Genomic DNA, 56509 nt, shown 5'->3' with positions numbered 1-56509 from the left:
CCGATACACCTGTCTCGCATAGCGCAGGATCTGCTGGATAGTCTACCTCTGCACGGACTACGTGCAGGTCTCCGAAGAGAGCGTAAGTCAGGTGAGTGAAATGAGGTAGCACTTCACGGATGAAACCGCCTTGCTCACGACCAGCCAGCCAAGGTGTTTGTTGCCATGGACGCGGCCATTGGTGAAAATGCGTCAGGATATCGATCCGGCGGATATCCCCGATTTCTTCGAGTCTGCGGGAGAGCTCAGGAAAAATGCCTTGATAGTAGAGCGGGAAGTTCATCGCATGGACAACCCCTGCGTCGTTTGCTGCTTCCAACATTTCTTGTGCTTCTGTCAACGAATTAGCCAACGGCTTTTCGCAGAGCAAATGCTTTTTGTGCGCTAGTACATCCAGGGCAATCGCGTGATGGAACTTGGGCGGAACCGCCAAATAGATGACGTTCAGGTCTACTTTTTTCAATAATTCCTTATAATCTGTGTACCAAGGCACATCGCCGGACTTCTGCGCGGCTTCCTGTGCTCTTTCCGCAGATACATCACTCACTGCGGCCACTCGAAATTTTTCGTGGGTACGGATGGCGTTCATCATGCGCTCGCCCATGACGCCTGCGCCAATCACCCCAACGTTCCATTTCACTTGGTCCATCTGCATTTCCTCGCTTCCTGGTGAATGTTCGTCTTCGTGCCCCTACCCCTTTCTCCATTGATCTGAACATTCCTTCTAAAAAGCTCAGATTGTCAGCTGTGCTTCCTTTTTTCCCGTTTCTTCTCCTTTTGGATGCCTACGACTGTATAGAGAGAGGGAACGACGATACCTGCCAGGATAATTCAATAAGACATTGTTAGTTACTGGCCTTATATGCTGGAATACTATGGTATACATTATGTATGGATACTATCTAATGGGGGTGGGGATGGAATGGATAAAATCAAGCAAGCCCAAATAAATGGTTTTCTGCAAGCTTTCGCCCTATTAAATCTCCATACAAATCATGGATATACATTTGAATGGAATGAACTGGAGTATCATGATGATATTCTTACTACTTTTAAATATAGCTTTAATCTAGAGGGTGATAAAAACTTAGGTGAAGTACGATTGATACCACTTGACGATTGGAGCAAGGTTACGAAGGTCATTCTGGCTTTTCGCCAACCGTGGCAGGATATTCTTTTCTCATTTACGAACTGGGACAGAGAATTGGGTCCGCATAGGGAGAATTTAATTGAAGCTTCCGTGCACGGTTTCCACGCCGATGTGATCTATGACCCTAATCAGGCGATAAGACGTTCTTCCGTAGTTGCAAGTCCTGCTGGGCGATAAGCTCGAAATCATCGTTTAGATGCGGGTGATTATGAAGACGTTTGGTCTGACCCAGAGATCTTACATGACTAATACTGCGTTCATAAGACATAAAAAGAAAACAGCTAGGGAACCCGAACCCGTGTACAAGCCGTGTTTCCCTAGCTGTTTATTAATCCAACCTCAATTTATCCGATGCGTAAGCCAAACGTTTTATCTCCGAACGAAACTGTCTCCATATCCGCTGCTTTCGCAAAAGACACGTCCGAAATTAGCACACTCTCCCGTAGAACGTGATCAAAACGCTCCAATGCTGCCCGTAGCTCATCGTCCACATCCAGTGTGAGCTGGATACGTTTATCGATGGGCAAATCCAGCTTTTTCCGTGCGTCCTGAATGACGCGAATGACTTCACGAACCAAGCCTTCTTGCTCAAGCTCTTCTGTGAGTGTCGTATTTAAGGCCACATGGAGTTGATAGCCGGATGCAGAAGAGAAGCCTTGCTTCCCTTGCTTTTCCACGAGCAGCTCATCTAGCGTAAGACGTACACTCTCGCCTGCGACCTCCACATCCAAGTAGCCATTGTCCACTGCTTTCTGTGCATCGGCAGCGTTCACTGCTTTTAAATACCCTTGAATTGGCCCAACGAGCTTGCCGTATTTTTTCCCGGATACCTTCAGGTTGAGCTTGAAATGATACGTCACGAAGCTGCTGTCGCTTTGCTCCACCCGAATGTTTTTCACATTGATCTCGTCTTGGATTATGCCGGCAAAATGCTCGAGATTAAATGGCTGCTCCATCGAGACGATCAGCTCGGACAAAGGCTGTCTGGTCTTGAGTCCGGTTTCGTTGCGGACATTTCGCGCCAGCTCCACGATGTGACGAGCCGTTTCCATCTCCCGCTCAAGGTTTTCGTCGATTGCTTCTGTGTTCACCTTCGGATAGTCCGTCAAATGTACACTGCCTTCTCCGCCCAGATTGCCATACATATCTTCTGCAATCAACGGCGCGTACGGTGCGATCATCTTCGCCAGCGTCAGCAACACTTCCCGCAGGGTCTGGTAAGCAGATACTTTGTCAGGTGTCATCCCGCTGCTCCAGAAACGATCCCGTGAACGACGGATGTACCAGTTGCTCAGCTCATCGATGAACGCCTCGATATGCCTCGCCGGATTCATGAAATCGTAGGTTTCCAGACCTTTTACCACATGCTGCAAGGTAGTATTCAAGCGAGAGAGTATCCAACGATCCAATTCGTTCACAGGCGGTTGCAGCAGATGCTCTTCTGGCTTGAATGCATCGATCGAGGCGTACAACGAATAAAAAGCATGGGTGTTATGGATCGTATCGATCACCTTGTACTTCGCCTCGGCAACGATCCGCTTGGAGAACCGCTTGCTGCTCCACGGCGCACTGTCAGACAAGAGCGCCCAACGGAACGCATCCGCCCCGAACTCCTCGATAACCTCCCACGGATCGATCCCGTTTCCTTTGCTTTTGGACATCTTCTGACCGTGCTCATCCAATACGTGCCCGGTTGAGATGACCGCCTTGTACGGCGCTTTTCCGTTATACAGGGTAGAGACTGCCAACAAGCTGAAGAACCAGCCCCGCGTTTGATCGATTCCTTCCGAAATGATGTCGGCAGGGTACTGCTCCTGGAATACCTTTTCATCGCCAAATGGATGATGATACTGGGCAAATGGCATCGAGCCGCTGTCGAACCACACATCAATGACCTCAGGAGTTCGCTCCATCGTACCGCCGCAAGAGCAGCGCAGCTTTACATCATCCACAAACGGTTTGTGCAGCTCCAGACTCTCGTCGATTGGGGACACAGACTTTTCGCGCAACTCTTTTACACTGCCTGGCGCATATTCAGAGCCACACTCCTGACAAAGCCATAGATTGAGCGGCGTCCCCCAGTACCGATTGCGGCTGATATTCCAGTCTACAAGCTCTTCGAGGAATTTCCCGAAGCGCCCTTCGCGCAAGTGGCCTGGATACCAGTCGATCTTGCTGTTGTTTTCGATCAGCTGATCCTTGATCGCTGTTGTTTTGATGAACCAGCTCTCCATCGCGTAGTAGAGCAGCGGTGATTTGCAGCGCCAGCAAAACGGATAGCTATGCTCGTAGCGCTCTTTGGAAAACAGCAGACCGCGATGCGACAGGTCTTTTACGATATCGACGTCGCAATCCTTGACGAAGCGGCCGGCGAAATCCGTGATTTGATCGGTATAGCGGCCAGCCAAATTCACGACGTTCACGAAATCAAGTCCATGCTGACGGGTCGTGCGATAGTCATCCTCCCCGTGCGCTGGCGCAGTATGCACGATGCCCGTTCCACTCGTATCACTGACATAGTCCGCATCGACGACGACATGCCCATGATTTACCGTGATATAGCCAAAAGGCGGCTCATACGGGGTACCGACGAATTCTGCACCTTTGTGCGTGGACAAAACCTCGTAGTCTTCCTTAAACACTTTCTCCGCGAGATTTTTTGCTACGACGTACACTTCATCCTTGTACTTGACCCGCACGTATTCGAGCTCTTTGTTAACAGCCAAAGCCACGTTGGCTGGAAGTGTCCATGGTGTCGTCGTCCACGCGAGAAAGATGTCATCACTTGTTTTGCTTTTGAATTTGACCGTCGCACTCAAGTCCTTCACGTCTTCATACCCTTGCGCCACTTCATGGGAGCTGAGCGTCGTCTGGCAATCCGGGCAATACGGACTGACACGATGTCCTTTGTACAGCAGTTCTTTTTTATGAATCTCAGAAAGAATGTGCCAAACGCTTTCGATGTAGTCGTTGGTCAAGGTGACGTATGGATGCTCCATATCTGTCCAGTACGCGATTCCTTCCGTCAGCTCGCGCCATTGTTTTTCGTACTCGAATACGCTGCTTTTGCACTCCTCAACGAACTTGGCCACTCCGTAGTTTTCGATCTCCTGCTTGCCGGAAATGCCAAGGCGCTTCTCAACCCCAAGCTCTACCGGGAGACCATGCGTATCCCAGCCTGCTTTGCGGACAACGCGGTAGCCGGACATCGTTTTGTAGCGTCCGATAAAATCCTTGATGACCCGTCCGAGAACGTGACCGATATGCGGTTGTCCATTAGCGGTCGGCGGTCCTTCATAAAAGACGAAATTTGGCTTTCCTAGCCGATTGTCCATCGACTTGCGGAATGTGTCGTCTTCCCTCCACTGATCCAGAACGCGTAACTCTCGTGTCCTTGCTTTTTCTTTTACGTCTACTTTCTTCATCCTATACACTCCTTCTTCTGTAGTTTGCGTAGAAGTGTAGGTTCATAGAACGCAAAAAAATCCCGCCCCCTAAGGGACGAGATTTGATCTCGCGATACCACCCTTGTTCCGAAAACTACATGCAAGCATGTCATTTCGGCACCTCTACTACGTACCATCATACGCGCCCCTTGTAACGGTGGGATTCCGGGTCAGCTTACTCAAAATGCTTCAGCTTTCCTTCTCGGAGAGGATTTTCGGCTAAGTCTTGAACGTCGGCTTTCAGCACTAAGGCCAACTCTCTGGGGAACAAGGGGATTAGCGTACTCTTTCTCGTCAATGAATTTGTTGGTGTTAGTATTGTTTCTTTTCTTTTTACACTGGTTTCAAAAAAATGTCAAGAGTTAGGCCACGGCGCGCTTCACGCTACGACGGCTTTCCACCTGCGACAAGAACAAGCTGAGAATCAGAATAATCGCGCCGAACATATACGGTGCGTTCAAATGCACCCCGTACAACGTACCTGCTACTGCTGGGCCAAAAATATTCCCCAAACTCATATAGGCATTGTTCATTCCTGCTACGAAGCCCTGTTCATCTCCTGCTCGCTTGGAGATCAGCGTGTTGATCGCCGGACGCATAATCGACGTCAGGGTAAAGAAGATAACCGTCATAATCAGCATATACCAGAAGTTACCGGACAATAGCATCATCACCATCGATACCGCAGACAAGAAGAACGTCACGTTAATGAGCTTCTTCTCGCCAAAACGAGTGATGAGCTTGCCGATCAGCGCTGCCTGCACAATCGTACCGGCAAGTGCTCCCACAGTGATAATGATGGAAATATCGCGCGGAGTATAAGCGAACTTCGCGTCGACAAACAGCGGGAAGATGACTTCGAAGTTAGCCAAACCAAACGTCATCGTAAAAATCAGCACCAGCATGATGAAGTACGACGATTGAAACGACTTGCCGAGTTGAACGAAGATGTTTTCCTGCTTCTCTTTGGCGTTTCGAGCCGCGAGCTGCTTCTCTTTGGAGAGCGACTCTTGCAAGAAAAGCACGGAACCAATTGTAGCTACGGCACCAACTGCCGCGGAAATATAGAATGGCATGCGTAAGCCCAACTCCGCCAAAAATCCGCCAATTCCAGGCCCGATAACAAATCCGAGCGACATGGCAGCTCCCAGCATCCCCAGTCCTTTTCCACGATTGTCTTCAGTCGTGATGTCAGCTACATACGCCAGCATGGACGGAATCATTGCTGCTGCCCCGATCCCGCCGATCAGACGAGAAAGGTAGAGCACCCATGTCTGTTCAGCCAAGGCAAAAACCAGATTGGAGATCGTAAACAAGACGAGTCCCGATACAATCATGATTTTTCGACCGTACTTATCCGACCATTCCCCTGCAATCGGAGAAAACAGAAATTGGGTCACACCAAAGGCCGCCACCAAGTATCCAGCCGTCTCTCCACCCGCGCCGAACTCTTTGAGAAACTCGGGCAAAATCGGAATAATCAAGCCAATTCCCAGCATGGCAATAAACATGTTGATCATCAGAAAGAGAATCGGTCGCTGACTATTCTCTTGCGTATTCATATTCATTTATCCAGTCCTATCCCTATAGATTTTTCTCTTTAGCCTTGCAGCTTTGCTTTCACACTCTCAATCACCGTGCGCCAAATGGCAGGGTCTGTAGATATCTTTTGCTTGAAGTTGCGGTACAACTCCTTTTGCTTTTCCTCAAAATCTGGTGCGTCTGCAGCCGGCAAGCCTGCACGGGCAGTCGTAATCATTTCCTGTACTTCTGGTGAACGCGGTCCCCAAACTTTTGCCTCGTAGCCATCCTGGTCGAGGAAAATAAAGATCGGGATCGCACGTGCTGTGCCATTGGTTAGGTATTGATCCATCAACTCCAGATTTTCGTCACGGATGAGAAAGCGCAATTCGATGTTGCTTTCCTCGGCAATTCGCTGAATGACAGGAACGCACAAGGAAGCATCCCCACACCAGTCTGCCGTCAGCACGACCCCTTTCCAATTGCGCTGGGAGAGATCACCAAAAAACGCTAGGTCCTCGTCAGTAAATGTGAGCTGATCGTATACGCGGGACAGCTCTTCTTTGTTTACGTTCATGCTTTCTTTGTACGCAGCAAAGCTCATTCCTTTTTCAAACCAACTGTTCTGATTCACGTTAGACATACTCCGTACTCCTCCTGTATAGTGAAAAATTATTGCTCCCAAATGGCGGAAGTTCCCAAACGATTGCGAATGGAAGAACTTCTTGTTTTGCGGGCTTCTTTCCCTGACGTCTGTTTCATGGTGCTCGCCTTGACAGTCAGGTCCATAAACCACTCTTTATCTTTGGTTGTGAGGGCGAGATCAATCAAATCATGCACGTGCTCTTCATCATCAAAAGAACCCACTGGTAGGCGCTCCATCCACTGTCTTGGAATTACCACCAGCTTGCCGATCGTCTCTTCGTTGTCGCATTGAACGACATAAACTTTTGCGGTACCTCGCAATGAATCATCTGTTTCGACGAAGCCTTGAACTAACTCGCCGAATTTGGTTTTGCCCAGTACCCATTCTCCGACTTCCAACAACTCATCTCGATTCATTCTCGTGCACCTCCTAATTGTAACGGAAATCATTACAGTTTCCATGTTAATAATTTGTAAGGTTACTGTTGCGAACTCTCCTGACATCCTTGACGAACTTTATCTAATACGGTCTGGATCGTAATTTGTTCCAAATACTTCGTGAAGTACATCTCTGCTTCGGTAAAAATCTGATCCATGACTCCGTGCATATTCGCAGAAACCTGACAAGCTTCTTGCGGATCTCCCGAACACCAGTGAGGCTTCAGCGTACCATTTGAGATCGAACGATGAATCTCGGCCAAGGTGACCTCATTCGGGTCGCACGCTAGTATATAACCGCCGCCAATTCCCTCTTTTGTCTTCACGAATCCGTTTTTTCGCAGGATGCTCATGATTTTGCGAATGCGGGCAGGATTGGTACATACATTTTTTGCGATGTGCTCACTGCTTGCCATATGCTCTGGGATATGAGCCAACAAAGCCAAGCTGTGAACAGCAATGGTAAATTCACTATTCACGTCACAAACGGCCTCCTTGCGAAGAGTACTGTAATAATAATTCGTACAGTTAGGAAAGTCAACAATTGTGTGGGGAGAAACTTTTTTTAAAACCGTGAGTTTTTTCATTTTGTGGTGGTTGGGGGAAGCGCAGGCACATGTTTTCCAGTCGCCTTTTTCCTCACTGCGTTCGGGCGGTCTCCTTCCAAACATGTACCTGCGCTTTTCGGACAGCTGATGCTTTTGCGGGGCTTTTTCAAAAAATTTCTTAGGGATGACAAAAAAAATTAAAGCTTTTTTATGAAAAGGATCTCATCGCGGATTGGGATGTCGTTGTCTGCGATAAGTGGGATTTCTGGTTTGATTTGGCGGGCCTTGTCCACTGCATTGACGTACAGCTCGTGAAGCTGATAGCCTCTTTTTTGGTAAAAGCCCATGGCGTGCAGGTTGTCATTGGTGGTGACGAGCTTCATGCGGTGGCAGCCTTTTTCTTTGGCTTTCTGCTCTACTTGATTGAGGAGTGCGGTTCCGATTCCTTTGTTTTCAATCACGCTGTCCAAGGAAATGATTTCACATTCCTGATCTTCGAGCACATAGGAAATAAATCCGTTGATTGCACCATCTTTGCCTTTCACGGCGTAGCCGTCCAGCGTATCGCATTGGAAGACGCCACTGGAGATGACCATTTGCGGACTTCCCCAGTGTTTGATAAAAAATTCAGTGATTACGTTTTTGTCCAGTTCGCTTGTTGAAGTTATCTGCATAACATTCACCTCTCCAAAATGAGCCCCCGCTTGTGAGTCAGCAAGGGCTCCCCATCATTACGAACGCACATCCAGCAGTACTTTTCCCGTGCTCGCCCTGCTCTCGACCCACGCATGGGCGCTCGCTGCTTCTTCCAATGCAAAATGCTTGCCGATCTTGATGTCCAGCTGACCATTCGCCAAATAGTCCAGGACTTGCTTGGCGGTATCCTGCAACAAATGTGGACGCAGCTTGCGTGTCGTACCAAAGCTGAAGCCTAATACAGAGCGGCAGCTTGCGTGCAGATCGATCGTCTTTATCTGGCCGATTTCGCCGCTGGCATTGCCGAAATGGACAAGTCGACCGTACCAAGCCAGGCACTCGAGACTACGTTCGCTCACCGTTCCGGAAATCGAGTCCAAAATGACATCGGCTCCCGCACCATCCGTCAGCTCACGTACCTTTTCCACAAAGTCTTCGCGCTCATTGCAAATCACATGGTCGGCACCGGCTGACAAGGCAAGTTCGGCCTTTGCTTCGTTACCAACTGTACCGATGACACGTCCTGCTCCGAGCAGCTTGGCTAATTGAATCGCCGTCGTCCCGATCCCTCCTGCCGCAGCGTGAATCAATACCGTTTCCCCTTTTGCAATGCGGGCAACCTTCGCCAAGAGCTGATACGAAGTAAATGACACGACTGGGCAAGCGGCTGCTGTTTCCGTTGTGATTTGATCTGGCAGTGCAAAGGTCAAGCTCTCATCTGCCACGACATACTCTGCGTATGATCCGTTGGCCGGAAATGCGATGACTCGTTGTCCCACCTTAAGGCTTTGCACCTCTGCCCCTACCTGTTCGATTACGCCGGTCGTATCCAGTCCCGGGATAAACGGCAGCTTTGCCGCTCCTTTTTTGCCGTATCTGGATTTGATATCAGCAAAATTGACACTGGTCATCTCGACGCGGATCAGTACCTGTGTAGGTGACATGGACGGCATCTCGACTTCCGCATATTTCATCGTCTCCGGGCCGCCTAACTCTGTTACCAAGATCGCTTTCATGAGAACTCCTCCCAGACAGTAGCGGAATGGAATGTCAGTTTTGTAGAATGGCCATGATTGCTGCTTTTTTCGCTGCGAACTCCTCATCGGAAAGCACAGGCGTAAACGCAGCCTGAGGAATCTCCACCAATAGATCATGCCAAGATTTGCAGCCTTGATAAGCAGCGTCAATCGGGATTTCTATCGGCTGTTCTAATCGATACATCCGCACGAACAAAATGTGCAGCGGCTGTTTTTTCTTCCAATGCAAGCGCACATCTGCGAAATTATCCGTCCAGATATGGAAGGACGATAGCGCACGCAGCTTGGCTTCGTCCATCAATTCTACATCGTCCGTTACTCCGGAAAAATACTCGATCGTCACCGTCTTTTTATCCATTGTCCAGCCTTCGAGGGTCGCGTCTAAAAGGTGTTGGTAGTCTGTCTTTACCATGTCGCGCTTCTGGTGCTCATAGGTCGGATACAAATAAAATTGATTGTTTTCCAAGCGGAATTCTCGTGTTTCTTCGTATAATCCACCCTTGCGGATCGTGATGATCTGCTCACCTTCTCCAAGTGCTTTGACGGCGACTGCCCATTCCTTCAAGCTAAGGGGGGATAGCGGCTGTACAATCGACTGCATGCAGCACGGCTCCCTTCTACTGTCAGAATCGTTTGATGACTTTAGTCTAGCCCAATTCCAGCTCGTTGAGAAGTCGTCTTCAACAGTTGATCGACATGCTGCATTGCTCCTTGCAGTCTCTCAGCATAATTGCCTCGTAGGGTCACATACGTAATTCCCCGCTCATCCAGCATCTGGCGCAGCTTTTCATGATTGTTCCAGCGCACTTGCTCTTCTCCGTGCACACGCAATCCATCATCCACCCACGTGACATCTGGCTCCATGAACAGCCACAAATCATACGCTTGCTCTTCGGCAATCTGGTCGAGAACAGGGAAAGTTTGCCCGGTGTACAGCTCGGAGTAAAACTGGGTGACAATCGCTTCGGTATCGATGAACAAGAGCTTGTTGGCTTTCTGAAGTGCTTCGTACTCTTTCATTTTGTGACCATATGCGATATGCGGAAAATACTCCGGTGTCAAAATCGTATCGCAGCCCCCAACCTCTTCGCAGATTGTGCGCCCATACTCCTCGACAAACACCGTGTTGTACATTTTCGCGAGATAGCGTGTCATGGTAGACTTCCCGCAGCTTTCTGTTCCTACCACCACTACCTTTTTTACGAAATAGGGCTGAACAATGGCCGGAATGTGCTGCCAATGGGCAAAGACCCCTTCATTTCGGATCTGGGTAGCAGAAATCGGCACTTGCCTGCGCGATTCATCGAGAATGATGTGCTCTGCTTCTGGATACAGGCAGCGAAAAATAGGGTCGTAAGCGGACTCGGAGCTGAAAACCAGATCAATTTTTTTCCCGATCTTGCGCTTGATGTCCGCCGCTCCAGCCTCCCAATCGTAGGCCTCATCGCTATCCGCACGATCCTCGACTGCAAGCACTCGGACATTTTCCATGTCTTTGACGAGCATAGACAGCCATCTCAACCTCACTTCATAGGGGATCGGTTTGATTCCTGCCTCCTCACACAGCTTTTGGTCCCGAGTCGGACTGTGCGAGAGAACGACGTACAGCTCGTCGCAGCGGCAGGCGGCCTGTGTAATCGCGTATACATGCCCTTGATGCAGTGGCAAAAATTTGCCGCCAATGAAGCCTACGCTCCCCATGTCTGCTCCTCCTTTTGCTTGCGATACTGCCGAATCCAGTTCATCAGACCGTAGACGGCATTCACCAAGTAGGCAGACCACATGACCAGCATCGAGATATCACTACCGTCTTTCAAAAACGCTACCAGCCACATGTAGATCGTGAACAAATCAATGATGATCCAGACCACCCACTGCTCGACCAAGCGCTTCACCATGAAAAGCATCGCGATAACCGAGAGAACCGCCGTCAAGGAATCGACAAACGGCAAAGCCCCGCCCATTTGCTTCAATACAAAGCCATAGGCAATCGTTGCGATGATGCTCAAGACGGTCCACCAAATGCGTGCTCGGTTGGATAAAACCGTAATCTTGACGTCATTTTGTTTGACTTCGGACACGCGGTTTTTACGCCACAGATAGAGTCCAATGAATTGCATCGGCAAAAAATAGAGAAGATTCAGCATCACTTCTCCGTAGTACTTCTGACCATAGGCGACGAACGCGTACAGAACAACGTTGATGATACCCGGGTAGTAGCTCCACGTCTTTCCTTTGGCGACGAGAACGACACTCAGCATGCCTGTTAAGGACGCCACCAAGCCGATCCATGTATCATCCAGTGCGACATATAAGTAGAGGGTAACGAGTGTAAAAGAGGTAAGCCAAATTTTTTCAAACCAATTCCAGTCTGCTAAAAAGCCGGTGCTTTTCGCATTCATGCGAATCTCTCCTTGAACGCTCGCAGGTTTTCCTGGCGCGCAGAATTGTCGTAGACGGCAAAAACGATGTGGTCAAAAAGCTGTGCATACTGTTCTTCGATCAAAACAGTCGCAAAGTAATCTGCTACGTCCCCCGCTTTGTTGCGGAATACTCCGCAGCCGTACGCTCCCAAAATGATCGTCCGGTGGTTGTGAATGGCTGCTGCCCGCAAAATTTTCCGGATGCGCTCCTTCATGACTGGGCCAATCTTGGCGATATTTTCTGGCTCTCGCTCACGAACAACCCCAGCATTCACAGCAGGCGCCGTAATATAAGACAGGAGGTATGGATCATTCAAAAGCTGATCACTTTGGTCGCGGATGACAGGAACCCGCGGTGAGTAAATCATGTAGTCGGAATAAAAGCAGGTTTTCAACTGACGATGATAGGTGTACATTTCCTGCATCTGCACGATACAAGGATACAGCCCAGAGGAACGCGCCAAGCTCTCTTCCTGCGCCTGGCTTCCCCCGAGGAATCCTCCACCTGGATTTTTGGCGGAAGCAAAATTCAAGCATACGACATCTGCTCGTTTCTCGTGAACGACGAGGCGCTTCGCTGCATCCAGACTCGATTCCGTGGTAACCTCGACCTTGGCACGCAGCTGTGCAGCAGTTGTTTGATGCGATGGCAGTTGCACGATGTCTGCTGCCAAGTCATTTGGACGATACAGAACCGACTGGCTGATTGCAGCAGCTAGATCCTCCGTAATGCTCTTCTTTTCTCCCACTTTGTTCACGTAGTTGCCCTGCTCTATGATTTGCAGCGTCTCTTGCGCGATTCGCACCCGCACACTTCGATTATGTCCCTGATTCATTGTGATTTCCTCCATAGTAATGGGCTACGTCTGATCCATCCATTCCGGATTAAAGCGGAAATACTTGGATGGACGGTGCCCGGCATGTTTTCGATATTGATTCGTTTCCAGCACTTTGTCGGCTAGCTTCCTACGAAACGCCGCAGCCAACAGCTCTCGTCCCAAAATCACTTCGTACACCTGTTGCAGATCGCTTAGCGTGAACAGCTCTGGCATCAAGGCAAAGGCGATATCGGTGTATTCAATCTTGTTACGCAATCGCTCCAATGCGTATTGAATGATTTTGGCGTGATCAAAAGCGATGTTGTTCGCCTCTACAATTTCGCGGGTCTCACGTACGGTACGGCCCGTTACTGTTTTCGTGATCTTAATGGTAGCAGACAGCTCTTCGCTCTCATGTACAAGTCGCAGTTCCAACCATCGTTCAGTAATGGAGCCGTCCTTTGTCGCTGTCTTCGTTTCTTTCAGCCACCTGTCCTCGATGCGGTACCACTCCGCTTCCTCTGCATCATCCCCTGCCTGCAGCTGTAAAGACGAGCTGTCTACCAAGGCCATGTACGACGTGCTAATGACCCATGTCCGCAGATCTCTGCCCACATCGCCCCATGTGTAGAGCTGCTCCAAATAAATGTCGTCTACGTTTGTTTCCGTTCGCAGCTCACGTCTGGCTGCCTCCTCCAGACTCTCCCCAGGTGTAACAAACCCACCTGGCAACGCCCATTGGCCGATATACGGATGCTCACCACGCTTCACGAGCAATATTTTCAACGACTTTGGCGAGAGCTTGCGGTAGTTTTCCTCCAGCTCATCCATCACGGTGAATACCAGCATATCGACTGTCACAGACGGCCGCTCGAATTGGCTGACATCATAAGCCTCCAAGTACTCCTGTTCGGTTTGACCGCGTTTATTTACATGTGATTTTTCTTTCATCCAATCGCCTCTTTTAGCTGCTGAATTGTTGTTGTCTTTTTGTTATTAACAAAATGTTATTATCAAGTTGTTGGTATCATATTACTCTTTCCTTTTATTGGTGTCAACGAAAAAAAGGGGGGTTATTTGTAGAAAACAGCCGCGTAGAAGAAGCGCATTTCCAGTCCAAGCGCCTCTGGAGCCCGCCCCAGCGTAGACTGGAAATGCGCTTCTTCCCTCCACTACAGCCACTGTTCAAATCCAAGCAAAAAAGCCCCCCGCCAGTTCTTACACTGACAGGAGGCTTCTCCACACTATTTATCGCTAATATTAAGCAGCACTTGGATCAGCTTTTACTGCCTGAACATAATCGTCTGCTTTCTTTTTGTCGAACTGACCTTCCCAACGAGAGATCACGATTGCTGCCAACGCATTCCCTACTACGTTAACAACCGTACGAGCCATGTCCATCAAACGGTCTACACCGGCGATGAAAGCAAGTCCTTCTACTGGGAGACCTACAGAGCCGAGTGTAGCCAACAGTACTACGAACGATACTCCCGGTACACCAGCGATCCCTTTGGACGTAACCATCAGTACGAGCATCAGCGTGATCTGTGTGCTGATTGGCATGTGAATACCATACATTTGCGCAATGAACAGAGCAGCTAGTGCCTGGTACAGCGTGGAACCATCCAGGTTGAAGGAGTAGCCTGTCGGAATAACAAAGGACGTGATCGCCTTCGGACAGCCCATCTTCTCCATTTTTTCCATGATTCTAGGCAGTACAGTCTCGGAGCTGGAAGTGGAGTAAGCCAACAACAGCTCGTCCTTCAGTACGCGCAGAATGGAACTGATTTTGACTCCGCTGATACGTGCGATGATGCCCAATACCACCAAGATGAAGAACAGCATGGCAAAGTGAACTAAAATAACCAGTTTGCCCAACGGAATGAGCGATGACAAACCAAATTTGGAAACGGTAACACCAATCAGTGCAAAAACACCAAACGGAGCAAAACGCATGATTGTGTTTACAACCCAGAACATCGCGTCTGCAACCCCATTGAAGAAGTTGAGAACGGGCCTTCCTTTTTCTCCTGCTGCTGCTACACCAAGTCCAAACAGAACGGAGAAGAAAATAATAGCTAACATGTCGCCACGAGCCAGTGCATCAAACACATTGGTTGGCACAATATTGACGAATGTTTCCACCATGCCGTGACTTTGTGTCGTTTCTGCTGTGTCTACATACTTGTGGATATCGGTCTTGGTAAGAACTGTTCGATCCACACCGACACCTGGTTGAAAAATGTTCGCCGCCAAAAGACCAATGATAATGGCAATCGTGGTAACGATTTCAAAATACAGAATCGTCTTACCACCAATTTTGCCCAGCTTCTTCATGTCGCCTACGCCTGCTACGCCCACAATTAGCGTGGCAACAACGATCGGAACGACAATCATTTTAATCAATCGGAGAAAAATATCACCGATAGGCTGTAAATAGGTCGCCACTGCCGGGTTGCCGTAAAAAATAGCACCCACCAGGATACCCAGAATGAGACCGATGACAATCTGCATCGCTAATCCAAACTGCTTCATTCTGACACCTCGCTATGAAAGATTAAGATGTGACTCTCAAGTCGATATGCTTACACGCATCAAACTTGAGTGGTATATAGGTGTGCATCATATCACGACTTTTTGTGCTTTTCCCTTTTTTGCATTCTTTTCATTTCTTTATTTTTTCTGATATTTTATAATAAATCGCGATATTATTGGGCTCATTGTGTTCGCTTCTGGAAAAATGATAAAATAAGGGAATCAATTTTCAGCGATTTTTCATTCAGAATGGAGCGCAGTCATGACGATTCGGAAAATGATCATCCTGCTACTGGTTCTGGCAGTCGGGTTGTTTCTTTTGCCTTACTCCGTCCCCTTCTTGCTAGCACTGTTAACAGCAATTCTGGTAGAGCCGCTCGTCTTGTTTCTGATCAAAAGGCTACGAATGAATCGGATGAGTGCGGTAATCGCGTCCTTTTTCCTCTTCCTCATTTCATTTGGGATCGTACTCTACTGGATCGGTACGCAGATCGTGATTCAGGGAATTGATTTGGCTCAGCGATTGCCAGCTTTTTCGCAGCATATTTTTGAGTTGGTCGAGTCCTATTTGATGAGCTGGGAAACTTACTATGAGTCATTGCCTGCCGAAACCGTCTCGGAAATACAAAGTGTCTTCGCTGGGCTTAAAAGCTGGGCGCTCACTTCAGCCTCTACGGTTGCCAAAGGCATTCTTGGTGTGGCAGCCATCGTTCCGGGATTTTTGATCTCCACGATTATTTACTTGGTTGCCTTGTTTTTGATCAGTCTCGATTTGCCGAAATTGCGTGCTGGCTTCATGAGAATGTTCACAGTGTCTGCTCGTGAAAAGGTCGAGGTGGTCATCTCTCAATTGAACCGTGCCACCATTGGTTTTTTACGTGCCCAAATCATATTGAGCCTGATGACGTTCACGCTGTCCTTTTTGGGATTGCTCATTTTGCAGGTCAAGTATGCAGCCGTCATTTCGCTGATGATCGTTTTCGTCGATATTCTCCCCATCTTGGGCGCAGGCTCGTTTCTCGTCCCATGGGCTATTTACAACTTCTTGATGGGCAACTCTTATTTGGCAATCGGCCTGATCGTCATCTTCCTCGTGATTACGGTCGTCCGCCGCATTATTGAGCCCAAGGTACTCGCATCAAATCTGGGAATTAGCGCACTAGCCGCTCTCGTCAGCTTGTTCCTCGGCTTTCAAGTGATGGGATTTTTCGGGCTGATACTCGGTCCAGCGCTTGTCATCATCTACGAGGCGTTACGGAAGGCTGGTTTCCTGAATTTCAAAATAGATTTTTGATGGGCACAAAAGATAGGTAGGGCTGCGGCCGTTTTTTCCGGCGATGGATCGGGAAAGCGGCCGTTGATATAGAAAGAGTTGGGGGAGAGCTTATATGTGTGCATACAAGGAACTAACCATGTCTCAACGGACGATCATGACGCCTGGGCCCGTCGAAGCCGAGCCTAGCGTTCTTCGCGTGATGGGTTCACCCATTTTGGGACAATTCGATCCAGAATTCACGAACATCATGAACGAAACAATGGAAATGCTTCGGAAATTGTTCCAGACATCCAATCATTGGGCATTCCCTATTGACGGTACTTCTCGGGCGGGTATTGAGGCCGTTTTGTGTAGCATGATCGAGCCAGGAGATCGGGTGCTTGTGCCCATTTATGGACGATTCGGGCACTTGCTCACGGAGATTGCGGAAAGGTACGGCGCAGATGTGATTACGATGGAAACACGCTGGGGAAGCGTCTTTGAGCCGCAGGACGTGATTGCCGAAATCGAACGAGTTCAGCCCAAAATCGTAGCAATGGTTCACGGTGAAACATCCACCGGATGTGTTCAGCCTTTGAAAGAAATCGGAGAGGCTTGCCGCCGGATGGATATCCTATTTGTCGTCGATGCTGTCGCTTCGATCGGCGGGACAGAAGTGAAGGTAGATGAGTGGTTTATCGACGCATGTATTGGCGGCACGCAAAAATGCTTGTCTGTCCCCTCTGGGATGGCGCCCATCACGTTTAATTCTCGTGTCGAAGCGCTCTTGCTCCAACGGAAAAAAATTGAGCGTGGACTCGCTGATCCCTCTGCTCTGATATCTGCTCAAACCCGAACGATCCGCAGCAACTATTTTGACTTGAGCCAGCTCATGGATTACTGGGGACCCGCACGGCTGAACCACCATACGGAGGCGACGACGATGCTGTACGCCTTGCGCGAGGGAGTGCGCATTGCCCTCACGGAAGGTCTGGAAGCGAGATTCGCCAGACATCGCTTGCATGAACAAGCCTTGGTCGCTGGCGTATTGGCGATGGGATTGCAGCTCTACGGCGATCCCGCTTGCAAGCTTCCCGTTGTGACCTGTATCAAAATTCCTGACAGGCTGGACGGAGAGTCAGTCCGCGCCATGCTGCTCGAGGATTTTCATATAGAAATTGCCAGTTCCTTCGGGCCGTTAAAAGGGACAATCTGGCGGATTGGCACAATGGGCTACAGCTGCCGCAAGAAAAATATTTTGCATGTGCTTGGCGCACTAGAAGCGGTTCTCATCCATCATGGAGCGCGTGTGCATGCAGGACGGGCTGTACAAGCTGCTTTAGATATTTATCATAGCTAAAAACAAAGGCCGCCGGGGCAATATAATACCCGAGCGGCTTTTATTATGTTCACAACTGATTGCGAATTACCGTGCCACTAGTCACATTTGTAAGACGCCCGTCTGACACGGTGATCTTCCCATTGACCAGCACATGGCGAATACCCATTGACTGCTGCATCGGTGCCTCATATGTCGCTCGGTCTACGATCTTGTTCGGGTCAAATACGATGAGATCTGCCCAGTATCCTTCTCGCAAAAATCCTCGATCCCGCAACCGCAGCAATTGAGCTGGGGCGCCTGTCATTTTTCGCACAGCTTCCCAAAGTGGAAACGATTGTTTCTCTCTTGCGTAATGACCTAGCACACGAGCAAATGAACCGTAGAGCCTAGGATGGGGCTTTCCGCCGAACACACCATCTGAACCCACCATTTGTAACGAATGCTTCATCACTCTCTCGACATCATCTTCGTCCCCCCAATGGATAATGATAGTTACCTCGCCTTCTTCTTCCACCAAAAGATCAAATGCGACAGCTGCCGGATCCATCCCTTTTTGCTGGGCAATTTCCTGCAAATTCATGCTACTGCTTTTGGCAAACCAAACCTCACAGTACATAAGTTACGACATTCATTCGGAACCAGGTTCCACATTGAAAACGGCGCAGATCCTGTTTTAATACAAAGAGCAATGCGTCACAAAAACATTGAAACGACAATGATTTATACACACGTCGATAATAAGAAGCTAAAAAAAGCTTTCCGGAAGGCTAATCAATAACTTATCTTGGAGGAGATTAATTCGTCCCATAAGATTTTTCTTGAAATCGAACCACTTGATGTGAAAATCATTAATGGGGTTAAAACAATTGAAATAAAGGATGCTCTAGAGAAATTATTTTGGGATATGTCTAAGAAAAACCTTGATTATTTCATTATCAAAATGAGCTTCGAAAAAGAAGGTCCATTATCAATCATTTACAGTATTGCTAGGAAAGTCTCAAGTCAGAGAAATTTTCATGCGAACCGAAATGCTAGAAGTATTAAACCAAGATTATATGACGACAACAGTTGCAAAAGGGCTTCATCCATTTAGTGTGGTTGTAAAGCATGGCCAACCGCCGGGCGCACTGTCGTAATAAGCGTAAATAACCACAGCGCCTGCGTCAGGATCAGACCCCTCGATCGTTCCAATGTGGTTGGTGCAAGTGACCTCCTTTTGACATAATGGACGACCGTAGTCGGTGGCATCTGTAGATTGGTACCTAGCAAGGTAATTCATTGAAAAAAGCCCCTTTCTTACAGCAAAATACCTGTAGAAGGGGAATTCGCTTCATTGCCTGATAGAAGAAGTAAAAGCTTCTCAAAATGAGCAGGACGGTCATCACGCTGGGAACCAGCTCTGTGAATCCATGTGAAAACTTCAAACCCAATGCCCAACCACTCTTAATAATGCCTCCAATGATGAGATAGAACTGTTTGTCAAATGCATCGTTCACCAGATCGTTTCAACCTCTTTCGTCATATAGGCTTCCCTTCGATATAATTGAATATTGATACACTTATATATTCCACTACGAGTTGAAAAGCACACCCTATATCGAAAGAGTAAGAAGCTGGCTAAATCAAATGAACATCCTCGTAACAGGAGCAACTGGTTTTCTAGGAAAAAAGGCTATCACAAGATTTGGTAAACGAAGGCCATACCCTTTTCTTGCTTGCGCGAAATGAACAGAAAGCGAGCCAATTGCTGCAAAGCTTTGCAGACAAGGACAAATCAAGAATACATATTGTAATGGGCGATGTCTCGCAGGCTGGCCTCGGTCTAGCTAAACAGGACCTACAGCGCGTCCAACAAAAAATAGATGCTGTTTATCACTTGGCTGCCTACCAATCCTTTAATCCGACTCACAAGCAGCATACGTTCGCGGTCAATATAGACGGAACCAAAAACACACTGCAATTTGCCGAAACGATTGGAGCACGCCGGTTTTAATATGTGAGTACGGCTTTATACGCTATAGCGATAAAATGGAGGTCGTCATCATCAGACCGTCCAACATCATCGGAGATTCGCGAACAGGCGAAGCTGATACTAATTTTGGCTTGTATGGATTCTTAAAAGGCTTATGTGTCCTAAAAAGAAGAGCATCCCGGACAACGGGCTGGCAAAACCCAAAATACCGGATACGGTTGGATGTGAACGTCCAGACCAACCTCGTTCCCGTTGATTATGTAGCGGCTGTGTTGGTAGCGGCGCTCAATCATGCTCATAACAGGGGGATCTATCACGTATCCAATCCTGCTCCGCCTACACAGGAATTAGTGATCGAATGTATCAAGGAAGTTCTGGAATTTCCTAATCTGTTGACAACCCCCTATGACTCGGACGAGCCATTATCGGAAGATGAGAAGGTGTTTCACTCATCGATGAGCATTTTCAAAGAATATTTCACTCGTACGCTCCACTTCCCAACTGAAAATACCAGAGGGCTATTACGTAAAGTTGACCGCAGCGAGTTGATGATGGACAAGGCACTTCTAACAAAAAAAGCCTGATCACACGCTATAACTGTGCGGTCAGGCCTTGCTTTTTCCATTAAGGGGCTTGGACCTGATACATTTAGATCAGGTTCCCGCATGTATCGTTAAAAATCGCTTGCGTGACCTCTCCCGTCGTGGTCGGCTCCATCGTAAAATCGACACCCAGTGCCTTCATTCTTTCATACTCTTTTTGGATGTCACCAGAAAGGCAATTGCAGGAATTCCTTGGTCAAAAATAGCTTTCTGGTAGACCGTAGAGGCTGGATTATCGTTTGGCTCCAATAGCAGCTCTACTCCGTCTGGCTCCTCAGGAGAAACGACCGTTAGCCATTTGGCTTCACCTATGGGAAAATCTCTTTTGGTGACAAACCCAAGCACCTCGGTATAAGACTTTTGAGCTTTCTTAGTGTCCTTCCTTTCCATTATGCAACCGGGATTGACGACAAAAGTACGGTCCACACCATCCCCTTTCGTGAGTGATGACATACGTCCATTTCCCGTTTTTATCCATGACATAAACATCATCTGTATAAAAATCGCGCTCACCTTGCAGATCTTCTACTTGTAGGCGAGAAGCTTCCTCGATGAGAAAAGCATCATCGGAGTGTTGGTAAAACACAAAACACGCACCTTTTGCTTCGTTGTCAAAGGCTTCATCGGCAGCATTTTTGTCTAAACACTCTTTTCTTTTATTACTAAACAAGTGCCAGAGATATCCGTACTTGGTATTTAAAAATATCGATTTTTTCTCATCCTCGTTCAGATGATTGGCGAATGTGTTCTCCCATTCCCTTCGAAGGTACGTTCCCCACTGAGGTATGGGACGGAACTTGATTTTTTTGTTTATTAGCATATCCATTAAATCCATGTAGACTCACCACTTTCTTAGTTTTCTCTATAACAATTGTCGTAATACAATCTCTTTTTCAATATGAGTCGCATACACCCCGAATTTTGGTGCAGCTACCTCAACCTTCCCCGACAATAGAAGTTTCACAGCAAGATAAGGGAAGTTCACACCTGATAAGCATGAAGAATGCAAACCGCCTGATGCTCGCGGATTAATCTCTAATAATTTGGGCACACCATTTTTGTACTTTACTTGAACGTTGAAAAGGTAAGGAAGTCGCAGCTGTTCATGGACTGCTTTTGCCAGATCTATAAGTGCTTGATTATCCTCTAGCAAACGAATACGTCCTTCTACTTTTTTCCGAGGTACGATCGCAATTAACTCCTCTTCTGTTGCCAGGCAATCAATACTGTATTCCCAATCATCTAAATACTCCATGACCATGATGTCATCTACGGTTTGATCGCCTATGATGCTCAGAACTTCATCGATGGCGATCGTTTGGTTGCTTGATCCGAGCAGCTTTTCTAGGGGATTCATGTATTCTTCGATGATATGAAAACCCGCTCCTCCTTCGCCACTAGCAGGTTTAAAGCAGACCTTATGTCCTTTTTCTCTTAGCTTCTCATAGGCAATCTTAAATTGCTCGTTTGTGTTGACAATGAAATAATCAGGTATGTGTAATCCCAGGGTATCCCTCAAGGCCTGAAAGAGCTTTCCTTTGTCTGATACGGTTTCTAATAAGTCGGCATCTTTGCATACCAGAACAGATGTGCCTACTCGTTCAAACCGATCTATATGCTTTGCAATTTCCCCCAGTCTATAATTCGGGAAAAAGATATCGATCTGATGCTTCTGACAAAACTGCACGCAGTATTCAATATACTCTGGAATTGGCAAGCTTGGTTCAATCTCTGCAACATCAGCATTTTGCAGCATCACGCTATACCGTTTTGGGTGAGTGACATAAAACTCAAAGTCCAAACCGTCCGGATTTGTGCGAATCATATCAATAAAATGATACGCTGTAGAGAAAGTACGATTAAACCAGATGCGTTTCTTCATGAGAAGTTCTTCCCTTCAACTCTTCATTATTTATAAAGAAAAGCGAAAGTCGCAATGACCTCGCTCTTATCATGTATCTTCTTTATGGACTTACCACTTTTCACACAATCAAAAACTAGGCAACAGCTCTTTCCGATTTTTCCTCTTTGCTTTTTCTACTTTTCAACCACCCAGCCAGAATGACAGCGACCGTTAAAACGATGGTAATAATCAGACCAACTGTGCTAGAAATATAATTTTGAATGATTTTGTCTTTCACAATCATATCGCCAGCAGTCCAAGCCAGAATTCCCGATCCAATGTAAGCAATGATTGGGAATCTTTCCAAAGCCTTCAAAATAAATGCCGATCCGATCAGAATAATCGGAATCGAGACAAGTACACCAATTGCGATTAATGTAATATTTCCGTGACTCACACCTGCAACCGCGATTACATTGTCCAGACTCATCAACGCATCTGCGTATATGATCGTCCCTACTGCACCCATTAAGGTCGTTCCACTCTTGATATTGTCCCCGCCTTCATCAGCAGCTAACAGCTTGTAGGCTACCTGAAGAAGCAGTAAACCACCAATTGCTTTTAAAAGCGGAATTTGAATCAGCCAGACCACCATCGCAGCAAAAACAATACGTAGCGCAATCGCACCAAAAGTACCAATAAAAATGGCCTTCTTCTGTTGATGTTTCGGGAGATTTCTCGCTGCCATTGCAATTACAACAGCATTGTCTCCGCTCAATACGATGTCAATCAGGATGATCGCTAGTAGCGCGCTCCATGACTGAACTAAAAAATCAGCTATCATTTCCATAAATACAGTTCACTCCATTTCTAATGATGTCCGCAAATAGTAACTGTATCTTTTGCTATTTCGAACCGCTTGTCCAGCGCATATTCCATCCGTAGTAACGATCCATCTCCTGATGACCGGAGAAGTATTCAACCAATCTCCTGATATTGAACGTATCACCTTGTCTCTCAATCATCGCTACGGCACACGTCCGGTTACGCGGGTCATGCACATCCATTTTCACTTCGATGGCTGGATTGTCAGCTTGCGTAATCGTTACCACACCATCGGTTTCTGCCCATTTAGCAACACCTTCGTAGATAAAAGCGTAGATTAGGATTCGCTCGAATTCCTTGACATTATTTCCGTTGATACGTAGATTCTCTCCTTCTGATCGGGTGCCTGTACGGTCATCCCCATCCAATGCAATATAAGGAAAGTCGCGGTACTCGCCAAGATTTCCACCTAACGCTTGTATGCACCCTTTATATCCATCTGATAATTCATAAAGGCAGCCAAGGTCTAAGTCAATTCCTTTGCTTCTACCAAAAAAGCCCGTGTTCTGCTTTGTGCCTTTATTCCAGTTGAGGTTAACTAAGAGCTGCCCCAGGTTTGCTGAGGTTTTCTTTAAACTAATTGCTTCTCCCTTTTTCTTCAACTCAATTTTTGTGATCGAAATAGGGGGAGAAGTAGACACGACGGGTTCGGGTTTCGGTGCAGGTTTTGGTTCTGGCGCTTTCGGCTCCGGCGTTTTTTCTTGGGATACCTCGATCCCAAAGTTTCCGCACAAAGCTGCCAGACCGCCATGAAAGCCACTGCCAATCGCATTAAATTTCCATTGTCCTTGATGTCTGTATAGCTCTCCTGCCACAATTGCATTTTCAATCGTAAAACTATCGAGCGGAAACTGAATAATTTCAGAGTTAGTAGAAGGATTTAGAATACGAAGACAAAGACTCGCAACACGATTAAATGAATGATTACGTGCAATCGCATCATAAATGGTAAGAGTAAAAGCGATCTTTTCTACATCAAGTGGTACATTCATTAAATCAATGTCAAAACGCTGTTTTTCGCTCGATCCTGTTTGAAGAGATACAGAGCCATTCGTTGATCTGGGGTTGCTGTAGAAAATAAAATCTTCTTCTTTGTTAACTTTACCACTTTTCCCGATTAAGAAAGCCGAAGCATCCAGGTCAAGCCCATCGTTAGCAGTCCAGCTCAGTTCCACTGTAATTTTGGAAAGTCCAGGATTTGACTTCGTTACATCGATTTTTTGTCCCTTAATCGTCGTCATTCCCATTTCGATCACCCTTTATTTCAAAGGTCAGAAAACAGGTGCTAGCGCAATTACTAGCACCCATTTCTGGAAATTATGAAACTTGCAAACCAAAGTTATTGGCTAACGCTCGTAGACCACCGGAAAAACCGCTACCCACTGCTGCAAACTTCCACTCGCCTTGATGGCGATACAATTCACAAACAACAATTGCCGTTTCTACAGAGAAATCTTCTCCAAGATCGTAGCGCAGAACTTCTCTGCCTGTTGTTTCATCTACAATTCGAACAAATGCATTTGATACTTGTCCAAAGTTTTGGTTTCTGATATCAGCCTCATGAATCGTAATCGTGATCGCTACTTTTTCAATGTCAGGTGGAACAGCCTTCAAATCAACTTTGATTTGCTCATCGTCGCCGTCACCCTCACCTGTTAGGTTGTCACCAGTGTGAACCACCGATCCATTCCCGCCTTGAAGGTTGTTGTAAAAGACAAAATCTTGAATCCCGGACGCTCTTCCACCTGTACGCAAAAGGAAAGCAGCTGCGTCGAGGTCAAAAGCTTGTCCGCCACTGTATTTATTTGTGTCCCAACCAAGACCAACAACGATTTTTGTTAAATTCGGATTGCCTTTTGTAAGATCAATTTTCTGACCTTTCGTTAAACTAATAACTGACATAGAAATTCAATCCTTCATCTGTGATTTGTATGCTTCCTATCCGATGTTTACTCCGAAATCGCGAGCGAGTCCTGCCAATCCATCTTTGTAACCAGAACCGATTGCACTGAACTTCCATTCGCTACCGTTACGATACAGCTCTCCAACTACAATCGCAGTTTCGATAGAGAAGTCTTCGCCCAAATCATAGCGGAGTAATTCTTCGTTGTTTGCAGGATTTACCACGCGTGCATAAGCGTTGGAAACCTGCCCAAAGTTTTGGTTACGAGCTTGCGCATCATAAATCGTGATAGCAAAAGAGATTTTTTGAATACTAGCCGATACTTTGGACAAATCAATGTTGATTACTTCATCGTCGCCTTCCCCTTCGCCAGTGCGGTTATCACCAGAGTGCACAACGGAACCGTCAGGGCTAGTTGCATTATTGAAGAAAATAAAGTGTTGGTCATCCAGTACTTTTCCTGCATCATTCAAGAGAAATACGGAAGCGTCGAGGTCGAAGGCTTGTCCACCGTCATACTTGTTTGTATCCCAACCAAGACCAACCTGAATTTGAACCAGACCAGGATTCGTTTTCGTGAGATCTACCTTTTGTCCTTTTTGCAAAGATACCGCCATGTTAAAAAACCTCCCTATATTTCATTCATTTTAAAAACTTTCAAATTAGCTATATCTTCTTACAAGTTGGGAGATAGCTGTGTCTGTCGTCCCTTCGCCAATCGCAGAAAACTTCCACTCACCATCGTAACGGTACAGTTCTCCTACAATTAACGAACTTTTTCCCGAATAATTATCGGTTAGATTAAACTTGCACAAATTCTGATTGTTCGAAGCATTGACTACGCGAATATACGCATTGCCGATCATCCCGAAATCTTGGCGACGACTCACACAATCGTAAATATTCACAACGAACACTAATTTATGTACATCATTGGGTACTCGGCTCAAGTCTACATTCAGCTGCTCATCGTCACCTTCACCATCTCCGGTGAGATTATCTCCTGAGTGTGATACGCTTCCGCATGGACTTTTTTTGTTGCCGAAGTAAACAAGATTCTTCTCTTTTGTTATTTTCCCGTTCTGGTCGAGCATAATTACGGAAGCGTCACAATCGATGTTTGCGTTACTCCCGCCACCAAAAATGCCTCCAAGCAACCCGCCACTTTTCTTGACCGGGTCCCAGCCTAGCCCAACTAACAATTTAGTTAATCCTGCATTCCCTTTTGTCAGGTCGATCTTCTGACCTTTTTGCAAACTGACTACTGACATGTTCTACCTCCCAACCTCATTCAAATTTTACATATTCACGTAATGAAGTAAAATTTTTTAGACATAACTATTATTTCATAAATCTACCAAAATATCTACATGAATCCCGTAAAATCGACGATATGTGCAATATTTTGACAAGTAATAACGTTTTACAGATTTTAACGTGTTATCTTTATCTGCTCAATTACCCAGTCAAGAATTTCCTCTGAAGCTCGTATTCCATTCTTAGCTGTAAACTGAAACGGTGTGTCTTGTGTTGATATTTGAGCAAGATGATAGATTTCCCCATGAGAAGGAATCAGAGAGTTTTTCGTGCAGGACACCAAAGGCAAATCGAGCAAAGAGTCTCCCGATGCAAAAATCTCTGTACTCTTTTCGATGTCTTTTACATAGAGGACTGCATCGCGTTTATTCACGGCTCTTGGCACAAAATAAAGCTTTCTCCCCTGGATGGATACTGTCCAATTGCCTTGCTCCATCCATTGCACAAAACCGTCCCATTCGCTTGTTGGCATATTTTGGCGATCGATGATGAAATAATGAAACAGATCTTCTGCCGATTTTTCATTGAGAATCCAGCTTGAGTCTTTTATGTCTTCAAAACGCGCCAGAATATCCGTGATGGACATGCACTCATCCTCTATACGCTCACGAATTTTTTTGTTCCACGACTCATCGACAGCCCCATTACGGATGATATTCCCACCATTGCTCGTGACCGCATACGCAGGTCGCAGCTCGTTCTGAAATACCGTAATTCTCCTATATTGCTCGATCGTTCTCGTAGTCACTGGAATAAACAGCATGTGCTTATGGATCTCTTGCAGTAGCAATAGTGCCCGCTCTGTCATATACGAAATTGGCTTTCCATCCAGTTGCTCGATTAAGCGTACCTGCAGCGTCGGGTCCGTTAAGAACCGCTCCGAATATATCAACGTCTGGTCAAGATCACTGGCAAAGATCATCGTTTATCCTCCCCCTGTGGACGAATGATCCCACAACAAGAGTAGGAAAGGTCTGAACGTTCTTCAACCATTACACCGCGATCATGGGCCAGCAAAAGAATGTGGGCTAAGTAAGGATTATCCATTCGATTCACAAGGATTTTCCACGGAACTCTTCGCAAAAGGACACGAGTGGTCTCTCCCACTCCAGGCTTGATTAGATTGATATCATTTATCTTGTAATCCTGTTGTATTCGCTGAATATCACGTTCGCCACTCCATGTTATCCATTGCTCCTCATCTTGAATCAAGTGCATGCTGCACTGTTGCTTCGCTGTGTCTGCCAGCTCGTGGAAATGTTTAGCGATGGTATTAATAAAAAGATTGGATACGTCCTCAGACACCCATTCACGATAGTATTTCGCCCCGTGAAAGTCTGTAGGTCCGATTAAATCCTGGCGATGAACAGTCCGACTGACCAAGCCTGATACCGTAGAATTGAGACATGCACTCGGGATAAGAAAATCTTCCCGCGTTCCAAACTTGCTCACACAATGACCAGGATCAGCCAATACTGCCAGATCGTCATCAAGATGAGTTCCCAGCTTTTCATTAAAGGATTTGATCGCTTTTTGCAGCACCCGCGTAATCGCACCTTTTCCCGTCCATCCATCCACAAACTGAATTTTGGCTCCTGGATGCTTGTCTAGCATATACAAAAGAGCATTCTCATCGATGCCCTTTCCACGGATAATAGAGATGCTATAGTGTGGAATATGTAACCGATGAATGGATTCCAGATACCTTTTTATTAAAATGCCTATTGGCGTTCCTGCCCTGGCAAGTGAGGCAATCACTACATTATTTCCCTTCGTAGCCTTAATCAGCTCTGCTACGATGGCAACTGCCAATGCAACCTTTTTGGCTGATGTATGTAAGGTTTGATGGAACAATTCAATATATTCTTTTGTTGGACGGTATTCGATCGGTAGCATCTCTGAGTAATGGTGTCCCGTCTGAATTAATTCCTCACGATCCTCTGTCCCTGTCTCCCTTATCAATCCGTTTATCTCTTTAAGCAGAAATGTCACATCACCTGGAGGGTAGCTGCCCATTGGTGAAGGTTCTTGGATTACGCGTTGTAACGACTGTAAATTCAAGAGTCTACGCCACCTTTATCCGAAAAATACGATATATTTATTGGGGATGGAAAGATTATTCACCACGGCATAAAAGGAGTGCAATCGCTCTCCCGTCGTCCCTCGCTCAAAAAATACGAATACATCTGAATAGTAGTTATCAGGGATGTTGTAACAAAAATTCGGTACAAGCGGGTCATCAGGAGAAGAGAAGGCGAATGCATTTTTCACTGCGTACTTCTCCATCTCAGAAGGATGGATCGGGCTTCTTGTGGTCGACTGGTACCAAACGTCATCACCCATATGCGCCGCGATCATCATTGGGATGTACATAAATTCGCCTGTCCCCATGCATAAAGTTTTTCCGCTCCTATACGCGCCTAATTCGATTCCCGTTTTTTCGCAGTACGTATTCAGCAAGTTTTGATCCGAGCTTATCATCCCAAAACGTCCCGTTTGCAACAAATACGGCCGTTGGTTAGGAAAGTCGCTTGAATCCATAGAGGTATAGCTCAAACGGGGCCATTCTGCCCCATCAATTTGTATAATTTTAGGGAAGTTGCTGGTTCGCTCAACCATACTCTTTTCTTCATTTTCATTCTTTGCAACCGGTGCTCCCTCCACTTTGATTTGTCCTTTCACGAGGGATACGTTAGTAATTGTGATGTTTAATTCCTCTTGTAACTCCCTGAATCGCTGACAATCCTCATCAGATCGCCAGTCGAGCAAGGAAGCCACAATGTAATGACTACGAGGATACTTCTTTTGTATTTCTCGAATGATATTGAGCGCAGTTTTGCCTGTAGTGATCTCATCATCTACCAAAACAATCGGCGCATCCGTGGATAACAAGTGGTCCTCACGAGGGTACATAAGATGAGCCACTGCGTGAGAATGCTCCTCTTCAAACGTAATTGATGGCTGTATATCCTGAATCATTTCTCTTGTCGTATGGATATAGTACGCGTTGTTCTGAAAGCAGCTGAACATGGAATGACCGAGGCCCGTTGCGGTTTCGGCAAAGCCGATAAAAAGCACCTGCTCAGGCAGTTCAAATGGCTTTTGCATCAGTTGCTGGAAGACCTCTTGACTTCTCTCTTGATTCATCAAGCCTTGAACGAGTGGAGCAGTATCCACCTGCTGACCGTAGTAGACTTCTAAAAAACGCGCACCTAGTAAAGCACCACTCACCAACGATACAGCCGGAATGACTGGAATATGCTTTCCTAGTACCTTACTTACGAACAAAAAGCCTCTCTTCTTATTAATCCGTCCTGCCATTCCGAAAAGAAGCTCTAGTGGAAGATCAAATGGATTCTTCTCCACAATCACTTCCACTTCCAAACTATCGAGAATATTGAAGCCGTATCTTGGAGGTTTTTGCCAAGAGGTTGATAAAGTTGTTGTGTCCATGATACACCCCATAAATTTTTGATTTCACCAAAACTCTTTTTGCCCAATTAGTATGCGGCTTTACTTCATTCATTTTGTTGGAAAAGTGACTTTTCAGTACTCCGTTGGAATTGCTTTGCAGGATGCTCATGGCATCCTCGTATTCTTCATGGCTAACAACAGAGAGAGAATGAATGATTTTGATATGACTTGGATGAATGATGGTCTTGCCCGTCAATCCATTCTCTTTATCCAGGAGCACTTCTTTTATCAGTCCGTCTTCAAATTTATTTAAAAGCTTTAATCTCAGTTTTCTTCCTTGTACGCCACCAAGCTGTTTTTCAAAAGGCGACTCTCTTAGCTGCGGCTTGAGCAGTCGATCCCCATTAGTGAAGTACTCCCAAACCGGTCCAGAGAGAACATACCCCTTTTCGGTTCGGGTAAAAATATTGACCATGTCACTAATACAATCCCGAATCGTAGAAATGTCGTAGATAGTCACATCGGGTCCCCTTCTCAACCCAAACAGGCTGGAAAAATCAGTAGCACCCATCCGGACGTTCAAAACGAGATCTTCATATTTATCTAAAATTTGACGAATCGAAACAAGCTCGTCCACCCGCGTTTCTTTATAAATAACATCAGCAGATTCTAGAATAGGCATACCGTAAACCGTAAAAGAAAGAGGAGCGTTAATCGAATGGAGAACGGAAAAATATTCTTCGCCATTTCTGCTCGTGAATTTTGGGAAAACAAAACCAGCGAGCACATATAGATCATCACCCAGCATATCTGCTATACGTTTCATTTGGGCTGCGTCCCGAACTCGAATAAAAATAAGAGGAACATCATTGATATCAAGTTCTCCGAGTCGCAGCTCGTTTGCCAGGGTAGCAAATTGTTTAAGCAAGCTTTGCTCCGCTTCCACAACTTCGTGATCACCGATTGCATCTTCCAAACAAGCCACCATCGAAACAAGACCTTCATGCTTCTTTCGAACGATATCTTGAGAAATCGTTGCCTTCGTTGCAGGCATGTATAATGTGGCTCCCAGACTACAGGAAAGGATTTCCTTCTCCGTGTTTCTATTAAACGAAACCGGTTTTCCATAAAATAATTCATCGCGTTCTTCTACACTCAAATAATCGAAATGTCTCATGAATAAACGTTTTTACTACAATAGTAAAAACCCCGCCCCTTTCCTAATTTATCCAAACCATTATAATTTGGAAGCTATACACATTTAGATAACATTACATCCAATAGAGAAAACAATTGTAAATATAACTTACTCTTTCCAGTATAATAAAAATGGCGATATGAAACGAATTAAATTTCGACAAAAATTACGAAAACAATGTCATTTTTTCTTGTTTTTTGATGGAATAGGAGACATTCTATGCTACTAAAAAAAGGGCAGAAAACGGATATTACCAAAAATATCAATGCAGAAAAGTGGATCGTATGTTTAGGATGGGAATCAAAAGAGGAGATCGAGATTGACTCTGCGGCATTCTTGTTAGATATTTCCGGGAATTGCCAACAGGATGAAGATTTCATTTTTTACGGAAATACCATGAGCATTACCCAGGCAGTAAAGCACTCAACAGCGCCTGGTAAAGATAAAGAGCAAATAGAAATCATAGAGAAGAAAATTCCTCCTGACATTCATCGAATCGCATTAACTCTAACCATTCATGAAGCTGAAAAAAGAGACCACCGTTTCGGACAAATTCATGACGCATACGTTCGAATAGTGAACCCGTCTGATGGAACCGAATTATTGCGCTTCGAATTTGGATCAGATTTAGAGAACGAGACCGCAATTATTACTGCTGAACTATATCGTTATAACGGAGAGTGGAAGTTCAATGCAATTGGAAGTGGATTTAACGGAGGATTAGCTGCGTTATGCCGCAATTTTGGACTTGATGTCAGCGAAGAGGAAGAGACATTACCGCCTCCTCTCCCCGTTACATTAACCAAAATTGAACTGACAAAGAAAGAGTCTGTGCAAATAAGGAAATCTGAAAAGATCACCACTCATCTGGAATGGACCAGCAAGAAAGACCTGGATTTGTATTGTTTCTTTGTTACTCGGGATGGCGTAGAAGGAAAAGTCTATTACAAAAATAAAGGCACCTCAACAAAGTCACCGTTTACTACATTAGATGGAGATTCCAAAAATGCCGGTAGAGAAACCATTCACATTCATCGCCCAGATCAATTGCGCTATGTTTTATTCGCCGCCTATAGTGCATTAAGTAATGGAATAGGAAGTTTTAAATCTATGCATGCAAGGGCTGTTGTGGAGAATCACGTAGGACAAACTGTGATCGCTCCCTTATTAGAAGAAAATAAATATGCCTATTGGGTTGCCATTGCCCACATTGACTTTACAGATCAAAGCGAAATGAAAATCAGCCACGTAGAAAAATACTCGAAGAATAACTCAGAAAAATCTCCGCTCCTTTATAAGGATGGACGTTTTAAAATGGATGTTGGACCTGAAGAATTTAAGTCTCCCTCTATCTTTAATCTATTTGGAGCGAAAAAGTAAAAAAAGAAGGGCTACCGATCAGGCGCCCTTCTTTTTTATACCTGAAACTCTGCTGGATTGAGATTAACAACCCCACAAATCTCTCGAACAACGGATTTTTCCTGTTCATCAAAATGACCATCCGCGGCACCAATTGCGCAGCAAACACTTACAACAATACGCGCAGCCTCAGCATTATTTTTATACTTTCCTATCACTTTCAATGCCTCCATCTTGCCGACACCGTGATCGAATTCAAAGCCAGATACAAAGTGATTAAATCTCGCAATGACATCATTCATGTTAAATACCTTTAACTCTTCACTTCTTCCAATATAAGCAGCCATCTTTTGTTTTTCTGCGGAATCAATACTGCCATCGGCAGCCGCTACCAATGCGCAGCCCGCTACCACTGCATCTAGAAAGTCTCGGTTTTGAAACTTTTTCACTTGCTCTTGCAAACCAACTTTTGTCGATTTCAACCAATTTGTGAAAGTACTCGTCATTGACATCCTATTACCTCCATTAAAAATTTTACATTATTTCCTTCTATTATAATACCTTATTCGACAGCGATTAACAAAATCTGTTATCTCCCTCTCTCTTTTCGAGGAATTGGAAATAGATAAAGCGGGTCCAATAAATCGCGGAGACCATCTCCGAGTAGGTTGAGTCCCAGTACGGTGGCTCGTGCTTGGCGGTTTGAGTCGTTCACCCAGCGGTCCGACAACATTGCCATCGTGCATAGCGATAAAACAGCTTCCTCCTCCGCCGGATTTCGCTTTGGAGAGCGCTTCCCCGGCTTTGCTTTGCGCCTCGTTCGCGGTTCGGCCCAACCCAATTCCGATACTGGCAGAAATGTTTAAACGGTTTACGATTCTCTCTAGGAGGGGGAAGCGAGTAAACATGCTTGTCGTCCGTTCGATAACACCCCGAGTCGTAACGAAGATGACTTCATTACGATCCGGCCAATTCATCAAGGCTTGGATTTCTTCCCCATAATCAATCAAAATTTCCTGGATCGCTATTTTCTTTCGCTGGAGCTCATATTCGGATGAATGCCATTTTTTCACGATGTTCTCGATATTAATGATGCCGATTGCGATTTGGGTATCGTTTAACTGAAGGTTTTTTCCTTCGATCTGCGCCCGATACAAGCCATCTTGGATCGTAGACTTGGTGGGGGTAACACGATAACAGGGGATTCCTAATCTTCGAAGCTCCCAATAAACAGATGCTACGCATGTAAAAATCGCGTCTACCTTTTTACTTGTCCATAATTCGTAATGAAACTGAAGAATATCGTCTGCGCTCTGGTCTAATCGATATTCCATCGTGTACATGCGATCTACTGGTATAGACAGCTCATCCAGTCTTTGCTCAACCTCTTGTAAAGACAAAACATCGATACTAAAGCGCAAGCTGCTCTCTTTCAATAAAGTCCCGCTCTCTCGCAACAACTGAAAGAACACCCGATAGAGACTCGTGCCATTGTAAGGCAGGTAAACCATCGGCTTTGGAGCATCAACATGTTCACGGGCGATTTGGTATGGAATAGGACCGGCAAATAAAAAAACATCAACCTCTTCCTTGCAGGAAAGCACGAGTTGTTTGACATCCTGCACATCCTTGTAGCCGAGGAGGCGCAACGTCAAGGCTGGAAATGTTGCTGCCATACGCAAAACCTCATCAAGCAAATCGTAAGGACCTATAACTGCGACTTTGATTTCCATCGCTCCCTACCACTTCCTCTCCGAATTTTTACTGCCAACATAAAATTAATTTAATTTTTTAAAAATTCTTTCTATTATCATACAATCGGCCATTCTTACATGCAATTTCCGTTAATAGTCCTTTTATCCCCTTTTTCTATAAGAAAAACCATCAAGTTCCTTTTGGTTTGAGTCAACATAGTGGAGGAGAAGAAAAAGCACAGTTCTCTTCGACTCTGACACGCCAGCAGGGGTGAATCACTGGCCGTCTCCACTTCAAAAAGGGGACCGTCGAGCCAAAGCCACCCTACGGGCGGAAGTTTCTCAAGGAAGAAGTGTTCGACAAGCGTGTCCCCTTTTTGAAATTCCGACTGGGTAGGCCTGTCAAGGTCTACGAGCCCTGTGCTTTTTCTTCTCACCAGCTTTGTACCACAACTTATAAATTCCTATTTACTGAAAAAACGTGCAAAGAACCACTCCGTCTTTCGGAATGATTCTCTACACGTCTCCTCGATTAAAAAGTTCTATTGTTTTGGGCTAACACGCGCCAACAAATCCACGATGTGCACAGCCTCCATCTTGCCATCCAGCCCAGCTCGATGAATGCCCGCTTTCATTTGCAACAGGCAACCTGGATTCGAGGTCACCAGAATATCGGCTTGTGTGGCGGCTACATGCCCCATTTTTTCATCCAAGAGGTTACCGGCCATCTCAGGCTGCACCAGATTGTAAATGCCAGCAGAGCCGCAACAGCGATCTCCCTCGCGAAGCTGTACGTATGTGGCTCCCGGAATGGCTTGCAGCAGGCTCACTGGCTCTTTTGTCACCTTCATCCCGTTGCGCAGGTGACAGGAGGATTGATAGGTGATCCGTTGCGGCAATGACTGCCATGCTTTCGGCTCGACGAGGAGTGCAAGCACCTCGCTAATATCCTTCACGCGCGAGGCGAACCATTGTGCCTTCTCCTGCCACTCGGCATCTTCTGCCAGCAAATGGTCGTATTCTTGCAGCATCGCCCCGCAACCACCTGCGTTGGATATGATGATATCCACGTCAGCCTTGTGAAAAGCAGCCACATTTTTTCGCGCCAGATTGCGAGCCTGTTCACGCTCACCGCTATGTGCATGGAGAGCACCGCAGCACACCTGGTCAGGAGCAATGATTACCTCACAGCCTGCCTCACTCAGAAGCCGCACCGTGTTGCGATTCGTCTCATTGAACAGGACATCCATGATGCAGCCGTGAAACATTCCCACGCGATACTTGCGCTCGCCCACAGCTGGAATAACCGTGCCGCCGAAAAAGTCCACGATACCTTTTCCAGATGCTTCAGGCATGATCGCTTCCATTTCCCGCATTTGCTTTGGCAGGATGGATAGCATCCCCAGCTTGCGAACGGCTTTTTGCACACCTGAGCGCTGATAGAAGCGCATAAGTCCTCCGAGCTGGTACATGCGCTTCTGATGAGGAAACAGGTGGAAAAACGCGAGCTTGCGGACGGCTTTGATCCACCATGGATGCTCCTGCACCTCTTCGATCGCTTCTCTCGTCTGCTCGATCAGCTGACCGTACGGCACACCTGCTGGGCATACCGGCTCACACGCACGGCAGCCTAGACACAGATTCATTTGATCGACGAAATCTTTGTCCGGCTCCATGACACCGTCTGCTACTGCTTTCATCAATGCGATGCGACCTCGTGGAGAAGCTGCCTCATAACCTGTTTCCCGAAAGGTCGGACAGGCTGGCTGGCAGAAGCCACAGCGCATGCAATTGGACAGTTCATCGTAATCGAGTTTATTTACCAAGGCTTCTTTAAGCACGCTGGACCACCACTCTGTTCCGGGACTGTTTGGCAAACATCTTGTCAGGGTTCAGTAGATTGTGGGGATCGAAAGCGTGCTTGATGCCTTTCATGATCTCCATGCCTGCTGCTCCTACTTTCCACTCCAAATACGGTGCCTTGACGATCCCCACGCCATGCTCTCCCGTAATCGTTCCGCCCAAATCGATTGCCGCCGTGAAAATTTCCTCGAAGGCATGCTCGACACGCTCGATCTCTTCCGTGTTGCGGGCGTCTGTCATACAGGTCGGATGCAAATTGCCGTCACCTGCATGGCCAAATGTGCAAATTTGCAGCCCGTATCGCTCTGTAATCTCTTGGATCGCGGCTACCATCGGCGCAATCGCAGCACGAGGAACTGTTGCGTCCTCCAAAATGGTCGTCGGACGCATCCGTGACAAAGCGGCGAGCGCACTGCGTCTGGCAGTCATCACCTCATCCGCTTCCTCGACTGTCGTCGCTACTTTGATTTGGACGGCATCATTCTTCTGGCAAATCGCAGCGATCTGCTCCATGTCCCTATCAACCGTCTGTGGTTCTCCGTCCTGTCCTATTAGTAGAATCGCCGCAACATCGGTAGGGAGTCCGATCTGTTTGAAATCCTCCACGACACGGATCGTGCCCTGATCGAGAAACTCAAGCGTCCCAGGGATGATACGATTGGCAATAATATCGGAAACAGACCTCGCAGCCTGTGCCATATCTGCGAACATCGCCAGCATGACTCGCTGTGTCTGTGGCTTCGGAATCAGCTTGAGAATGGCCTCCGTAATGATCGCCAATGTCCCCTCGCTGCCGACCAAGAGCTTGGTCAGATCATAGCCCGCCACATCCTTCATCAGCTTGCCCCCTGTACGAATGACCTCTCCGTTCGGCAACACAGCTTCGAGACCCAGCACGTAGTCCTTGGTCGTTCCGTACTTCAACCCGCGCAGTCCACCCGAATTAAGCGCAATATTCCCGCCAATCGTGGAGATGACCATGCTGCCTGGATCCGGTGGGTAAAACAAACCGAGTGCCTCTACCGCCTGATGGATGTCGACCGTTCGGACTCCCGGCTGCACCGTTATCGTCAAATTTTGTTCGTCGATCTCTAAAATCTGATTCATCCGGCTCAACACCAACACAATCCCGCCGCCGACTGGTATCGTTCCGCCGCATAGATTGGAGCCTGCTCCACGCGTCACAATCGGGATGTGGTGTCGTGCTGCAACTCGCATGACCTGTTGGACTTCGGCTGTGCTCTTCGGCATGACGACCACATCCGGCAATGCTTGCTGCATCGGTGTCGCGTCATACGAATAGGCGACTAATGCTTCCTGTTTGTCGAGACAGTTTTTCTCTCCGACGATGGCGCGTAGCTCTTCGCGAATGGATTCTGGCAACATGGAATCTCTCCATCCTTTCCCAAAAACTTAGTCCACCTGCTGAATGGCTTCCCTGATTCTTCCATTGGTAACATTCAACAGACGAGTGGCCTCTTCCCTGCTCGATCCGGTCAGCTTCATGATAATAGCTGTCTTCGCATCTCCGTCCGCCTGATCAGCCAGTTGCTCCGCTTCCTCGTAACTCGCTCCGGTCACTTCCATGATGATCCGCTTTACTCGTTCCTTCAGCTTGAGGTTTGTCGCCTGCACGCTGACCATCAGATTTCCGTACACTTTGCCCAAGCGAATCATCGTCGCTGTCGTCAGCATGTTCAGCACCAGCTTTTGGGCTGTTCCTGCCTTGAGCCTCGTTGATCCCGTCAATACTTCTGGTCCTACGACAACATTGATGGCTACATCTGCACCCTCATTGATGAAAGACGGCTTGTTGCAAGAAACAGCAATCGTCTTGGCTTCGATCTTCTGTGCCTCCGCCAAAACACCGAGGACGTACGGTGTCCGGCCACTGGCAGCAATGCCTACGACCACATCGTTTTTGGTGACACCGTATTTATGAATATCTTCTTGACCTAGCTCAAAGGAATCCTCTGCTCCTTCTACCGCGCGTACCAATGCGGATGGTCCGCCTGCAATCACACCCTGAACGAGCTCAGGCTGGGTACCAAAGGTCGGCGGGCATTCGGACGCATCCAGTATCCCTAAGCGTCCACTCGTTCCAGCACCAAAGTAAAACAGTCTTCCGCCCTTCTCCAATGCGTGTGTGATGACTTCTACCGCATCGGATACTTGATCGAGGACACGCTCTACTGCATAAGGAACCTTCTTGTCCTCATCGTTCATCATTTGTACGATTCCGCGGGCACTCAGTTGATCCAACTCACTGCTGCTCTCGTTTTTTCCTTCGGTCGTCAATGCTTGCAAGTTCTCCAGATTCATGCTCTATCGAACCTCCTTTTCAATCTTACTGCCCCATGCTCACTTCATGACTAATCCAGATGGCAAGTGACAAAGTGTCCTGCTGATACCTCGCTAGCCACAGGAGCAACCGTTTTGCAAATGTCCATACAGTGGCGGCAACGCGGATGGAATGTGCAGCCAGACGGCGGATTCGCCGGACTAGGCAGGTCTCCCTCCAAAATGATCCGCTGGGTCGTCATGTGGGGATTCGGTACAGGCACTGCCGATAACAGCGCTTGTGTATAGGGGTGTGTTGGTTTCTCGTACAACGATTGCTTATCCGCTACCTCCACCACTTTTCCCAGGTACATAACTGCTACCCGATCAGAAATATGGCGCACAACACTCAAATCATGCGAGATAAACAAATACGTCAGGTTGAATTCCTTTTGCAAATCTTGCATCAGGTTCAAAATTTGCGCCTGAATCGACACGTCCAGTGCAGACACAGGCTCATCGGCCACAATCAGCTTCGGGCGCAAAATCAATGCCCGCGCGATGCCAATCCGCTGGCGCTGACCACCGGAAAACTCATGCGGAAAGCGATCCAACTGCTGCTTGGAGAGGCCGACGATCTGGATCATCTCCTCGACTTGCTTACGGCGTTCTGCTGAATTGCCTATGCCGTGGATGATGAGTGGGTCCTCCAAAAGCTGTCCGATTGTTTTGCGCGGGTTTAGCGAGGCAAACGGGTCCTGAAACACGAGCTGCATGTTGCGTCTTGTCCGGCGCAGCTCTGATTCATTGAGCTTGCGGATATCCTGTCCTTCAAAAAAGATTTCTCCATCAGTCGGCTCAATCAAGCGCAGGATGCAGCGTCCTGTCGTGGACTTCCCGCAGCCCGATTCTCCTACGATACTGACGGTTTCGCCCGGATAGACAGTCAGGTTGACCCCATCGACGGCACGGACGACTTTCTCCTTGCTGAAGAATCCTTGTTTGCTCGTGAAATGCTTGGTCAATGATTTGACTTCCAGCAGTGGTTGCCTCATTGCACGTCCTCCTCGCGATACAGCCAGCAGCGGCACTTTTGGTTGTCTGCAACAGGCATAAGCTCTGGATTTTTCTCGCGGCAAATATCCATGACCTGCGAGCAGCGCGGTGCAAAACGACATCCCACAGGCATTTCGCTCAAAAGCGGCACCGAGCCCGGAATCGCATCCAATCGCTCTTGATTGATACTGACAGAAGGCATCGATTTCAAAAGCCCTCTTGTATACGGATGCTTCGGCTCGTCAAACAGCTGCCCTACATTGGCTTCCTCTACGATTTGACCTGCATACATGACGATGACGCGATGACACATCTCCGCCACGACTCCCAGATCATGTGTGATAAGCAGGATGGAAGTGCCTTGCTCTTGCCGGACTTTTTTCATGAGTTCCAATATTTGTGCCTGAATCGTCACGTCCAAAGCCGTCGTCGGTTCGTCGGCAATCAAGAGCTTGGGCGCACAAGACATCGCCATCGCGATCATCACACGTTGACGCATCCCGCCTGACAATTGGTGCGGATAATCGGAAATAATTTCATCTGCACGTGGAATCCCGACTTCTTTCAACAGCTCGATCGTCCGCTCTCTGGCTTCCTGCTTAGACAGTCCGAGATGCCGACGAAGCGGCTCACTGATTTGTTTGCCGATCGAATGCAACGGGTTGAGCGAAGTCATCGGCTCCTGAAAAATCATCGCGATCTGGTTGCCGCGAATCGTCTGCATTTGTTTATCCGTGAGTGAGAGCAGCTCCTTTTCTTGAAAACGGATGCTCCCGGTCATCTCCACATTCCGTCCCAAAAGCTGCATGATGGACATGCTGGTCACACTTTTGCCGCATCCGGATTCACCAACCACACCGACGGTTTCACCAGGCTCTACAGAGAGACTGACACCCTCGATCACGGTCAGCTTTTTGCCTGCTTGGATAAAAGAAGTTCGCAAATCATCAATCGTAAGCATTGCTGCCATGAGGACTCCCCCTTTTCATCAGGATGTGCGGTCAGGTTTGATGACCGAAAAAAGTCTGTTATGGTGAGCGGTCCGCCACGATCCGATCAACGGGCTCGCGACTGGATGCACGCGGTTAGTCATTGTAATCAGTGTCACGTCTCTCGCCGGGTCCGACCAGATCGACGTTCCTGTAAAGCCGGTATGCCCAAAGGCGCGTTCCGAAACAAGGTCTCCCCCACTACAGCCCGCAGCAAGCTGTTCCAACGAGCCGCCTGTCGGGGAAATGATCCACCCCAATCCTCTGCGATGAATCGAATGGTCTGTGAGCGAACGAGTAGCCAAGGCACACAACGTCGTATCAAGCAGCACGGGAGCCTTCCCACTCGTCCAAATGTGCATGTAGCGCTCTGTATCAGCCAAGGTGGAAAAAAGTCCGGCGTGCCCGCTGACACCTCTGAGGCCATAGTTGGCGTTGCAATCGTGAACCGTGCCACTAATAACGCCTTCTCGCCAACCGTATCCTGTCAGAGCTTGCTGCCATTCCAGCGCCAACGGATTTCTGGCTTCTGCCAGCTCCGATAAATAAGTCACAGCCATATCTTGTTCAAAGGAATTGCCCTTCTCCGTAGCAGCAATGTCCAGTCCTTGCAGACTTGTTTGTTCCAGCGGCAAATAGCTCGTATGAATCATCCCGCTCGGTTGAAAAATCAGTCGCTTCGCCAGCGCGTCTAGCTTTTCGTCCCAGATGCGCTCCAGTAAAAAGCCCAACAGCATGAATCCCAAATCGCTGTACACAACATTACGTCCCGGGGCATCCAGCATCGACTCGTTTGCGATTAGCCGCAAATAGTCCTCCCGATTTTTCCCGAGCAAAAAGTACGGACGCCATGCAGGAAGTCCCGATGTATGTGTGAGCAAGTGAATGATTTTGATCTGCCCTTTGCGTTCCTGATCGTGGGCGCTCGCCAATTCAGGCAGATAGGTCGTCACGGAGTCAGTCAACGAGAGCTTGCCTTCCTGCACACTAATGAGGATGAGCGGCAAGGCCACCATCACCTTGGTCAAGGAGGCCATATCGTACAGCGTTTGACTATGGACTGGCCTTCCATCGTGTACATAGCTTGTTTTTCCCGTGCAAACTGTCACAGCAGGTGCGCCGTTTCGCAGCAAGCTGACTGCCCCTCCCGGAAAAATACCCTGACGAATCCCTTGCGTTAGACTGAACTCCATTGTTTCTCTGATCTCTTGCACGTTCATTCGTTCCCACCTCTGCCTATCGTTCCTATTTCCCACGATGACGCGGGTCGAGAATATCACGGACGGCATCCCCAAACATGTTGCAAGCGAGAATCGTCACCGTCATGGCAATACATGGCCAGATGATCATGCCCGGAGCCAGCTCCATGTAGCGGCGCGCCTCTGAAATCATCCCGCCCCATGAAGGATCTGGCGGCTGAATCCCCAATCCCAAAAAGCTGAGGGCTGATTCGGTCAGGATCGCACCTGAAATCGCCAAAGAGGATTGAACCAGCAGCGGAGCCGTTACATTCGGAAAAATTTCCTGAAACAAGATACGCGGCGTACTCGCACCGATGGCACGGGCGCTTTCTACGTACTCTAGATTTTTAATGGAGAGAACAGCTCCCCGCACCGTCCGGGTGAAGATCGGAATGTTCACGATCCCGATAGCCATGATCGTGTTGAAGGTTCCCGGCCCTAATGCGGCGACGATCGCCAGCGCCAACAAAATTTCCGGAAAAGCAAACAGAACGTCCATGCACCGCATGATAAAACCGTCAATCCAGCGCCCGAAGTAGCCAGCAACCAAGCCAAACAACGTACCGAAAACGACGCTAACCAGAACGGCAGAAAGCCCAACCACCAGCGATACGCGCGCACCGTAGATGATGCGGCTCAAAATATCACGACCAAACTGGTCCGTACCTAGCAAAAACTCACCCGAGCTGCCTTCCATCCGATGATCCTGAAACATTTGTGTCGGGTCATGCGGAGCCAACACCGGAGCCAGCACTGCCGTCAAACAGAGCAACGCCAGCAAAATGGAGCAGAAGACGGCTGTCTTATTCGCCAAAAAACGCTTTCGAAATGTGCTCATGTCGCATTCCCCTTATCAATACTTGATACGCGGATCAATCCAGGTATAGATCAGGTCGATGAGCAGATTGACCAGGACAAACACCAGAGCGACGAACAAAACGCCTCCCTGTACAACCGGATAATCTCGCTGATAAATTCCCTCCAGAATGTACTGGCCCAAACCAGGAATCGAGAACAGCTGCTCGACGATAACAGACCCGCCCAAAAGGTATCCGATCTGCATTCCTGCGATCGTGACGATCGGAATCGAAGAGTTGCGGAACGCATGGCCCATGACGATTGTCCATTTACTGTTACCTTTAGCTCGCGCTGTCCGAATAAAATCTTTGTCCATGGTTTCCAAAAACGCAGAACGGGTCATCCGCATCACACCAGCAGCCACCACAATCCCCATCGTTGTCGCAGGCAGAATGAATACCTTGAACGCCTCTATCGGATTTTCCCAGAAGTTCACCACATCAATGGGCGGGAACCAGTTGAAATAAAGCGAAAATCCGAGCAAGAGCAGGGTCCCTATGGCAAAGTTCGGAACAGAAATACCTAGTAGCGTAAACACACGAACCACGATGTCTGTCTTGGAATGAGCTCGAATGGCCGAGAGAATCCCGAACGGAATCGCGAGCACCCACCCAATCAGAACGCCAAATACAGTCAGTTGCATGGTGATGGCAAAACGCTTGAGAATTTGCGGAAAAATCTCTTCTCCTGTGTGGACTGATACGCCAAAATTCCCTTGCAGGATTCCTGATATCCAATGCAGGTACTGGTTAATCAACGGCTGATCCAGTCCCATGCTTTTATTCAACGCCGCAATTGCTTCCGGTGTGGCACTCGTTCCCAGCATGATGGAAGCTGGATCGCCCGGCACCAGATGCAGGATCGTGAAGATCAATACGGATATGCCAAACAGGATGGGAATCAGGCTGGCGACACGTTTGATTAGATAAGATCCCACGAGTTTCCCTCCATATTTAGAAACTTGGCTCCGCCTAACCTCTGGCGGAGCCTTCATCACACGTATGCTACCTTACTTGATCGAAGTTTTGATCAGCGAGTATACTTCGCCCGCTGCGGACGGTGTGAAATCGATGTTGTCACGAACCGCGTAGTAGTTTTTCGGAGATGCCAGGAACAGGTTTGGTGCATCTGCTACCAGCATGGTTTGTGCTTCGTCATACAGCTTTTTACGTTCTGCTTGATCGATAGTCGTCAGTGCTTTTTGGACCAGCTCATCGTAGGCAGGGTTGGAGTAGTTCCACACGTTAGCAGAACCAGTTGTCGAGAAGAAGAAGCGCATGGAACGGTCAGCATCAACACCAGACGTGTTGCGACCTACCATCAAGTTCATGTCCTTGGATTTCCACGTATCGATGTAGTTACCCCACTCGAGCTGGTTGATTTTCGCGTTGATGCCGATTGCTTTGAGCTGTTGTTGAATCACTTGTGCGGTTTCTACCATGTCTGGATAAGTCGCCGCTGTTTCGATCTGTGTCTCGAAACCGTTCGGGTAGCCCGCTTCCGTCAGCAATTGCTTCGCTTTTTCTACATCTGTTTTGTAGGTCGGGTAAGTAGCAGGGTCCAAAGCCGAGTTGGTCAATGCAGGTGCGATCGGACCAGTCAGAGTCGCTTCGCCTTTCCAAACAGTCTGGATAATTTGGTTGCGGTCAACGGCATAGCTGATCGCTTCGCGCACTTTGGGATTGTCAAAAGGCTTTTTGTTTACATTAATGCCCAGGTAGCTGTACTCCAGGGATTGGTAGTTCTTGATCTGTACGCTTGGCTTGCCTTCTAAGAGCTTCGCAGAATCAGCAGACACCATACTGATGTCGACTTTACCGGCGCGAATCGCAGCGAGACGCTCAGCCTCGTCCTTCATGATTTGGAACTTGATGGACTCTACCTTTGGCAGTTCTTTATTGAAGTAATCCGCATTTTTCTTCAGCAGGACATATTGTCCCGACTCACTTTTCTCCATTTTAAATGGTCCGGTACCGATTGCTTCCTTGGTCAGGTCAGTGGAGCCTGCTGGCACGATGGAAGCATAGGCACTTGCTGTATTGGCAACGAACGAGGCATCCGCGTTTTTCAGCTTGAAGACAACCGTCGAGGGATCTTTCACTTCAATCGCTTCTACGCTGGAAAAATACGATTTCGCGATCGAACCTGTGTCTGGATTCATGATTCGCTCAAAGCTGAATTTTACGTCTTCTGCCGTCATGTCTTTGCCATTGTGGAATTTGACGCCTTTTTGCAGAAACATAGTGACCGTTTTGCCGTCTGGCGCAATCTCCCATTTCTCTGCTAGGTTCGGTACGATGTTCATGTTCTCGTCCAGCTTGGTCAGGCTATCGTAAATGAGCGCATAGACCCGCAAACTGGATGCCGCTGGAACCTTGTGCGGGTCATAGCCCACTGGCTCTTGCTCGGCTGCCACGATCAGTTCTGTTTTTGCTTGTCCTTCCGCTGACTTGCCTTGCTCTGTGGGTGCTGTTCCTCCACCAGAACAAGCGGAAAGCACGAGAGACAATGATAGGAAAAAGCCTGCCAATACTCGTTTTTTCACGATGGTACCCCCTCTGTTGGTCTCATGTTAGAAGCATATATTTCCTAACGGTACGGCCCTCTTCGCCCCTGTTACAGATGGCACATTGGACGGTCGTCCCATTAGTGTCTCATGACCCAAAATGGCAAAAGCGACTGCTTCCTTCGCATCGTCAGGCATCCCAAACTGCTGCGCCGTCATCACGGTCATTCCTGTTGGCAATTGACGTTGCAACATAGCGAGAAGCGTCTGGTTATGAGCGCCTCCACCCGAGACGATCACTTCCTCCACTTTGGTTGTTGGTAATACGAAACGTTTATAAGCGTCCGTGATTGTCGTAGCTGTCAATGCGGTCACGGTTGCTAACAAATCGGCGTGACTGATGCCGAGCTTTTCTGCCTCACTGAACTGCTCTTGGGCAAAAGCTTTGCCGTATACTTCGCGGCCTGTGCTTTTCGGCGGCTTGATCTGGTAATACGGGTCCTGTAGCCATTTTTCTAATAGTACGGAAGAGACGGTACCACCTGCGGCCAGCTTGCCACCCTCGTCATACCTCATCTGTCCGTTGGTCATGAGCTGGACGATTTGATCCATGATCATATTGCCAGGGCCTGTATCAAAAGCGACCACTTGATCGATAGTTGCTCTTGTAGGAAGTAATGTGACATTGGCGATGCCACCAATATTTTGCAGTAGTCTGCCTTTTTCCTGATGGCGGAACAAAATATAGTCCGCATACGGAACAAGCGGTGCTCCTTCTCCATCAGCAGCCAAGTCTCGAGCGCGGAAGTTTCCCACTACTGGGATACCCGTACGTTCTGCCAGTGTGGACAGCTCGCCGATTTGCAAGGACGCCCTGACCTCTGTCATTCCTTGTGGTCCAGGAAATGGCGTGCGTCCGGCGATGTGCCAAATGGTTTGTCCGTGCATACAGACTGCATCTACTTCTGTTGCCGTTACACCCGCTTTCTGAATCAATTGCTGCACCGCATAGGCATACCATTCAGATAAGCCGTAATGAACCGCCGTTAAGTGATCTACTCTCGCTGTTTCGACACTGCACAGATTCATAACCCACTCACGCAAGTCATCGGAGTAAGGCATATAAAAAAAATCGCGGAGAGTCACCTTTTCGATCTCTCCCTGTTCATCTGTGCGGATCGCTACGAGTGCGGCATCAATGCCATCCAGTGAAGTGCCCGACATGAGGCCGATGAGTACATGCTCATTTTTCGCGCGATAATCGAGCAATTTTGCAGGTTGATCCATGTCAAAAGCCCCCCATTTGGGAATCCGGAATCGTTGAAAAATTCGTTCCTGTTATCGCTTTCATTATATGTAGCAAAATTACACAAGTCAATTGATTATTAGTAAATTTTATTTCCTAAAATAAGAACTATGCATTGGCCTCGCCCAATTCAAGCTGGCACAGCACTCGCCCGTTTCCTTGAGATCAACATGGGATGTTATGGGTATGTTTTCCTATTAAAAAGTTTTATATATCAGCCAATGATTCCGTCCCAAACGCAAACAAGCCGAACCTTATTCACATAGGCTCGGCTTGTCTTCTTATTAAAAAAGTATTACGCAAACAAACTGATTAGATTCCCATCCGGGTCTTTCACAATAGCATACCGCTGGCCCCAGAACGCATCCCACGGCTCACGGTGACTCTCGTAGCCATGCGTAACGATTTTCGTGTACAAAGCATCAAGCGCCGCCGCATCCTCACACAAAAAAGCCAGCTCAATCCGATGCCCGACAGGTGCGTCCCATCCTCCATACACACCCTTGGCAATCTCAATTGTATCAAAGGCCAGACGAACACCGTCCTGCGCTACTTCCACATGCGGCTCTTCATTTGCCTCCTCGGGAATATCAAAACCGAGCACTCGATAAAAATCCAACGCTTTTTTCATGTCCTGTACGACAATCCCTACCATATCAAGCTTGATTCCCACATGACTCACTCCTGTTCACTCTTGATTTCTTGCTGGACGCGCTTGGGCAGTTTTTGGAGCACTGTCTCGTACGCATGCTCAATCAGCCTTTCCCATAAGCCTTCGGGAATATCAGCATCCAAGTAGACAGAATTCCAATGGGATTTATTCATGTGATAGCCGGGCACGATTCCTTCGTAACTCTCGCGCAATTCCTCCGCACGCATCGGATCGCATTTCAAGGTGAGGATACGAACGCCTTTGGAATCGCCTCCGATCATGGCAAATATTTTGCCTCCGACATGGTAGCGATCGCATTCCCAATCCATCTGATAGTCATGGGTGGCACCGGGCTGCTTCCGACAGTATGTATCTAATGTTTGTTCATCCACATGAATTCACCATCCTTTCTTTAGGATAACGAGTCTCGCAAAAAGAAGATTGTAAAAAACGGACAACTTTTCAAGACTATCGATTCGCGCTATCTAGCGAGACGATTTTGCTTGGGGCTACGCCGTAAAAAGTGTGAAAGCTCTTGATCAAGTGCGACTGATCGTAATAGCCACATTGGAGAGCTGCATCCGTAAACGAAGTGCGCGTTCCCTTAGCCAACACTTGCAGCAGCCCTTGAAATTGAATGATTCGACCCAGTTCCTTCGGGCTCATTCCCAACTGTTGTTGAAACGTCCTACGCAAGGTTCTCTCGCTGAAATTCACTTTCTCGGCGAGCGCAGCCATGGAAAGATTTCCTCTGTATTCATATAAGTAGTACATGCTCGTCAAAAGCAACTGGTCCGCTGGATCATCCATCCACAAACGCTTGATAAGCTCCTGCTCCAACCATGCGATCCGCTCCTCCGTGTCGGAAGCTTCGAGCAAGCCTTCTATCACCTCATCCGCTTCTTTTCCCCAGATGTCTTCCAGATTGGGATGATGTCCGTTAATCATAGCGACTGGGTAGCGCAAAAAGCGAGCTGCTCCTTCAGCGTAAAACCGAATGCCGAGCAAAGATTGCGGTTCGGTTATTAGCATGTCTTCGTATGTCCGCATCAATCCCGTTAGAAATGCCGCCTTCTTTAAAGAAGTAGCTCCGAGATTGAAAATGATATCGACGCATCCATCAGGAATGACTCGGCTCATCCGCACGACTTCCCCGCCGTCGTACTCTGAGACCCAGTAGCAGGCGATATAGGTCGCCAGGCTTTTGCTGGGCATGTATTCTCGGTAACGGTACTCATTTGGGACGGTCGCTCGTTGCAGAGTCGGAGGTTGCACTGGGCGGTATTGCCGCATGATTTTCGCCATCCTTGTCCAATGATTAGAACATATATTCCCCCGCAATTTCCTAAATCCTTCTCGCTCCTTGGCATTTTTTGAAAAACGCCATTCTCAGCGAGAGTCAGCAAAAACGGTCGTGAATGTCCACCCCTACTCCCGCCTACTTCCTTGTATCAGCCTGCACATTTGGACTCGTATGTAGCGAAGTATTCTACCGTCTATATCAAACCAACGCGAACCCATATGGGAAAAGGCATTATCCGTGTCTGGAAAACGGAAGACGGGGGCTACCAATTCGTCAAGGAACGCGGAGAGCCGATGTACGCGATAACCTTGGCAGACTTGAAGCAACAGCTCGCCAGACTGTGCACCGAAAAAAATTATGTCATTCAAAAAGGGCTGGATCTGGCTGAACTCGACGGTCGCCCCTTTGATATTCGCGTCATGATGATGCGCAATGGATTAGGCAAATGGCAATATGCAGGCATGCTAGCCAAGGTAGCCGGTTCCGACAGTATTATTACCAATGTCGCTCGCGGCGGTGGATATGCCGTCACAGTCCCGCATGCCTTGAAGAAATCAGAGGCAGTCGTCCCCGACAAAATAAAAAGTGTCGTCTCGGCGTTGATTTTGCAATAGATAAAACAGGAAACCTCTCCATTATTGAGGTCAATTACGATTTTCCTTCTCACGGGCTGTTTGCCAAGCTCAAAGACAGGACCTATTATCATACAATTGAAAGACTTCACACTCAGTATAAAAACCGCGTGAAACGAAAACAGAGGAAGGCATGATCACCCTCCTCTGTTCGTATTATTCGTGTGCCAATTTTGTCTCCAGCATGGAGGTGCAGTTCGGGCAGCGTGTAGCCTTGATCGGAATCGCCGAGATGCAATGCGGGCACTCTTTGGTTGTTTCAGGTCCCTTCTCCACTTCTTGCTTGCGTTTGAAGTGGTTAAGCTGCTTGATGACGATAAAAATAGAAAAAGCGATAATGACAAAATCAATGACAGAGTTGAGGAACAAACCGTAGTTCAGCGTCGCAGCATTAGCTTTTTTTGCCTCAGCGATCGTATTATAAGGAACCCCGCTCAAATTGATGAACAAGCCGGAGAAATCCACCTTGCCCAAAAGCATCCCAATCAATGGGGTAATGATGTCATTAACGAGGGAAGTAACAATTTTACCGAACGCCCCACCGATAACCACCCCGACAGCGAGATCCATCACATTTCCTTTTAACGCAAACTCTTTAAACGCTTTTAACACAATGACGTCCTCCTTAATTCCTATTCCCCTAATACATTCTGTAAAAAATGGCTGACAAAGCGTGCATGGTCAACCTCCAGGCACACGTCCACATTCGGCGGTTGCGCTGGGTGCTCCCGTCTGTCCCCAATCGTACGGGCGTCACTTGCGCCCCCCGACGTATCTACCGCAACATGCATCGGGACTGACTTCACAAACGTCGGATCAATGACGACACCTACCGCCAATGGATCATGCAAACCGCAGCCGCGCAAATTGCCCACTGTCGCGTAGGCATTCATGTACACCTCGCACATATCCGCGAAAACATGACTCAAGCGTGTATCCTTCGCTCTCCATTCCTGCAAATGTTCGCGGGTAAGCAGCGTTTGCATCGTCACATCCAGCCCTACCAGCGTCACTGGAATACCTGACTGGAAGACATACGCTGCGGCTTCCGGATCGGCGCAAATATTCGCCTCCGCTACAGGCGTGCGATTACCCGGCACCGTTACAGCTCCTCCCATCACGACCACTCGTTTGACGAAGGACACGATTTCTGGAGCAGCCATAATCGCCCTTGCCAGATTGGTCATGCTCCCGACGGTCACGATTGTCAATTCGTGAGGATGTTCCTTTATCGCAGAGATGAGATATTGTGTGGCACACTGTGGCTGAGCCGTTGTCGATGGTTCAGGCAGGACGACATTGCCTAGCCCGTTTTCACCGTGAAACAGCCTTGCTTTTCCTGTGAGGTCGCGAACAAGCGGCTTCGATGCCCCCTGATAGACAGGAATCACAGAGGCATCCAACAGCTCTAACATCTGTAAGGTATTGCGTGTTGCTTCCTCCACTGTAATATTGCCAAAAGTCGTGGTAATCCCACACACTTCAAGAGTAGGCGAGTGAACGGCATAAGCAATCGCCAGCGCATCATCAATCCCGGTATCTACATCCAAAATGATTTTTTCCATGCGCTTATACTCCTCCCTGATCCAAAACGGTTTGCAGCCAGCGCTCTGCCTCTGCCATCTCAACCTCAACACATACGACCGTATCTGTTCCTACACTCGGTTTCGCCCGTAGATCGGCTAGAATGGCACCACGCGACAAATCACTTTTGCATTCAACCGCAAGCTTCATTTGCTCTGTCCGCATCTTTTCAGGCGAGAGAGCCGCAAGTATTGCTACCCATGCATCGAGCGCACGAGCAGAAGCGGCGAAGTGCATGTCTGACATCGTCGTTCTATCGATCAGGCCGACTGCATGTGCGAGACTTCCCAGCGTATGTACTTGCTCTTCCGTCAAACGAAACGAGCTGGTTGTATCTAATGGAACAAGCACAAGCGGTAAGCGGGCTGCCAAAACGAGCGCAGCTGCTTCCGGATCACCATGCATGTTTGTTTCGGCAATGGCCGTAACGTCTCCTGGTACACGTATGGCTCCACCCTGCACCACGATTCTCGTAAATTTACTCGCCAACAAGGGATCACTCACTACAGCCAAAGCTAGCGTCGTCAAACGGTCAAACGTCACCAGCGTCAAGTCACTTTCCTCATCCTGCGTGCTTTCTGTAAGGAGCCGTACACCTTCCGATGTGATCGTCTCTATCGTTCCCGAGAAAAGCGGTTGCTTGGCACCTGTTACGATTGGAATATCATAGTCTGGCTGTGCCAAATCAATCAGCTTGCTAGCCAAGCTTGACTGCATGTCTCTGCAAATAATTCCTGCCACTTGAACATCAGGCGACCGCAAAGCATACAGCAAGGCCAGCCCTTGACCAAATCCACCGCAAAACTCGATGATCAACCGGTGTTTTTTTGCCACAATCTCATCTCCCGCTTCTCGCTATTGCCATTTGTCAAAACCGCTTTTCCTATGCTATCCAAATCAGCAGCAACCGTCAAATACCCAAATGCTCATCTCTACGTTCTCTACTCTTGCATCGAACTAATAAGTATTTTACACTTATTCATAACTTCGACAAAAATCGCCATCACGCAAGACTAATGCGCCAAGCCATGCAAAAGGAGTATAACGGTCATGCTTTCGTTGAACCATCCAACCATGGAAGCTATTTCTCTCGTGAAAAACCAACTGATCCAAGCGATTGTGCAGCACCAAACGAAGCCTTATCTGCCTGTTTGGGGAGAACTGTTTTCGGCGTTGCGGGAAATCCAAAAGGCAGGCCAGCATTCGCAGAAAAATATACACGTCTATTCCATTGAGCCGACAGGCGACCTCTGGTATTTGTACCGGGAGAATGTATTTTCTGTCGATCTGCCTGGGATTGGCATCACGATTTCTCTTACACCGGAGCAATTCATTGATGCCTTGCTGAAAGGAAGCTTTCAACCTACTCTATCGATAACAGAGCCGTCATGAGAAACGGCTTTTTTTCATGCGTATGGAACAAAAAAAAGCCCCAAGATATCAAACCTTGGGAGAGAGTAGTACGTTGTATTCACGTGAATAACCTTATTTTATATCCGACTACCCACTCATTCCAGCTATATATTCAGGCAATTGTACCTGTTATATCCTCTTCGCAAAAATGCTGTCGAAACCTACCATTTATATAATAGCAAAAAAAAGAGGCGGCCCTTCTGCACAGATTGGGTGCCGCCATCCCGAACTTCCCCAAGTTCGTTCATATTGGAATTGTACTATGAAACGGCCTTATCGAAAAGTGTCAGGTTTTGTTTTCCTGTGAATAATTGCAAATCCCTGACGCCTGCTTAGGCAATCAGGGATTCATCTATTTGCTATCGTTGTTGAGCACATCAGCAGCTCTCGGTCCAAAAATGATATACAAATAGACGTATTGGCTGACGCTAACTCGAGGAAAGACAAACGCAACACTGGTCTTCCCCTCTTGTTGTCTGACAAAATAACGTAATTTGCTCGTTTGGATCCTTTTCACAATGCGTGTTGCTTCTCGCCATGGTACGGAAAATTGAACGCTTTTTTCCATCAGCACCAACACCTCTCACGGCTAGTATGCCCGGATTGGTAAAATTACACACTCACTCATACCGCAGTGCGTCAATCGGTTTGAGCTGCGCTGCTTTTCTCGCCGGATACACACCAAAAACGACACCAACCAATGTAGAGGTCAAAAACGCATACATGATCGGAGACAGACTAATGGAAGTCGCCATCTGTCCGAGCTTGCTGACCAAAAACGCGGCACCTACCCCTAAAGCAATACCAATAACCCCACCAATCAGGCTTAGCGTAACCGCTTCGATCAAAAACTGGCGGAGAATATCTCCCCTCTTGGCTCCAATCGCCTTGCGAATCCCGATCTCCCGTGTCCGCTCCGTGACAGATACCAGCATAATGTTCATCACGCCTATCCCGCCAACAATTAGCGAGATGGCGGCAATGCCAGATAACAATGCGGTCATCGAGCTGGATACAGACTGTGCTGTACTTAAAATGTCTGACTGAGACGTAACGCGGAAGTCATCTTCAGCTTGTGGCCGTAGTTTGTGATTGGCACGAAGTACTTGCTGAATATCTTGCTGCGCCTTCTCCATCAGTTCCGACGATGCTGCTGAGATGTAGATCGAACCCACATTCTTGTCTCCGGTCAACCTGCTCATCGCAGTGGTAATCGGAATGATGATCCGATCGTCGTTGTTTGTCATGCCTGAACTTCCCTGGCTCTGCAATACGCCGATGATCGTAAAGGGAATCCGGTTGATCTGAACGGTTTGCCCAACTGGGTTCGTACCTTTGAACAGGTTGCTGACCACCTCTGTCCCCACGACAGCCACATTGTATTGCATCTTCACTTCAAAGTTACTAAAGAACCGCCCTTGTCCTACTTCAACATTCCTCACCTGAGGGAAATCGGCTGTCGTCCCCTCGAGCGTACTGGAATAGTTATTGCTTCCCCAGACAATCTGCCCCCGCGCATTCACGCTGGGAGCCACACCCGAAATGGACTCTTTTTGCATCAGGGATTCTGCATCTGCCATCGTCAACGTATTCAGAGAACCAGCACCCAGGCTTACCCTGCCTTGTGTCGCCTGTCCGGGGGTGACAATTAGCAGGTTGCTCCCTAAACCATTGATCTGCGAAGCAACAGACGTGGAAGTCCCCTCTCCGATCGCCACCATTGCAATAACAGCAGCCACACCGATGATGATTCCCAGCATCGTGAGAACGGATCGTAAGCCATTTGCCCTGATGCTGCGAAATGAAATGCGTACACATTCAATAAAGCTCATTTGCTCTACCCTCCATCGACACTCTCCTGCGCTCTTCCACCACTTCATCCGCGATGATTTGCCCGTCACGAAACCGGACGATCCTCTTGGCATACTCCGCAATATCAGGTTCGTGTGTCACTAAAATAACCGTTTTGCCCGCATCGTTCAGCGTTTGAAAGATATCCATGATCTCTTCACTCGTCTTCGTATCCAGCGCTCCTGTCGGTTCATCTGCCAGCAGGATGACCGGATCATTGACGAGAGCTCGTGCGATCGACACGCGTTGCTGCTGCCCACCTGACAGCTCATTGGGCTTGTTGTTCAGTCGCTCTGCCAGTCCGACACTCGATAATGCCCGAATAGCTTTTTCTCTTCGTTCCCGTGCAGGCGTCCCTCCATATAAAAGAGGCAGCTCTACATTTTCAACCGCAGTCGTACGCGGCAACAGATTGAAATTTTGAAAAACAAAACCGATTTTCTGATTGCGGATGATCGCCAATTCATCGTCATGTGCTTGTGATACAGGATAGCCGTCTAAAAAAAATTCTCCCGAGGTGGGCTTATCCAGACAGCCAATTACATTCATCATGGAAGACTTGCCTGAACCGGAGGGCCCCATGATTGCCACGAAGTCCCCTTCCTCAATCGACAAGCTGACACCTCTGAGCGCATAAATCTCCTGATCTCCGATTACGTACTGTTTTTTCAGCTCTTCTATTTGAATGACCGGTTTCATCTGCCTACCGTCCCCTTATCTGGACGCCCATTCCGCCCATTCCCGGCATACCGCCGCCCATCCGATTTCCATTTTGACCAGTCGCCGATGAGGTCGGTGTATTTACGAGGATGACGACACGCTCTCCTTCTGAAAGCCCCTCCGTCACCTCTACCTGATCAGCAGTGAAGTATCCCATCTTGATCGGAACAAATTTATACGGCAGATTTGCTCTGCCCTCTCTGCCTCCACTGCGGTTATTCGCTTGCTTTGCCTCAGCCTGATTCCCTTCCGCTCCTACACTAGCTTGTTGTGCAGCAGCATCCTTTAGCACATACACGCCATCCTTGCCATTTTGCGATTGCAGCGCTTGCGCCGGTACCATGAGCACATTTTTATGAGTTCCTCGCTCGATCGCTACGTTCATTGTCATCCCGATCTTCAATTTGTTATCCTGGTTTGCCACAGACAAAAGCACATCGTAGGTGGTGACCCCAGCGTCGGTTTTCGCTTCTGGATAGATCAGCTTTACTTTCCCACGGAACGTCTCGTCGGTATAAGAGCTCGTCGTAAACGCCACAGGCAAGCCTTCCTGCACTTTCCCGACGTCACTCTGGCTAATCTGTGCCAATACCTCTAAATCTCCGCTATTCGAATTATCCATGATAATGAAATCATTGCCGGGTATTTCGCCTACATTGCCATTCACCTGGACGATCACTCCGTCCATCGGTGCTTTCAAGGTGACAGCCCGCAGTGCCTTTTGTGCCTGTTGCAGCCCCGCTTTTGCTTGTTCTACAGCTGCTTTGGCCGATAAAACGTTAGCGGCATCAGGGCCTTCATTCGCTTCCTGTAACGCTTCTTGCGCTGTTTGATACGCTGCAAGTGCCTGTTCTACCTTCACACCGGCCTGCCCCGTTGTCTGTCCGGCTGTTAATACCGCCGAGTTGTAATCGCGTTGGGCCTGATCTAACGACGACTGGGCACTGTCGAATTCACTCTTGGCAATCGCACCTGCCGCAAACAATGCCTGCTGGGAAGTGTATGTCTTCTGGGCACTCTCTAGGTTTGCTTTTGCCTTCTCCACATCATTCGTCGCTTTTTTCCCATCAATGTTTTGTTTTGCCAGCTCCCACTCGTTCTTGGCCTGATTGACTGCGGCTTGCAAAGAAGTGATTTCAGCGGGACTCTTGCGCTTTTGTGCCTCCTGTAGCTTGGCTTGCGCCGACAAAAGATTCGCTTCCGCATTGGTCACCTGGATTCTCGCTACGGAATCGTCCATCGTCGCCAGAACTTGCCCTGCCTTCACGGCATCACCAACCCCGACCTGAATGGTAGAGATCGCATCTTTGGCTTCCTCTGCATCAGAAAACGAGAGAGACGAGCGCTTGGAAGCCTGAACAGTGCCTGACGCCTGCACAACTTCTGAGATGTCTCCCCTTTTTACCATCTCGACTTGAAAAGCGGCCTGCGCCGTTTGTGGGGTAAAAAACGACTTGTAGCCGAATATACCACCTGAAACAACCACGGCTCCGACAGCCAAAACTCCAACTATCCACCTTTTCTTGTTGCTTCCTACCTTCGAAAACAATGCTTTCTTCTTCTCCATGTGAGTCACACTCAGTCCTCCTACCGTCTACTTGAATGAAGACTTGTCTTTGGTTGCGACCACTATACGGAACGAATACGTCAGGGAAAAGTCAGATGAATTCATACTGGACATAATAAAAGAGAACGATTCTCAATAAGTATTGACGATCGAATAAAGTCACCCTATAATTAGTTCGAATCTAATTGATAATGATAATCAGTATTGATTACATCTTTTCCATTTGGAGGTTATTTCCATGTATCGTGCATTCCGTTTGAGGCTATTTTTTCTCCTCCTCCTTTTAGCAGTCGTTTTACATATTTCAGGATGTGGGTCTACTTCTTCGTCAAGGGAACAAAGCGCCAATCATCAAGGTTCTGTTAAGACAGTACACACTACCAACGAACAGACAGAAAGTCAGTCTCTGCTCACTCGAACCTATAAAGATGCTTATTCGGACGTGGAGATCCCAGCCAGCCCACAAAAAATTGCCGTTCTGCTCGACTATTTCTCTGATCCGTTATTAACACTTGGAATAAAGCCTTACGCAGCCACTACTTCCTTAGTGAATGATCAGTTTTTACCCTATATCGCCAAAGAGATGGAAGGTGTAATTCCCATTGGCAGCTCGGAGTCGTTGAACATGGAGCGCCTGCTTGAGTCTG

The 56509-nt window shown here is 47.7% G+C and carries 60 protein-coding genes, 1 pseudogene and 1 other annotated feature (2 of these 62 running past the window's edge); of the genes and pseudogenes, 10 read left to right on the top strand and 51 right to left on the bottom strand.

Annotated elements, in window-relative coordinates; genetic code table 11:
- On the bottom strand, positions 1–649 hold the 5' portion of the coding sequence (locus ACFYU8_RS15355) for a Gfo/Idh/MocA family protein (RefSeq protein WP_390300540.1). 326 nt of this gene lie to the left of the window's left edge; only the first 649 of its 975 coding nucleotides appear in the window; it begins with the start codon at positions 647–649; the stop codon falls past the left edge of the window.
- Positions 650–922: 273 nt separating this feature from the next.
- Here ACFYU8_RS15355 and ACFYU8_RS15350 point away from each other — a divergent pair, with 273 nt between their 5' ends.
- On the top strand, positions 923–1327 hold the full coding sequence (locus tag ACFYU8_RS15350; protein WP_390300029.1) for a hypothetical protein: 405 nt from the start codon (positions 923–925) through the stop codon (positions 1325–1327).
- Positions 1328–1494: 167 nt separating this feature from the next.
- On the opposite strand, the gene ileS is transcribed toward ACFYU8_RS15350, so the two are convergent.
- From ileS to ACFYU8_RS15285, 13 genes are all read right to left on the bottom strand, one after another.
- On the bottom strand, positions 1495–4575 hold the full coding sequence (gene ileS / locus ACFYU8_RS15345) for an isoleucine--tRNA ligase (RefSeq protein WP_390300031.1): 3081 nt from the start codon (positions 4573–4575) through the stop codon (positions 1495–1497).
- Between the two features lie 69 nt (positions 4576–4644).
- Positions 4645–4903 (bottom strand) — a binding site (T-box leader).
- A gap of 55 nt (positions 4904–4958) precedes the next feature.
- Positions 4959–6164, bottom strand: a complete 1206-nt coding sequence (locus ACFYU8_RS15340; protein ID WP_390300033.1) for an MFS transporter — start codon at positions 6162–6164, stop codon at positions 4959–4961.
- A 32-nt stretch (positions 6165–6196) separates the two neighbouring features.
- A complete protein-coding gene (locus tag ACFYU8_RS15335) occupies positions 6197–6760 on the bottom strand; it encodes a thioredoxin family protein (protein ID WP_390300035.1) in 564 nt (187 codons plus the stop codon).
- Positions 6761–6789: 29 nt separating this feature from the next.
- A complete protein-coding gene (locus ACFYU8_RS15330; protein ID WP_390300037.1) occupies positions 6790–7179 on the bottom strand; it encodes an IDEAL domain-containing protein in 390 nt (129 codons plus the stop codon).
- Between the two features lie 62 nt (positions 7180–7241).
- Positions 7242–7679, bottom strand: a complete 438-nt coding sequence (locus ACFYU8_RS15325) for an Rrf2 family transcriptional regulator (RefSeq protein ID WP_390300039.1) — start codon at positions 7677–7679, stop codon at positions 7242–7244.
- Between the two features lie 266 nt (positions 7680–7945).
- Entirely contained in the window at positions 7946–8422 is a 477-nt protein-coding gene (locus ACFYU8_RS15320) for a GNAT family N-acetyltransferase (protein WP_390300041.1), read from the bottom strand.
- Positions 8423–8479: 57 nt separating this feature from the next.
- A complete protein-coding gene (locus ACFYU8_RS15315) occupies positions 8480–9460 on the bottom strand; it encodes a quinone oxidoreductase family protein (RefSeq protein ID WP_390300043.1) in 981 nt (326 codons plus the stop codon).
- Between the two features lie 34 nt (positions 9461–9494).
- Positions 9495–10082 (bottom strand): DUF1802 family protein, encoded by a 588-nt coding sequence (locus ACFYU8_RS15310; RefSeq protein ID WP_390300045.1) that lies wholly within the window; start codon positions 10080–10082, stop codon positions 9495–9497.
- Between the two features lie 41 nt (positions 10083–10123).
- Complete coding sequence (nadR, locus tag ACFYU8_RS15305; RefSeq protein ID WP_390300047.1) at positions 10124–11182, bottom strand: multifunctional transcriptional regulator/nicotinamide-nucleotide adenylyltransferase/ribosylnicotinamide kinase NadR; 1059 nt, start codon at positions 11180–11182, stop codon at positions 10124–10126.
- Complete coding sequence (gene pnuC / locus ACFYU8_RS15300; protein ID WP_390300049.1) at positions 11170–11883, bottom strand: nicotinamide riboside transporter PnuC; 714 nt, start codon at positions 11881–11883, stop codon at positions 11170–11172. Before pnuC ends, nadR begins: the two co-directional genes overlap by 13 nt.
- Positions 11880–12740 (bottom strand): TIGR02452 family protein, encoded by an 861-nt coding sequence (locus ACFYU8_RS15295; protein WP_390300051.1) that lies wholly within the window; start codon positions 12738–12740, stop codon positions 11880–11882. Before ACFYU8_RS15295 ends, pnuC begins: the two co-directional genes overlap by 4 nt.
- A 24-nt stretch (positions 12741–12764) precedes the next feature.
- Positions 12765–13673, bottom strand: coding sequence for an NUDIX hydrolase (locus tag ACFYU8_RS15290; RefSeq protein WP_390300053.1), 909 nt, complete (start codon positions 13671–13673; stop codon positions 12765–12767).
- A gap of 309 nt (positions 13674–13982) precedes the next feature.
- A complete protein-coding gene (locus ACFYU8_RS15285) occupies positions 13983–15257 on the bottom strand; it encodes a cation:dicarboxylate symporter family transporter (protein ID WP_390300055.1) in 1275 nt (424 codons plus the stop codon).
- Positions 15258–15519: 262 nt separating this feature from the next.
- On the opposite strand from ACFYU8_RS15285, the gene ytvI reads away from it, so the two are divergent.
- On the top strand, positions 15520–16551 hold the full coding sequence (gene ytvI, locus ACFYU8_RS15280; protein ID WP_390300057.1) for a sporulation integral membrane protein YtvI: 1032 nt from the start codon (positions 15520–15522) through the stop codon (positions 16549–16551).
- A 94-nt stretch (positions 16552–16645) separates the two neighbouring features.
- Positions 16646–17872, top strand: a complete 1227-nt coding sequence (locus tag ACFYU8_RS15275) for a pyridoxal-phosphate-dependent aminotransferase family protein (protein WP_390300059.1) — start codon at positions 16646–16648, stop codon at positions 17870–17872.
- 49 nt (positions 17873–17921) lie between these two features.
- On the opposite strand, the gene ACFYU8_RS15270 is transcribed toward ACFYU8_RS15275, so the two are convergent.
- Positions 17922–18434, bottom strand: coding sequence for an amidohydrolase family protein (locus ACFYU8_RS15270; RefSeq protein ID WP_390300061.1), 513 nt, complete (start codon positions 18432–18434; stop codon positions 17922–17924).
- Here ACFYU8_RS15270 and ACFYU8_RS15265 point away from each other — a divergent pair.
- A complete protein-coding gene (locus ACFYU8_RS15265; protein WP_390300063.1) occupies positions 18333–18632 on the top strand; it encodes a tyrosine-type recombinase/integrase in 300 nt (99 codons plus the stop codon). The genes ACFYU8_RS15270 and ACFYU8_RS15265 overlap by 102 nt on opposite strands.
- A gap of 303 nt (positions 18633–18935) precedes the next feature.
- On the opposite strand, the gene ACFYU8_RS15260 is transcribed toward ACFYU8_RS15265, so the two are convergent.
- Positions 18936–19133, bottom strand: a complete 198-nt coding sequence (locus ACFYU8_RS15260) for a hypothetical protein (RefSeq protein WP_390300550.1) — start codon at positions 19131–19133, stop codon at positions 18936–18938.
- Positions 19117–19350 (bottom strand): DMT family transporter, encoded by a 234-nt coding sequence (locus ACFYU8_RS15255; protein ID WP_390300065.1) that lies wholly within the window; start codon positions 19348–19350, stop codon positions 19117–19119. Before ACFYU8_RS15255 ends, ACFYU8_RS15260 begins: the two co-directional genes overlap by 17 nt.
- A gap of 188 nt (positions 19351–19538) precedes the next feature.
- On the opposite strand from ACFYU8_RS15255, the gene ACFYU8_RS15250 reads away from it, so the two are divergent.
- Positions 19539–19847, top strand: a complete 309-nt coding sequence (locus ACFYU8_RS15250) for an SDR family oxidoreductase (RefSeq protein ID WP_390300067.1) — start codon at positions 19539–19541, stop codon at positions 19845–19847.
- Between the two features lie 35 nt (positions 19848–19882).
- Positions 19883–20410, top strand: a complete 528-nt coding sequence (locus ACFYU8_RS15245) for an SDR family oxidoreductase (protein ID WP_390300069.1) — start codon at positions 19883–19885, stop codon at positions 20408–20410.
- Positions 20411–20474: 64 nt separating this feature from the next.
- Here the strand turns inward: ACFYU8_RS15245 and ACFYU8_RS15240 are convergent.
- The 12 genes and pseudogenes from ACFYU8_RS15240 to ACFYU8_RS15185 all read right to left on the bottom strand — a co-directional run bounded on the left by ACFYU8_RS15240 (position 20475) and on the right by ACFYU8_RS15185 (position 30967).
- Positions 20475–20818: pseudogene (locus ACFYU8_RS15240) on the bottom strand (VOC family protein).
- Positions 20799–21248, bottom strand: a complete 450-nt coding sequence (locus ACFYU8_RS15235) for a DUF4275 family protein (RefSeq protein ID WP_391365886.1) — start codon at positions 21246–21248, stop codon at positions 20799–20801. The pseudogene ACFYU8_RS15240 and the gene ACFYU8_RS15235 overlap by 20 nt, the downstream one beginning before the upstream one ends.
- Positions 21249–21290: 42 nt before the next feature.
- The gene (locus ACFYU8_RS15230) at positions 21291–22310 is read right to left on the bottom strand and encodes an ATP-grasp domain-containing protein (RefSeq protein WP_390300073.1); all 1020 of its coding nucleotides are present in this window, start codon (positions 22308–22310) and stop codon (positions 21291–21293) included.
- A gap of 115 nt (positions 22311–22425) precedes the next feature.
- Positions 22426–23121, bottom strand: coding sequence for a TerC family protein (locus tag ACFYU8_RS15225; RefSeq protein ID WP_390300075.1), 696 nt, complete (start codon positions 23119–23121; stop codon positions 22426–22428).
- 55 nt (positions 23122–23176) lie between these two features.
- Entirely contained in the window at positions 23177–24403 is a 1227-nt protein-coding gene (locus tag ACFYU8_RS15220) for a TerD family protein (RefSeq protein WP_390300077.1), read from the bottom strand.
- A 70-nt stretch (positions 24404–24473) separates the two neighbouring features.
- Positions 24474–25058, bottom strand: a complete 585-nt coding sequence (locus ACFYU8_RS15215; protein WP_390300079.1) for a TerD family protein — start codon at positions 25056–25058, stop codon at positions 24474–24476.
- Between the two features lie 36 nt (positions 25059–25094).
- On the bottom strand, positions 25095–25676 hold the full coding sequence (locus ACFYU8_RS15210) for a TerD family protein (protein WP_390300081.1): 582 nt from the start codon (positions 25674–25676) through the stop codon (positions 25095–25097).
- A 45-nt stretch (positions 25677–25721) separates the two neighbouring features.
- Positions 25722–26330 (bottom strand): TerD family protein, encoded by a 609-nt coding sequence (locus ACFYU8_RS15205; protein WP_390300083.1) that lies wholly within the window; start codon positions 26328–26330, stop codon positions 25722–25724.
- Between the two features lie 161 nt (positions 26331–26491).
- Positions 26492–27298, bottom strand: coding sequence for an HAD family hydrolase (locus tag ACFYU8_RS15200; RefSeq protein WP_390300085.1), 807 nt, complete (start codon positions 27296–27298; stop codon positions 26492–26494).
- Complete coding sequence (locus ACFYU8_RS15195; protein WP_390300542.1) at positions 27295–28392, bottom strand: cysteine protease StiP family protein; 1098 nt, start codon at positions 28390–28392, stop codon at positions 27295–27297. Before ACFYU8_RS15195 ends, ACFYU8_RS15200 begins: the two co-directional genes overlap by 4 nt.
- 60 nt (positions 28393–28452) lie before the next feature.
- A complete protein-coding gene (locus ACFYU8_RS15190) occupies positions 28453–29829 on the bottom strand; it encodes a phosphoribosyltransferase family protein (protein ID WP_390300087.1) in 1377 nt (458 codons plus the stop codon).
- Positions 29762–30967, bottom strand: coding sequence for an HpcH/HpaI aldolase/citrate lyase family protein (locus ACFYU8_RS15185; RefSeq protein WP_390300089.1), 1206 nt, complete (start codon positions 30965–30967; stop codon positions 29762–29764). Before ACFYU8_RS15185 ends, ACFYU8_RS15190 begins: the two co-directional genes overlap by 68 nt.
- A 240-nt stretch (positions 30968–31207) precedes the next feature.
- On the opposite strand from ACFYU8_RS15185, the gene ACFYU8_RS15180 reads away from it, so the two are divergent.
- A complete protein-coding gene (locus ACFYU8_RS15180) occupies positions 31208–32368 on the top strand; it encodes a TerD family protein (RefSeq protein ID WP_390300091.1) in 1161 nt (386 codons plus the stop codon).
- Between the two features lie 35 nt (positions 32369–32403).
- Here the strand turns inward: ACFYU8_RS15180 and ACFYU8_RS15175 are convergent, their stop codons facing one another.
- The 15 genes from ACFYU8_RS15175 to ACFYU8_RS15105 form a co-directional block, all read right to left on the bottom strand.
- Positions 32404–32859, bottom strand: coding sequence for a tellurite resistance TerB family protein (locus ACFYU8_RS15175; protein ID WP_390300093.1), 456 nt, complete (start codon positions 32857–32859; stop codon positions 32404–32406).
- Positions 32860–32886: 27 nt separating this feature from the next.
- Positions 32887–34080: a transcriptional regulator gene (locus tag ACFYU8_RS15170; RefSeq protein ID WP_390300095.1), complete on the bottom strand. Its 1194-nt coding sequence runs from the start codon at positions 34078–34080 to the stop codon at positions 32887–32889.
- A 503-nt stretch (positions 34081–34583) separates the two neighbouring features.
- Positions 34584–35882 (bottom strand): (Fe-S)-binding protein, encoded by a 1299-nt coding sequence (locus tag ACFYU8_RS15165; protein WP_390300097.1) that lies wholly within the window; start codon positions 35880–35882, stop codon positions 34584–34586.
- On the bottom strand, positions 35875–37290 hold the full coding sequence (locus tag ACFYU8_RS15160; RefSeq protein ID WP_390300099.1) for an FAD-binding oxidoreductase: 1416 nt from the start codon (positions 37288–37290) through the stop codon (positions 35875–35877). Before ACFYU8_RS15160 ends, ACFYU8_RS15165 begins: the two co-directional genes overlap by 8 nt.
- 27 nt (positions 37291–37317) lie before the next feature.
- Positions 37318–38226, bottom strand: a complete 909-nt coding sequence (gene murQ / locus ACFYU8_RS15155) for an N-acetylmuramic acid 6-phosphate etherase (RefSeq protein ID WP_390300101.1) — start codon at positions 38224–38226, stop codon at positions 37318–37320.
- 50 nt (positions 38227–38276) lie between these two features.
- Positions 38277–39239: an ABC transporter ATP-binding protein gene (locus ACFYU8_RS15150; protein ID WP_390300103.1), complete on the bottom strand. Its 963-nt coding sequence runs from the start codon at positions 39237–39239 to the stop codon at positions 38277–38279.
- Entirely contained in the window at positions 39236–40210 is a 975-nt protein-coding gene (locus ACFYU8_RS15145; RefSeq protein ID WP_390300105.1) for an ABC transporter ATP-binding protein, read from the bottom strand. Before ACFYU8_RS15145 ends, ACFYU8_RS15150 begins: the two co-directional genes overlap by 4 nt.
- Positions 40211–40228: 18 nt before the next feature.
- On the bottom strand, positions 40229–41449 hold the full coding sequence (locus tag ACFYU8_RS15140; RefSeq protein WP_390300107.1) for a serine hydrolase domain-containing protein: 1221 nt from the start codon (positions 41447–41449) through the stop codon (positions 40229–40231).
- Positions 41450–41474: 25 nt separating this feature from the next.
- A complete protein-coding gene (locus ACFYU8_RS15135; protein ID WP_390300109.1) occupies positions 41475–42308 on the bottom strand; it encodes an ABC transporter permease in 834 nt (277 codons plus the stop codon).
- A gap of 15 nt (positions 42309–42323) precedes the next feature.
- Complete coding sequence (locus ACFYU8_RS15130) at positions 42324–43265, bottom strand: ABC transporter permease (protein WP_390300111.1); 942 nt, start codon at positions 43263–43265, stop codon at positions 42324–42326.
- A 72-nt stretch (positions 43266–43337) separates the two neighbouring features.
- A complete protein-coding gene (locus ACFYU8_RS15125; protein WP_390300113.1) occupies positions 43338–44873 on the bottom strand; it encodes an ABC transporter substrate-binding protein in 1536 nt (511 codons plus the stop codon).
- A 27-nt stretch (positions 44874–44900) separates the two neighbouring features.
- The gene (locus ACFYU8_RS15120) at positions 44901–46121 is read right to left on the bottom strand and encodes an anhydro-N-acetylmuramic acid kinase (RefSeq protein WP_390300115.1); all 1221 of its coding nucleotides are present in this window, start codon (positions 46119–46121) and stop codon (positions 44901–44903) included.
- A gap of 314 nt (positions 46122–46435) precedes the next feature.
- Positions 46436–46813, bottom strand: a complete 378-nt coding sequence (locus ACFYU8_RS15115) for a VOC family protein (protein ID WP_390300117.1) — start codon at positions 46811–46813, stop codon at positions 46436–46438.
- A 5-nt stretch (positions 46814–46818) separates the two neighbouring features.
- On the bottom strand, positions 46819–47184 hold the full coding sequence (locus tag ACFYU8_RS15110; RefSeq protein ID WP_390300119.1) for an MmcQ/YjbR family DNA-binding protein: 366 nt from the start codon (positions 47182–47184) through the stop codon (positions 46819–46821).
- A 76-nt stretch (positions 47185–47260) separates the two neighbouring features.
- On the bottom strand, positions 47261–48085 hold the full coding sequence (locus ACFYU8_RS15105; protein ID WP_390300121.1) for an AraC family transcriptional regulator: 825 nt from the start codon (positions 48083–48085) through the stop codon (positions 47261–47263).
- 153 nt (positions 48086–48238) lie between these two features.
- Between ACFYU8_RS15105 and ACFYU8_RS15100 the strand changes: the two genes are divergently transcribed.
- Positions 48239–48709, top strand: a complete 471-nt coding sequence (locus tag ACFYU8_RS15100) for a YheC/YheD family protein (RefSeq protein WP_391365885.1) — start codon at positions 48239–48241, stop codon at positions 48707–48709.
- 174 nt (positions 48710–48883) lie between these two features.
- On the opposite strand, the gene mscL is transcribed toward ACFYU8_RS15100, so the two are convergent.
- Genes mscL through ACFYU8_RS15085 form a run of 3 tightly spaced genes read right to left on the bottom strand, consistent with a single transcriptional unit; the run spans position 48884 to position 51145 of the window.
- Positions 48884–49339 carry a large-conductance mechanosensitive channel protein MscL gene (gene mscL / locus ACFYU8_RS15095; RefSeq protein WP_390300125.1) on the bottom strand — a complete coding sequence of 152 codons (456 nt, stop codon included), beginning with the start codon at positions 49337–49339 and terminating at the stop codon, positions 48884–48886.
- Between the two features lie 20 nt (positions 49340–49359).
- A complete protein-coding gene (locus tag ACFYU8_RS15090; protein ID WP_390300127.1) occupies positions 49360–50292 on the bottom strand; it encodes a nucleoside hydrolase in 933 nt (310 codons plus the stop codon).
- A 4-nt stretch (positions 50293–50296) separates the two neighbouring features.
- Positions 50297–51145, bottom strand: coding sequence for a nucleoside hydrolase (locus tag ACFYU8_RS15085; protein WP_390300129.1), 849 nt, complete (start codon positions 51143–51145; stop codon positions 50297–50299).
- A 216-nt stretch (positions 51146–51361) separates the two neighbouring features.
- Between ACFYU8_RS15085 and ACFYU8_RS15080 the strand changes: the two genes are divergently transcribed.
- A complete protein-coding gene (locus tag ACFYU8_RS15080; RefSeq protein WP_390300131.1) occupies positions 51362–51703 on the top strand; it encodes a hypothetical protein in 342 nt (113 codons plus the stop codon).
- A 373-nt stretch (positions 51704–52076) separates the two neighbouring features.
- Here ACFYU8_RS15080 and ACFYU8_RS15075 read toward each other — a convergent pair whose 3' ends face one another.
- From ACFYU8_RS15075 to ACFYU8_RS15060, 4 genes are read right to left on the bottom strand one after another with little or no spacing between them, the layout of a single operon-like run.
- Positions 52077–52292, bottom strand: a complete 216-nt coding sequence (locus tag ACFYU8_RS15075) for a hypothetical protein (protein ID WP_390300133.1) — start codon at positions 52290–52292, stop codon at positions 52077–52079.
- Between the two features lie 52 nt (positions 52293–52344).
- Entirely contained in the window at positions 52345–53556 is a 1212-nt protein-coding gene (locus ACFYU8_RS15070; RefSeq protein WP_390300135.1) for an ABC transporter permease, read from the bottom strand.
- Positions 53543–54274, bottom strand: coding sequence for an ABC transporter ATP-binding protein (locus ACFYU8_RS15065; RefSeq protein WP_390300137.1), 732 nt, complete (start codon positions 54272–54274; stop codon positions 53543–53545). The genes ACFYU8_RS15070 and ACFYU8_RS15065 overlap by 14 nt, the downstream gene beginning before the upstream one ends.
- A 4-nt stretch (positions 54275–54278) precedes the next feature.
- Positions 54279–55871, bottom strand: a complete 1593-nt coding sequence (locus ACFYU8_RS15060) for an efflux RND transporter periplasmic adaptor subunit (RefSeq protein ID WP_390300139.1) — start codon at positions 55869–55871, stop codon at positions 54279–54281.
- A gap of 229 nt (positions 55872–56100) precedes the next feature.
- Between ACFYU8_RS15060 and ACFYU8_RS15055 the strand changes: the two genes are divergently transcribed.
- Positions 56101–56509: the start of an ABC transporter substrate-binding protein gene (locus ACFYU8_RS15055; RefSeq protein ID WP_390300141.1), read on the top strand. It continues 602 nt past the right edge of the window; only the first 409 of its 1011 coding nucleotides appear in the window; it begins with the start codon at positions 56101–56103; its stop codon lies beyond the right edge, outside the window.

This window comes from Brevibacillus sp. NPDC003359, from assembly GCF_042878995.1.
GTDB lineage: Bacteria > Bacillota > Bacilli > Brevibacillales > Brevibacillaceae > Brevibacillus.
This window is presented reverse-complemented; position numbering and strand designations above follow the sequence as displayed.

What these genes read in the sequence shown, in the direction of transcription:
- ACFYU8_RS15145 (WP_390300105.1), bottom strand. Translation starts at nt 40,210, where the DNA reads ATGGCAGCAATGCTTACGATTGATGATTTGCGAACTTCTTTTATCCAA.
- ACFYU8_RS15270 (WP_390300061.1), bottom strand. Translation starts at nt 18,434, where the DNA reads ATGAATTTGCAGGAAATTGCCCAGCAAAAAGGGATGGATCCGGCAGCT.
- ACFYU8_RS15170 (WP_390300095.1), bottom strand. Translation starts at nt 34,080, where the DNA reads ATGGAAATCAAAGTCGCAGTTATAGGTCCTTACGATTTGCTTGATGAG.
- ACFYU8_RS15315 (WP_390300043.1), bottom strand. Translation starts at nt 9,460, where the DNA reads ATGAAAGCGATCTTGGTAACAGAGTTAGGCGGCCCGGAGACGATGAAA.
- ACFYU8_RS15230 (WP_390300073.1), bottom strand. Translation starts at nt 22,310, where the DNA reads ATGAAGAAACGCATCTGGTTTAATCGTACTTTCTCTACAGCGTATCAT.
- ACFYU8_RS15295 (WP_390300051.1), bottom strand. Translation starts at nt 12,740, where the DNA reads ATGAATCAGGGACATAATCGAAGTGTGCGGGTGCGAATCGCGCAAGAG.
- ACFYU8_RS15185 (WP_390300089.1), bottom strand. Translation starts at nt 30,967, where the DNA reads ATGAGACATTTCGATTATTTGAGTGTAGAAGAACGCGATGAATTATTT.
- ACFYU8_RS15120 (WP_390300115.1), bottom strand. Translation starts at nt 46,121, where the DNA reads ATGGATCAACCTGCAAAATTGCTCGATTATCGCGCGAAAAATGAGCAT.
- ACFYU8_RS15340 (WP_390300033.1), bottom strand. Translation starts at nt 6,164, where the DNA reads ATGAATATGAATACGCAAGAGAATAGTCAGCGACCGATTCTCTTTCTG.
- ACFYU8_RS15210 (WP_390300081.1), bottom strand. Translation starts at nt 25,676, where the DNA reads ATGGCGGTATCTTTGCAAAAAGGACAAAAGGTAGATCTCACGAAAACG.
- nadR (WP_390300047.1), bottom strand. Translation starts at nt 11,182, where the DNA reads ATGGGGAGCGTAGGCTTCATTGGCGGCAAATTTTTGCCACTGCATCAA.
- ACFYU8_RS15225 (WP_390300075.1), bottom strand. Translation starts at nt 23,121, where the DNA reads ATGGAAATGATAGCTGATTTTTTAGTTCAGTCATGGAGCGCGCTACTA.
- ileS (WP_390300031.1), bottom strand. Translation starts at nt 4,575, where the DNA reads ATGAAGAAAGTAGACGTAAAAGAAAAAGCAAGGACACGAGAGTTACGC.
- ACFYU8_RS15350 (WP_390300029.1), top strand. Translation starts at nt 923, where the DNA reads ATGGATAAAATCAAGCAAGCCCAAATAAATGGTTTTCTGCAAGCTTTC.
- ACFYU8_RS15260 (WP_390300550.1), bottom strand. Translation starts at nt 19,133, where the DNA reads ATGAATTACCTTGCTAGGTACCAATCTACAGATGCCACCGACTACGGT.
- ACFYU8_RS15275 (WP_390300059.1), top strand. Translation starts at nt 16,646, where the DNA reads ATGTGTGCATACAAGGAACTAACCATGTCTCAACGGACGATCATGACG.
- ACFYU8_RS15335 (WP_390300035.1), bottom strand. Translation starts at nt 6,760, where the DNA reads ATGTCTAACGTGAATCAGAACAGTTGGTTTGAAAAAGGAATGAGCTTT.
- ACFYU8_RS15150 (WP_390300103.1), bottom strand. Translation starts at nt 39,239, where the DNA reads ATGAGGCAACCACTGCTGGAAGTCAAATCATTGACCAAGCATTTCACG.
- ACFYU8_RS15190 (WP_390300087.1), bottom strand. Translation starts at nt 29,829, where the DNA reads ATGGACACAACAACTTTATCAACCTCTTGGCAAAAACCTCCAAGATAC.
- pnuC (WP_390300049.1), bottom strand. Translation starts at nt 11,883, where the DNA reads ATGAATGCGAAAAGCACCGGCTTTTTAGCAGACTGGAATTGGTTTGAA.
- ACFYU8_RS15220 (WP_390300077.1), bottom strand. Translation starts at nt 24,403, where the DNA reads ATGGGAATGACGACGATTAAGGGACAAAAAATCGATGTAACGAAGTCA.
- murQ (WP_390300101.1), bottom strand. Translation starts at nt 38,226, where the DNA reads ATGAATCTGGAGAACTTGCAAGCATTGACGACCGAAGGAAAAAACGAG.
- ACFYU8_RS15195 (WP_390300542.1), bottom strand. Translation starts at nt 28,392, where the DNA reads ATGGGCAGCTACCCTCCAGGTGATGTGACATTTCTGCTTAAAGAGATA.
- ACFYU8_RS15090 (WP_390300127.1), bottom strand. Translation starts at nt 50,292, where the DNA reads ATGGAAAAAATCATTTTGGATGTAGATACCGGGATTGATGATGCGCTG.
- ACFYU8_RS15285 (WP_390300055.1), bottom strand. Translation starts at nt 15,257, where the DNA reads ATGAAGCAGTTTGGATTAGCGATGCAGATTGTCATCGGTCTCATTCTG.
- ACFYU8_RS15140 (WP_390300107.1), bottom strand. Translation starts at nt 41,449, where the DNA reads ATGAACGTGCAAGAGATCAGAGAAACAATGGAGTTCAGTCTAACGCAA.
- ACFYU8_RS15070 (WP_390300135.1), bottom strand. Translation starts at nt 53,556, where the DNA reads ATGAGCTTTATTGAATGTGTACGCATTTCATTTCGCAGCATCAGGGCA.
- ACFYU8_RS15245 (WP_390300069.1), top strand. Translation starts at nt 19,883, where the DNA reads ATGGAGGTCGTCATCATCAGACCGTCCAACATCATCGGAGATTCGCGA.
- ACFYU8_RS15205 (WP_390300083.1), bottom strand. Translation starts at nt 26,330, where the DNA reads ATGTCAGTAGTCAGTTTGCAAAAAGGTCAGAAGATCGACCTGACAAAA.
- ytvI (WP_390300057.1), top strand. Translation starts at nt 15,520, where the DNA reads ATGACGATTCGGAAAATGATCATCCTGCTACTGGTTCTGGCAGTCGGG.
- ACFYU8_RS15105 (WP_390300121.1), bottom strand. Translation starts at nt 48,085, where the DNA reads ATGCGGCAATACCGCCCAGTGCAACCTCCGACTCTGCAACGAGCGACC.
- ACFYU8_RS15135 (WP_390300109.1), bottom strand. Translation starts at nt 42,308, where the DNA reads ATGAGCACATTTCGAAAGCGTTTTTTGGCGAATAAGACAGCCGTCTTC.
- ACFYU8_RS15175 (WP_390300093.1), bottom strand. Translation starts at nt 32,859, where the DNA reads ATGTCAATGACGAGTACTTTCACAAATTGGTTGAAATCGACAAAAGTT.
- ACFYU8_RS15330 (WP_390300037.1), bottom strand. Translation starts at nt 7,179, where the DNA reads ATGAATCGAGATGAGTTGTTGGAAGTCGGAGAATGGGTACTGGGCAAA.
- ACFYU8_RS15290 (WP_390300053.1), bottom strand. Translation starts at nt 13,673, where the DNA reads ATGAAAGAAAAATCACATGTAAATAAACGCGGTCAAACCGAACAGGAG.
- ACFYU8_RS15065 (WP_390300137.1), bottom strand. Translation starts at nt 54,274, where the DNA reads ATGAAACCGGTCATTCAAATAGAAGAGCTGAAAAAACAGTACGTAATC.
- ACFYU8_RS15235 (WP_391365886.1), bottom strand. Translation starts at nt 21,248, where the DNA reads ATGCTAATAAACAAAAAAATCAAGTTCCGTCCCATACCTCAGTGGGGA.
- ACFYU8_RS15265 (WP_390300063.1), top strand. Translation starts at nt 18,333, where the DNA reads ATGGATAATGATAGTTACCTCGCCTTCTTCTTCCACCAAAAGATCAAA.
- ACFYU8_RS15200 (WP_390300085.1), bottom strand. Translation starts at nt 27,298, where the DNA reads ATGATCTTTGCCAGTGATCTTGACCAGACGTTGATATATTCGGAGCGG.
- ACFYU8_RS15320 (WP_390300041.1), bottom strand. Translation starts at nt 8,422, where the DNA reads ATGCAGATAACTTCAACAAGCGAACTGGACAAAAACGTAATCACTGAA.
- ACFYU8_RS15310 (WP_390300045.1), bottom strand. Translation starts at nt 10,082, where the DNA reads ATGCAGTCGATTGTACAGCCGCTATCCCCCCTTAGCTTGAAGGAATGG.
- ACFYU8_RS15075 (WP_390300133.1), bottom strand. Translation starts at nt 52,292, where the DNA reads ATGGAAAAAAGCGTTCAATTTTCCGTACCATGGCGAGAAGCAACACGC.
- ACFYU8_RS15160 (WP_390300099.1), bottom strand. Translation starts at nt 37,290, where the DNA reads ATGTTGCCAGAATCCATTCGCGAAGAGCTACGCGCCATCGTCGGAGAG.
- ACFYU8_RS15180 (WP_390300091.1), top strand. Translation starts at nt 31,208, where the DNA reads ATGCTACTAAAAAAAGGGCAGAAAACGGATATTACCAAAAATATCAAT.
- ACFYU8_RS15080 (WP_390300131.1), top strand. Translation starts at nt 51,362, where the DNA reads ATGCTTTCGTTGAACCATCCAACCATGGAAGCTATTTCTCTCGTGAAA.
- ACFYU8_RS15215 (WP_390300079.1), bottom strand. Translation starts at nt 25,058, where the DNA reads ATGTCAGTTATTAGTTTAACGAAAGGTCAGAAAATTGATCTTACAAAA.